This is a genomic window from Cupriavidus sp. DF5525, from assembly GCF_040149425.2.
GTDB classification, from domain to species: Bacteria; Pseudomonadota; Gammaproteobacteria; order Burkholderiales; family Burkholderiaceae; genus Cupriavidus; species Cupriavidus pickettii_A.
Window position 1 is genome coordinate 912334 of record NZ_CP168267.1, and the last position, 57671, is coordinate 970004.

43 protein-coding genes and 8 pseudogenes (2 of these 51 only partly in view) are annotated in these 57671 nt (G+C 61.0%); 23 read left to right on the top strand and 28 right to left on the bottom strand.

Annotated features, from left to right (window positions below; genetic code table 11):
* A protein-coding gene (locus ABNX08_RS38735) for an amidase (protein ID WP_349606372.1) crosses the window boundary here: on the top strand, positions 1-795 show its 3' portion. Its footprint begins 663 nt before the window's first position; only the last 795 of its 1458 coding nucleotides appear in the window; its start codon lies beyond the left edge, outside the window; it ends in the stop codon at positions 793-795.
* Positions 796-816: 21 nt separating this feature from the next.
* Here ABNX08_RS38735 and ABNX08_RS38740 read toward each other — a convergent pair whose 3' ends face one another.
* The 6 genes and pseudogenes from ABNX08_RS38740 to ABNX08_RS38765 form a co-directional block, all read right to left on the bottom strand.
* A complete protein-coding gene (locus ABNX08_RS38740; RefSeq protein ID WP_374063739.1) occupies positions 817-957 on the bottom strand; it encodes an FAD-linked oxidase C-terminal domain-containing protein in 141 nt (46 codons plus the stop codon).
* Positions 929-2101 (bottom strand): annotated as a pseudogene (locus ABNX08_RS38745) (ISKra4 family transposase); the annotation flags it as partial. The gene ABNX08_RS38740 and the pseudogene ABNX08_RS38745, both read right to left, overlap by 29 nt.
* Positions 2102-2410: 309 nt before the next feature.
* Positions 2411-3067: a DsbA family protein gene (locus ABNX08_RS38750; protein WP_349606371.1), complete on the bottom strand. Its 657-nt coding sequence runs from the start codon at positions 3065-3067 to the stop codon at positions 2411-2413.
* An 88-nt stretch (positions 3068-3155) separates the two neighbouring features.
* A complete protein-coding gene (locus ABNX08_RS38755) occupies positions 3156-3461 on the bottom strand; it encodes a carboxymuconolactone decarboxylase family protein (RefSeq protein WP_349606369.1) in 306 nt (101 codons plus the stop codon).
* A gap of 106 nt (positions 3462-3567) precedes the next feature.
* Positions 3568-3723: a hypothetical protein gene (locus ABNX08_RS38760; RefSeq protein WP_349606367.1), complete on the bottom strand. Its 156-nt coding sequence runs from the start codon at positions 3721-3723 to the stop codon at positions 3568-3570.
* Positions 3724-4011: 288 nt separating this feature from the next.
* Positions 4012-4941, bottom strand: a complete 930-nt coding sequence (locus ABNX08_RS38765) for an AraC family transcriptional regulator (protein ID WP_349606365.1) — start codon at positions 4939-4941, stop codon at positions 4012-4014.
* A gap of 117 nt (positions 4942-5058) precedes the next feature.
* Here ABNX08_RS38765 and ABNX08_RS38770 point away from each other — a divergent pair, with 117 nt between their 5' ends.
* From ABNX08_RS38770 to ABNX08_RS38785, 4 genes are all read left to right on the top strand, one after another.
* A complete protein-coding gene (locus ABNX08_RS38770) occupies positions 5059-5364 on the top strand; it encodes a carboxymuconolactone decarboxylase family protein (protein ID WP_349606363.1) in 306 nt (101 codons plus the stop codon).
* A 245-nt stretch (positions 5365-5609) separates the two neighbouring features.
* The gene (locus tag ABNX08_RS38775; protein WP_349606361.1) at positions 5610-6101 is read left to right on the top strand and encodes a DUF417 family protein; all 492 of its coding nucleotides are present in this window, start codon (positions 5610-5612) and stop codon (positions 6099-6101) included.
* A 75-nt stretch (positions 6102-6176) separates the two neighbouring features.
* On the top strand, positions 6177-6818 hold the full coding sequence (locus ABNX08_RS38780) for a TolC family protein (protein WP_349606360.1): 642 nt from the start codon (positions 6177-6179) through the stop codon (positions 6816-6818).
* Positions 6819-6857: 39 nt separating this feature from the next.
* On the top strand, positions 6858-7586 hold the full coding sequence (locus ABNX08_RS38785; RefSeq protein WP_349606359.1) for an MgtC/SapB family protein: 729 nt from the start codon (positions 6858-6860) through the stop codon (positions 7584-7586).
* Between the two features lie 568 nt (positions 7587-8154).
* Here ABNX08_RS38785 and ABNX08_RS38790 read toward each other — a convergent pair.
* Complete coding sequence (locus ABNX08_RS38790; protein ID WP_349606358.1) at positions 8155-8406, bottom strand: hypothetical protein; 252 nt, start codon at positions 8404-8406, stop codon at positions 8155-8157.
* Between the two features lie 1365 nt (positions 8407-9771).
* On the opposite strand from ABNX08_RS38790, the gene ABNX08_RS38795 reads away from it, so the two are divergent.
* Entirely contained in the window at positions 9772-11406 is a 1635-nt protein-coding gene (locus ABNX08_RS38795; RefSeq protein WP_349606356.1) for a hypothetical protein, read from the top strand.
* A gap of 18 nt (positions 11407-11424) precedes the next feature.
* On the opposite strand, the gene ABNX08_RS38800 is transcribed toward ABNX08_RS38795, so the two are convergent.
* Both ABNX08_RS38800 and dynA read right to left on the bottom strand, forming a co-directional pair.
* The gene (locus tag ABNX08_RS38800) at positions 11425-11835 is read right to left on the bottom strand and encodes a hypothetical protein (RefSeq protein WP_349606355.1); all 411 of its coding nucleotides are present in this window, start codon (positions 11833-11835) and stop codon (positions 11425-11427) included.
* On the bottom strand, positions 11825-13030 hold the full coding sequence (dynA, locus tag ABNX08_RS38805) for a dynobactin maturation radical SAM/SPASM protein DynA (RefSeq protein ID WP_349606353.1): 1206 nt from the start codon (positions 13028-13030) through the stop codon (positions 11825-11827). The genes ABNX08_RS38800 and dynA overlap by 11 nt, the downstream gene beginning before the upstream one ends.
* A gap of 383 nt (positions 13031-13413) precedes the next feature.
* On the opposite strand from dynA, the gene ABNX08_RS38810 reads away from it, so the two are divergent.
* Together ABNX08_RS38810 and ABNX08_RS38815 are read left to right on the top strand one after the other, a co-directional pair.
* Positions 13414-14109 (top strand): hypothetical protein, encoded by a 696-nt coding sequence (locus tag ABNX08_RS38810; protein WP_349606351.1) that lies wholly within the window; start codon positions 13414-13416, stop codon positions 14107-14109.
* Positions 14110-14162: 53 nt separating this feature from the next.
* Positions 14163-15656 carry a tetratricopeptide repeat protein gene (locus ABNX08_RS38815; protein WP_349606349.1) on the top strand — a complete coding sequence of 498 codons (1494 nt, stop codon included), beginning with the start codon at positions 14163-14165 and terminating at the stop codon, positions 15654-15656.
* A gap of 552 nt (positions 15657-16208) precedes the next feature.
* Here the strand turns inward: ABNX08_RS38815 and ABNX08_RS38820 are convergent.
* The 7 genes and pseudogenes from ABNX08_RS38820 to ABNX08_RS38850 all read right to left on the bottom strand — a co-directional run bounded on the left by ABNX08_RS38820 (position 16209) and on the right by ABNX08_RS38850 (position 22768).
* Positions 16209-16475 (bottom strand): H-NS family nucleoid-associated regulatory protein, encoded by a 267-nt coding sequence (locus ABNX08_RS38820; protein WP_349606347.1) that lies wholly within the window; start codon positions 16473-16475, stop codon positions 16209-16211.
* 509 nt (positions 16476-16984) lie between these two features.
* Positions 16985-17218, bottom strand: a complete 234-nt coding sequence (locus ABNX08_RS38825; protein ID WP_349606346.1) for a DUF6429 family protein — start codon at positions 17216-17218, stop codon at positions 16985-16987.
* 22 nt (positions 17219-17240) lie between these two features.
* Positions 17241-20174 carry a Tn3 family transposase gene (locus ABNX08_RS38830; RefSeq protein WP_349606345.1) on the bottom strand — a complete coding sequence of 978 codons (2934 nt, stop codon included), beginning with the start codon at positions 20172-20174 and terminating at the stop codon, positions 17241-17243.
* 157 nt (positions 20175-20331) lie between these two features.
* Positions 20332-20786, bottom strand: a pseudogene (locus ABNX08_RS38835) (IS5 family transposase); the annotation flags it as partial.
* 464 nt (positions 20787-21250) lie between these two features.
* Positions 21251-22009, bottom strand: coding sequence for a DUF6880 family protein (locus tag ABNX08_RS38840; RefSeq protein ID WP_349606343.1), 759 nt, complete (start codon positions 22007-22009; stop codon positions 21251-21253).
* Positions 22010-22043: 34 nt separating this feature from the next.
* Complete coding sequence (locus ABNX08_RS38845; RefSeq protein ID WP_349606341.1) at positions 22044-22412, bottom strand: calcium-binding protein; 369 nt, start codon at positions 22410-22412, stop codon at positions 22044-22046.
* Positions 22413-22573: 161 nt separating this feature from the next.
* Positions 22574-22768: an H-NS family nucleoid-associated regulatory protein gene (locus tag ABNX08_RS38850; RefSeq protein ID WP_374063740.1), complete on the bottom strand. Its 195-nt coding sequence runs from the start codon at positions 22766-22768 to the stop codon at positions 22574-22576.
* A 583-nt stretch (positions 22769-23351) separates the two neighbouring features.
* On the opposite strand from ABNX08_RS38850, the gene ABNX08_RS38855 reads away from it, so the two are divergent.
* On the top strand, positions 23352-23780 hold the full coding sequence (locus ABNX08_RS38855; RefSeq protein ID WP_349606339.1) for a hypothetical protein: 429 nt from the start codon (positions 23352-23354) through the stop codon (positions 23778-23780).
* 719 nt (positions 23781-24499) lie between these two features.
* Here the strand turns inward: ABNX08_RS38855 and ABNX08_RS38860 are convergent.
* The 3 genes and pseudogenes from ABNX08_RS38860 to ABNX08_RS38870 all read right to left on the bottom strand — a co-directional run.
* A pseudogene (locus ABNX08_RS38860) lies at positions 24500-25859 on the bottom strand (methyl-accepting chemotaxis protein); the annotation flags it as partial.
* A 314-nt stretch (positions 25860-26173) separates the two neighbouring features.
* The gene (locus ABNX08_RS38865) at positions 26174-28090 is read right to left on the bottom strand and encodes a potassium transporter Kup (RefSeq protein ID WP_349606453.1); all 1917 of its coding nucleotides are present in this window, start codon (positions 28088-28090) and stop codon (positions 26174-26176) included.
* Positions 28091-29343: 1253 nt separating this feature from the next.
* Entirely contained in the window at positions 29344-31080 is a 1737-nt protein-coding gene (locus ABNX08_RS38870; protein WP_022534593.1) for an IS1634 family transposase, read from the bottom strand.
* A 207-nt stretch (positions 31081-31287) separates the two neighbouring features.
* Here ABNX08_RS38870 and ABNX08_RS38875 point away from each other — a divergent pair.
* Positions 31288-32398: pseudogene (locus tag ABNX08_RS38875) on the top strand (Rieske 2Fe-2S domain-containing protein).
* Positions 32399-33174: 776 nt separating this feature from the next.
* On the opposite strand, the pseudogene ABNX08_RS38880 reads toward ABNX08_RS38875, so the two are convergent.
* The 5 genes and pseudogenes from ABNX08_RS38880 to ABNX08_RS38900 all read right to left on the bottom strand — a co-directional run bounded on the left by ABNX08_RS38880 (position 33175) and on the right by ABNX08_RS38900 (position 38104).
* Positions 33175-33931: pseudogene (locus ABNX08_RS38880) on the bottom strand (IS5 family transposase).
* 183 nt (positions 33932-34114) lie between these two features.
* Complete coding sequence (locus ABNX08_RS38885) at positions 34115-35647, bottom strand: CHAD domain-containing protein (RefSeq protein WP_349604333.1); 1533 nt, start codon at positions 35645-35647, stop codon at positions 34115-34117.
* Positions 35648-35878, bottom strand: coding sequence for a hypothetical protein (locus ABNX08_RS38890; protein ID WP_349604335.1), 231 nt, complete (start codon positions 35876-35878; stop codon positions 35648-35650).
* Positions 35879-36277: 399 nt separating this feature from the next.
* The gene (locus ABNX08_RS38895) at positions 36278-36532 is read right to left on the bottom strand and encodes a hypothetical protein (protein WP_349604338.1); all 255 of its coding nucleotides are present in this window, start codon (positions 36530-36532) and stop codon (positions 36278-36280) included.
* 1053 nt (positions 36533-37585) lie between these two features.
* Positions 37586-38104, bottom strand: a complete 519-nt coding sequence (locus tag ABNX08_RS38900) for a hypothetical protein (protein WP_349604341.1) — start codon at positions 38102-38104, stop codon at positions 37586-37588.
* 397 nt (positions 38105-38501) lie between these two features.
* Here ABNX08_RS38900 and ABNX08_RS38905 point away from each other — a divergent pair, with 397 nt between their 5' ends.
* The gene (locus ABNX08_RS38905; RefSeq protein ID WP_349604342.1) at positions 38502-39656 is read left to right on the top strand and encodes an IS110 family transposase; all 1155 of its coding nucleotides are present in this window, start codon (positions 38502-38504) and stop codon (positions 39654-39656) included.
* 457 nt (positions 39657-40113) lie between these two features.
* Here the strand turns inward: ABNX08_RS38905 and ABNX08_RS38910 are convergent, their stop codons facing one another.
* A complete protein-coding gene (locus ABNX08_RS38910) occupies positions 40114-40599 on the bottom strand; it encodes a cupin domain-containing protein (protein ID WP_349604344.1) in 486 nt (161 codons plus the stop codon).
* 386 nt (positions 40600-40985) lie between these two features.
* On the opposite strand from ABNX08_RS38910, the gene ABNX08_RS38915 reads away from it, so the two are divergent.
* The 10 genes and pseudogenes from ABNX08_RS38915 (at position 40986) to ABNX08_RS38960 (ending at position 49810) form a co-directional block, all read left to right on the top strand.
* A complete protein-coding gene (locus ABNX08_RS38915; protein WP_349604345.1) occupies positions 40986-41297 on the top strand; it encodes a hypothetical protein in 312 nt (103 codons plus the stop codon).
* A gap of 140 nt (positions 41298-41437) precedes the next feature.
* Positions 41438-42202: an AAA family ATPase gene (locus tag ABNX08_RS38920; RefSeq protein WP_349604346.1), complete on the top strand. Its 765-nt coding sequence runs from the start codon at positions 41438-41440 to the stop codon at positions 42200-42202.
* A 17-nt stretch (positions 42203-42219) separates the two neighbouring features.
* A complete protein-coding gene (locus ABNX08_RS38925; protein ID WP_349604364.1) occupies positions 42220-42489 on the top strand; it encodes a hypothetical protein in 270 nt (89 codons plus the stop codon).
* On the top strand, positions 42486-43301 hold the full coding sequence (locus ABNX08_RS38930; RefSeq protein ID WP_349604347.1) for an ABC transporter permease: 816 nt from the start codon (positions 42486-42488) through the stop codon (positions 43299-43301). Before ABNX08_RS38925 ends, ABNX08_RS38930 begins: the two co-directional genes overlap by 4 nt.
* A 428-nt stretch (positions 43302-43729) precedes the next feature.
* Positions 43730-45397, top strand: a complete 1668-nt coding sequence (locus ABNX08_RS38935) for an MASE1 domain-containing protein (protein WP_349604349.1) — start codon at positions 43730-43732, stop codon at positions 45395-45397.
* A complete protein-coding gene (locus ABNX08_RS38940; RefSeq protein WP_349604352.1) occupies positions 45378-46043 on the top strand; it encodes a response regulator transcription factor in 666 nt (221 codons plus the stop codon). The genes ABNX08_RS38935 and ABNX08_RS38940 overlap by 20 nt, the downstream gene beginning before the upstream one ends.
* Positions 46044-46211: 168 nt before the next feature.
* Positions 46212-46451, top strand: coding sequence for a hypothetical protein (locus ABNX08_RS38945; RefSeq protein ID WP_349604354.1), 240 nt, complete (start codon positions 46212-46214; stop codon positions 46449-46451).
* A 49-nt stretch (positions 46452-46500) separates the two neighbouring features.
* Positions 46501-46803, top strand: a pseudogene (locus tag ABNX08_RS38950) (DDE-type integrase/transposase/recombinase); the annotation flags it as partial.
* A 7-nt stretch (positions 46804-46810) separates the two neighbouring features.
* Complete coding sequence (locus ABNX08_RS38955) at positions 46811-47908, top strand: reverse transcriptase domain-containing protein (protein WP_349604357.1); 1098 nt, start codon at positions 46811-46813, stop codon at positions 47906-47908.
* Between the two features lie 798 nt (positions 47909-48706).
* Positions 48707-49810: a hypothetical protein gene (locus ABNX08_RS38960; RefSeq protein WP_349604359.1), complete on the top strand. Its 1104-nt coding sequence runs from the start codon at positions 48707-48709 to the stop codon at positions 49808-49810.
* 558 nt (positions 49811-50368) lie between these two features.
* Here the strand turns inward: ABNX08_RS38960 and ABNX08_RS38965 are convergent.
* The 3 genes from ABNX08_RS38965 to ABNX08_RS38975 all read right to left on the bottom strand — a co-directional run bounded on the left by ABNX08_RS38965 (position 50369) and on the right by ABNX08_RS38975 (position 54145).
* The gene (locus tag ABNX08_RS38965) at positions 50369-50668 is read right to left on the bottom strand and encodes a hypothetical protein (RefSeq protein WP_115216551.1); all 300 of its coding nucleotides are present in this window, start codon (positions 50666-50668) and stop codon (positions 50369-50371) included.
* A gap of 12 nt (positions 50669-50680) precedes the next feature.
* Positions 50681-51763, bottom strand: a complete 1083-nt coding sequence (locus ABNX08_RS38970; RefSeq protein WP_374063741.1) for an IS630 family transposase — start codon at positions 51761-51763, stop codon at positions 50681-50683.
* A gap of 423 nt (positions 51764-52186) precedes the next feature.
* Positions 52187-54145 carry a cytochrome-c peroxidase gene (locus ABNX08_RS38975; protein ID WP_374063742.1) on the bottom strand — a complete coding sequence of 653 codons (1959 nt, stop codon included), beginning with the start codon at positions 54143-54145 and terminating at the stop codon, positions 52187-52189.
* A gap of 497 nt (positions 54146-54642) precedes the next feature.
* Here ABNX08_RS38975 and ABNX08_RS38980 point away from each other — a divergent pair.
* Positions 54643-54936 (top strand): annotated as a pseudogene (locus ABNX08_RS38980) (ISKra4 family transposase); the annotation flags it as partial.
* A 261-nt stretch (positions 54937-55197) separates the two neighbouring features.
* Positions 55198-57671, top strand: a pseudogene (locus ABNX08_RS38985) (Tn3 family transposase); it runs 341 nt beyond the window's last position.

A 57671-nucleotide genomic window follows, 5' to 3' on the forward strand; every position in this document is an offset into this window, starting at 1 on the left:
CTGCTCGACGCCGTGCACGGCGGGGGCATCGGCGAGCCGTACCATATTCCGTCGCCGGCCGGAAGCTATCTGTCGGAACTCCGGCAAAGCCCGGGCAGGCTCAGGGTAGGCTTGATGTTGCATCCGCTGAATGGCGCGCGGACTACTCCGGTCGTGGCGCAAGCCATGCTCGACATTGCCCGGCATCTCGAATCGCTGGGCCACCATGTCGAGCACGTCGCGCCGGATCTCGGCGTGAGCTGGGACGCTTTCGTCCATGCCAACGCGCAGATCTGGACCGCCAATGCTGCCCTGCGGATCAACGCCATCTCGTCGGCGACGGGGCGGGCTGCCACGGCGGAGATGCTCGAGCCTGCGACGCTGGCGGTCTACGAGTATGGAAACCGCGTCAGCGGCACGAGCCTGCTGGAGGCGCTGCAGGTCAGGAATACCGTTGCGCGGGCGGGGGGCAGGTTCTTCCAGGGCTACGACATCGTCCTGAGCCCGACGCTCGCGGATCTCCCTCCCCGCATCGGCGAGTACAACAGGGATCAGGCGACCATGGATGGCCTGGCCTGGATCGCGCACGTGTTCCGGCAGTCGCCGTTCACCGCGTGGGCCAACGTGGCGGGGTTGCCCGCCATGTCGGTGCCATTGTCGCTCGACGCCGCGACAGGGCTGCCGATCGGCGCGCAATTTGGCGCGGGTTTCGGACGCGAGGACATCCTCTTCCGCCTGGCGGCCCAGCTGGAGGAAGCCATGCCGTGGCATGGCCGCCGGCCGCCGGTATGGGCCGGAGCCCGTTGCACGGACTGAACACGCGGGCACGCCCGCCGGCTATACCACCTTGCCGGAATTCATCAGTCCTTGCGGGTCGAGCGCGAGCCTGACCGCGCGCATCATGCCGATCTCCACCTCGCTCTGGGGACCGCGCCAAATCGGGGGCTGACTAAGCAGCAACGCGGTGGCGTTCTCCACCGCCGACGGAGGGATACCATCGCTCAACGCGCGATCGGAACTGGTTATTGAGCAAGGCCGTCCGGATTTGAAGCAGGTTGTGCGCGTGCCGAGGCCGCCAGGCCATCTGCTGCCGTTTGACGAATCGCTTGCTGACCACCTGGTTGACGGCCGACTCGACAAAACCTGATGCAATGGGCTCCCCATGCCGATAGCGGTCACCGTAGTTCACGATGAAGTGCCGATTGTTGTCGAGGTAGACAATGAACTCCTCGAGCTTGCCGAGGAGTTTGGCCTCTTCGGGGCTGGCCTCAGCGTCCAGATCCCAGCCCAGGGTTTCCAGTCGGCGCAACGCCGGATAGGGGCAGCCGTGCCACAGGTGCCATTTGGCGCCATGCAGCGCCTTGATCAAGGCCGCGTTGGTCGGGCCGTCGCAGTGTGCCGGCTGGCCCTTGATCATCTGTTCGAGGTTCTGTACCCGCATGGCGATGTGGAACCAATCGAGAACGTACTCACCGCGGTCACCAAAGCCGAGTTGGGCAAACCGTACGGTATCCCCGCCGTCCGACAGGAAGGTGACCGGCTGACTGGGTTGCACACCTTCTCGTAGCAGGAAGCTCCACATACGATCGGCCGGTCGGCGCTCCAGCTTGTGCACGTAGGCAAAACTATGCCCGCCATCCTGATCCCGCAGGGACTTCCCGACGATCACTTCAAACCAGCCATCCTGGCGGCGCCGGCGACCGGCCAGCCGAAGGTAGCCGCCGTCAATGCCGACCGCGCGGATCGGACTGGGCTCCGGGATCTCGGACGAACCGACGCTCGCGGTCACCTCCGCCTGCTGCCGGGCGTCGGTGGCCTGTTCTGCTTCCAGCCGGCGACCGAGCGTGGTGACCTGGCGACGGATTGAGCTGGCTGCCAGCACATGATCGAGCGGCAATACCTCTTGCAGGACGTTGACGGTCAGACCATACGACATCAACGCCGCAAACTTTACCTCGAGATACTGCAGTTCTGGACTAACTCGCTCAGGCAGACAGCGGGCGACCGGGCTGAAGCTACGTGCGTCGCGCTGGCACCGCCGGCAGGGTCGCCTGAGCGTCAAGTGCTCGGGAACGAGGACGCGTCGCCAAACCGATGGGCTCAGGCCGCGCAGAGCAATTCGAAGTTGAAGGACGGAGATCGCCGGCCCAGGATCGGAAGCCATGCGCGCATTGTAGGTGCCTCATTGGCCTCTCAGTAGCGGTCCGGCCGTCAGCCCCCGTTTTGGCGCGCTCTCCAATATCGCTGTCTGTGCGAAAGGCGGAAGGGGCAAAGCGATGCTGTAGGCGGCTCTCCGGTTGATCACCGCCACTTTTCGCACGAAAGGTACGATCACTCCAAGTGAGGTGACATCAAGGCTGAGTGCGCGATCCGAGCGCACTCAGCCACCGATGACACGATCCACTGCTCTGTCTTCATTCTTCTTCCAGCATCAGCACTTGCCCGGTGCGCGTTCCTCTCTTTCCGCGAGATGAGTGCACGTGGCACGGGTGGCGGCCTTGAGCATCGTGTCGAAGGACACCGCCCCGCGCAGAATGATGCGCTGGTCAAACACAAGGAGCGGCACGCTGCGCGCAGCGTAGGCCAGTGCCGCCTCCTGGTCCGCCCTTAATGCCGCCTCGGCGTAGGCCGTCATCTGATCGTTTGCGACGACACTCCGCTTGACCCCCACGCTTTGCCCGATGCGCATCAGGACATCCGCGTCATCGATGGAAAGTCCTTCGAGCCAATAGGCGCGCATCACGGCTCGATGAAATTCGAGCCCGAGGCCTTCGTCCTGCGCCAGCTTGCCGGCAAGATGCGCCGCGTAGGTTGGCAAGCCGACAGGACCGGGCGCGATCTGCAGATCAAATTCGGCTGCGATGTCGTAGCCGATGCGCTCATACTCCGCCTCCACGATACCGCGGAAAGCCTCCGGCAACGGGGGCGCGGCAGGAGGCCTGAGCATGAAGGCGCGCGCGGTGAGCTCAACCGGCAAGACCTGCGCCAGGCGCTGAACGCGAAGTGTCGTCAAATAGCAGAAGGGGCAGAGAAAATCGGTCCAGATCTCGATTTTCAACGGTTGCTGGCCCTTGGAAATGGCATTCATGATGTTCCTTTGTCGTGGGCGGCGTTACGCGCGATAGAACCGGCGATCGCGGAAAACTGCTCGTTCCCGAGGCGTATCAGGCGGCCGCTCAGTCGCGGAACAGGTGCGTGGCATGTGTTACGGCACCGCCCGCCCGGATTGCCGCCGCCACAAGTGCGGCTTCCGCAAGTTGCGCATTGGTGGCGCCGGCATCGTGGGCCGCCTTGGTATGAAGAGCGATGCAATATGGGCACTGCGTGGTCAGCGCCACGGCCACTGCAATAAGCTGCTTCTGCTGCACGGAAAGCGCGCCGTCGGCGAAGGCGGCGTGATCGAATGCCCGGAAGCGTTTCATCGCTTCAGGAGCGTTTTCGTCCAGCTTCTTCAAACGGGCAAGATCTTTCATATCGAACATGGGAACCTCAATCAAGATTGGGATTGGAGGTAGGTATGATAGGAAGAGCAAGGTTCCAGGTAGTCTTAGTTTGGTCTCCATTCGTCCAATGATGGCGTCCCTCCCTTCAGCACATCGGGTGCTCCGACATTTCCTTGCCTGCGGGGCTGAGCGACCAGTTCGTCATGCTGTTGGCGGAATCCGCACAGCCCGGACTGGGATCGCGGGTGGTGATCGAGGCATTGCTCAAGCAATGCCTGGTCACGCTGCCGAGTTCGCGCATTGGAGAAACTCTTTGAACATCCCGAGGCGCTGCTGTCGGTGCAGCATATGGCCGATCAGGACGGATTGAGCCGTTCAGCGTTCGCTTCGCCCTTCGAGCGTGCGAGTGGCCTGATGCCCGCGGGGCCATGGTCAGTCCTGTTCGCGCTCGGGTGCCACACGGCAGGCTAGACTTCATCTCGGTCGTAAAGTAGAGGCCGGACTAGCTCAGACTGGCCGGTGGCTGACCGTCGCATTCGCTGGTACCAATGTCGGGTCTAGGTCTGGTCGGAACGGGCAGCGCGCTGTCTCAGTCGCTATCCATACGCTGACGAGATGTCGTCTGCTGCCGAAACCGAGTTGGGTCGACTCCATGCTGTTTGTGAAACGCCTGCGAGAAATTGCTACGGCTGGAGAAGCCTACAGCGCGCGCCACCTGGGAAATTTGCAGGGTTGTGGTCGCCAGCAGCTCCGCGGCCTTGTGCAGCCGAACCGCGCGCAGCATGGCCATCGGCGTCTGGCCGAACGCTCGTTCGAAGTGCGAAGCGAACGCTGAACGGCTCATACCGGCCAGATCGGCCAATCGCTGCACCGACAGCGGCGCTTCGGGATGTTCAAAGAGCTTCTCCAATGCGAGAAGCAGGCGGGGATCGGCAACGGCCGCTGTCCACGACAGCTCCGCGTCTTTGTCCTCCACCTGGCGCCGCAGCAGCATGATCAAGCATTGCTTGAGCAATGCCTCGATCAAAACCCTCGAGCCCAATCCGGGCTGTGCGGTTTCCGCCAACAGCATGACGAACTGGTCCTTCAGCCCCGCAGGCCCGTCGAATCGGGTCACGATTGGACGCCGCAGCATCCTGAAGGGATCGGCGGTACTCGTCGCGAAACGCAACTCCCCACATGCCATCTCAACCCCCACTGCTGCCTCGCCCACCTTCACTGTCGGCGCCGTTTCGCGCGCGGACCATGAGCCAAGCCTTGCCCGATCCACCGAAACGGTTGGCGACTCGAGCGCGCACTCCAGCCGGTAGGAAACGCCCGGCGGCATCAAGACGAAACTGTGCGGCTGTAACGCGATGCGGTGGCCATCGCCTGCGTCGAGCGTCCCGCGACCGTCCAGGCAGTAGTGGAGGCTGGCCGTTTCACACGCTTCGAAACGCACGCTCCAGCCATCGCGGATGTCGCACCGTGTGATGTGCGTGACACCAATGTCGAGTGTGGCAAGGAAATGTTCGAGCACACGATGTGCAGCAGGGGAGGATGCCATCATTGGACGAATTGAAACCAAACTAAGACCACCTGGAACCTTGCCATTCCTATCATACCTACTCCAATCCCAGTCTTGATGGAGGTTCCCATGTTCGATATGAAAGATCTTGCCCGTTTGAAGAAGCTGGACGAAAACGCTCCTGAAGCGATGAAACGCTTCCTTGCCTTCGACCATGCCGCCTTCGCTGACGGCGCGCTTTCGGTGCAGCAGAAGCAGATTATTGCGGTGGCCGTCGCGCTGACCACGCAGTGCCCCTATTGCATCGCCCTGCATACCAAGGCCGCCCACGATGCCGGCGCCACCGATGCGCAACTTGCGGAAGCCGCACTTGTGGCGGCGGCAATTCGGGCGGGCGGGGCCGTCACGCATGCCACGCACCTGTTCCGCGACTGAACTCCGCTCAAACGCACCTTCCCGCGTGGGGCTAGTCCCGAAGTCCATGGGGCGACTTCATATCGGTAAGGGACGCGCCTGATACGTCTCTGGAACGAGGAATTTTCCGAAATCGCCGGTTCTGGCAGGGCTGGAACCGGCCGCGCCGGAATGCGCGCACGCGCATCGTCGCAATGACAGGAAAGGAGGTCTGCGCCACCAGGGCGTGCTCCTCCGCCACACACCAAATCTGTTGAGGAGTAAACATGCAACCCATCACCTCCGTTGCCACAACGCGGACCAACGAAGCCATCCACAACCACGAAGCGTGGCTGCGCTGGTCCCTGGTCATTGTCTTTCTCTGGTTCGGTGGGATGAAATTCACCGCCTACGAAGCGCAGGGTATTGCGCCGTTCATTGAGAATAGCCCCTTCATGGGTTGGCTCATCGACGCATTCGGTGTTCGTGGAGCCAGCGGTGTCATTGGCGTGCTGGAACTGTCCACCGCGGCGACGCTGGCCGTCGGTGCATTCCATCGTGGGGCGTCGGTACTTGGTGCAGCCATGTCATGCGCGACGTACGCCATCACGCTGACGTTCTTTCTCACCACCCCCGGCGTGGCCGAGCCGACTGCTGGTGGGTTCCCGGCGATCTCCGCGCCGATCGGTCAGTTCCTGCTGAAGGACCTCGTGCTGTTGGCCGCGTCCGCTTCTCTGCTGCGCATGGCGTTGGCACGTTGGCAAGCGGCGCGTTCTTGATTTTGCAGAAGCGCGGTCTCGCGTGCCGGCGCTGGAGGCGGCCGTGCTTCGCGCTCGCTATCGCCTGAGCGGGCTGTGCGGCGAGCCGCCAACGGCTTTCGATGCCGAGCTGAGCGCGCCGAAACCGCTGCCGGTACCCAGGAGCGTGGCTCTAGGCGGCATCGGCTCGCCCGAGAGCCTGCTGCGCCGCCGCCCCGATATCCGGGCCGCCGAACAGCAGGCCGCCGCCGTGGCGCGCGGGGACCTCCTTCCCGCATCACCCTCGGCGGCACGATCGGGCAGAACGCATCGAGCCTGGGCACGCTCGGCAACCGCGCGTCCTGCGCCTACAACCTGGGAGCGAAGATGGTCTGGAACCTGCTCGACTTCGGCCGCATCCGCGCCCAGATCGCCGCGGCCGATGTGCGCGGCGACGCAGCGATGCTCGTCTATGAATGCACCGTGCTGACCGCGCTCGAAGAGACCGAAGGCTCGCTGGCAAGCTACACCCGCACCCAGCAGCAGGCCGAGCATCTCTATGACGCCGCACGCGCCGCGGAGAACGCCGCCCTGATCGCGCGCGAGCGCTTCACCGTGGGGGTGAGCGACTTCCTGTCCGTGCTCGATGCCGAGCGCGAGATGCTGTCTGCGCGCGACCAGCTTGCCCAAGCGCAAACGGCGGCAGCCACCTCGCTCGTGGGGGTCTACAAGGCATTGGGAGGTGGTTGGGCGGCGTAGCCGCCCGACTGCCAACGCAGAACTCACCCGCGACACACCATGCTCGGAAATCTGCAGCACTACTGGAGCGGCGACTTTCTCGCCGCCAATGCCTTCATGGGATTGAACCTTGTGGGGGCGCTTCTGCTCGGGATGCTGATGGGCTACGAGCGCTCGTACAACGGCCGGGCCGCGGGCATGCGGACCTACGGGCTTGTGTGCATGGCGTCGACGGCGCTGACCGTCTTCGTCGGCTATGCGCCCTTGTGGTTTGGAGGTGTCGCGGAGCACTGCGCCGACCCCACACGGGTCGTGCAGGGCGTGGTGACAGGAGTCGGTTTCCTGTGTGCGGGCGTCATCATGAAGGACGGCTTGAGCATCAGCGGCCTGACCACTGCGGCCTCCATCTGGGCCGCCTCGGCCGTGGGCGTGCTGCTCGGAGTCGGGTTCTACGCCGCGGCACTGCTGTTGGCGATGCTGTGCATGCTGTCGATGTCGCTGCTGCATCGCCTCGAAGTCAAGCTGCCCGGACGCGCGACGCTCGATGTCTCGTTGACCTTCCGGGCAGGCCCGCCGGACTTTGACGTCTTGGCCAAGGCTGCAGAAGCCCGCGGATATCACATGGTGCGCGACAGCCTGACCATCACCTTTGACGACAAGCAGTCAGTGTGGCGCTTCAGCCTCGTGGCGCTGGACCGCTCGCGTGCGGTGTCGCCGGCGGGCTTGGCCGTGGAGATGGCCGCTGCGGAGGGCGTGGTCCGCTTCAGCATCATCCCAGTGCGCAATTGAGCGGGCCTTCCAACCCGAGGATGCGGGCGTCGCCGTTGGAAGCGACGTCTGTCAGAAGCGGATTCGTAAGCGCGCCGCAGCAGCCCGCGGGCACTCACGAGAACCTTTGCATGAGTTGAGCCAAGCGCCGACAATCCGTCGCCTGCTGCGTTTCAATTGCAGTTGCACACCAAGAAGGAGCCCGGAACACATCTGTCGATGTGGAGGCAAACCACGTCGAAAGGGGCGCGGGTGCCTTCCATAGGCATACGCTTCACGAGCGATCGCCTTGTCGTCGGCACTGTCCGGCAGTTTGAACCACTACGGCAGGTCCGGCGGGATATGCGTGAAGGCCCTTGGCTTCCAGGTTGGCCAGAAAATTGCTGCTCCGCGCAGCACAGACCCGCTTCAATCGTCGTAGATGGCGCAGCTTCTTTGCCAACGCGGCAGCAAAGGGCTACGTCAGCCTCGCCGCGTGAATTTGGGTTATCGAAGCGGCGACGAAGCAAGGCCAAAACCATCAGCGCTTGCTTCCGAACGTGAACAGACGGCCTCGGTAGCTGCCGGACTGATCAGGCATTCTCCAAGCTTAGGACTCCCTGCAATGAACGCGTAGCGGCTCGTCAGCATCCGCAGCGTCTACGGAGCTGTGCCGATTCTGAAGGCGGGCGTTCATCGTCTCGCAGCGGATCAACATCATTCCCGCCGGGTCCTCATCCGCGCCGGCCATGCCGGCTTCGGTGGCGCTGCGCAGATATACTTGCCGGGAGACGATGGCGGCGATCACGATGATGGCGCCGACGCCGGAGGCCCTCGCCACAAATTGAAGGTATCGTGCCATGGAAATCGCACCGGAAAGCAGGAGGTGAATTTGCAGCGAGACTACACGAGGATGTAGCGCGACGGTGCTACGCCGTTGCAAGATTGACACAGCCTCCGTTTTCGCCGCGACGGGGCGGAGCGCGCGTTGTGTGACGCTACATTGAGGTACTGATGAGAATGCATCAAAAATCGATCGCGCCCCTGCCGAGTGGCCACTACTGGGCAACGCCCCACGCCCCCTTTCCGCTCGACGGTCTGAATGGCCATGATGAGGTCTTCCCTGGCGCGCACTGCATCAGCGACGGCAAATGGGTGACTCTCTGTAGTGGCGGGGAAGAAGGCTAGGCGTGCAACGCACGTATATGCTGCCGCCCATTTCGACTTTGCTCCCGTTCCGAGCGCCTGCCCGTCGACAGCCGACTGAGTGCCGATGCGCCACCGCTACCACGACGCAACGCTTTCAGCAGTTCCAGTTCTGGCTCCGTGTCCTTGCCTTCTACACGCGGCCTTCATGGATACAAAATTACCAACCCCGCCTGCATCCCCTTCGCATGGTGACGACGCGATAAGCAGAACGTTATCGAACCTTATTGCCGCATCCCAGCATTGCCAGCGCCTCACGTGCACCGCGGCCCGGCGCGCCTCGGCTACTCGTGACTCGCCAGAGATGACGGAAGCGAAACGGCGGTAGCCGGCCATTGGCCTAAACCGCTCGCGCGGTAACCCTGCGGCCTTTGCTCAAAGTGACTGAAGCGCCTGTGCAGTTCCCTATGTTGAGGACCGAGGCAATTTTTTTCCTCGATTCTCGACAAGAGCACAGCCATGTCACTCACCAGTTTGACCATGTCGACGATCTCATTCCTGGCGAGACAAGGGTCAGATTCCAACCTCTCCAATACCAAAGAAATAGGATTCAACCGCTCTTTCATCTAAGAAAAGAAGCCCCCGGGATCCGCGGAGTGCGGGGTTCACAAAGCCGAGGCAAACACTTGCTCCGCATCTGGAGATGCCGAATTTCTCCGTAGCGCGCCAGACCATCAGGCCATCGTCGGGCACGGCCTGGATAACCTTGCAGCGATCCAGCTCGCACATGCGCATGGGGTGATCATGTTGGGTCGGCCCTTGATCGCGCTCCTGCCGGGTCGAAGGCACACAGCTTGGTACGAACGCGGGTACGACATTTTCCCATCTACGACATTAGAAAAATCCCCAACAGCAGTCATCAGTGGAATGGACAATATGCAAAATGAGCCATAGCGCAGGTGCACTGTCCCCAGTTACCGCCTATCCTGACTTATCGACACCGACCCCCGGCCGAGGAATCACAATGAATTGCCGAGCCCTCCCAGCAGGACTACACCTCATTGCACCGATAGTGGAGCCCATGCTTGAACGGGCTTCGCACATACATTGCGTTCTATCGACGCTCAAACCACCGCGCCTCGCTATCGAGTTCGCCGCTGCGTTGGAGATCGAACGCTTCACTTCCCTGTTGACCGCGTGTTCGATACCTGCCTACGCCTCGGCGATACTTGAATCGATCGTGAGGATGAGCCCAGGATCGCGCACCATACTGGAGATTGGAATAGATGGCTGCATTGGCCTCCAGATCTCGAAGTCAGTCGCGACTACGACTGGTCTTGCGTTGGCGACTGCGGTGGGCTCGAATCCCACTACCGGGCTGTTCGACCATTTGTCCCGGATGGACAGCGATTTTGGAGGATTCTGCTGCGCGGCGTCCGCAGCAGGCCAAGTGACATTCAGCCTGTTAGCTTATCCGCAACCTGATTCAGTCGGGATAGCGAAAGAATGGAATTGCCTGATGGTGGCATTGGGCGTTCGGGGACAAGTTCTCCCCATTGACGAGATCATGCTCTTTGCCGACATGCATTCCGTCGGCATGTCGCTTGGCTATGAACTGACTGGCGAAGACGGCATCGCGGTTTCGCTGGGCTGCCTGGACTTCCCGATAAAAGGTGCCAGCGACGCGCTACAACTGATCACTGCCGAGCACGCTTCCTTGGAACTGGCATGCGAGATCGCTGCCGCACGCAAGCAATCGGTCTTCCGCAGCATTGACATCCGGCAGGTGCCGCGCGGTCGTCGTGAAGTTTGCTTCCACGTGGATCTTGAAGACGAAGCACATTCGATGCGCGCCATCGGAGGGCACTCGACAGGTCTGGTAGCCGGAGTCCGCTTGATTCTGCCAGTCGAGGGTGACCATCTGCGAGAGACGCGGCTGTGGCTCAGCGAGGGCACCACATCGCCGCCAATGCTTTCCGCCGATGGCCCCGACTATCGGGCCGGTGCCACCGTACCGCGGCTACCTTGGCACAGGCCGGCCAGCGAAGAACAACACGTACTGCTAGGCGCGGAAGCTCCCGCATCGGAACGAAATTGGCTCGCCATCGTCCGGCTTCCGCCCGAGTTCATGAATTGTTTCGAAGTATTGCGCTTAGGGGACCTCGAGACACTGGAGCAGGTAGAAGCAATTCGGCGGAATCCGGAAATGCCAAGCGCATTGGTCGCGGCTGCGAATTTGCTGAGCACAACGTATTCTGACGTTGGCAGCGACGTTACATGCCTGGGAATCTCGGCGCAGCGGCCAGGCCAGCAGACAGTGTCGTTCGATCATGGACTCCAGCGGCGCGTCGGGCTACATATCGACACCTGGGACGACGCGGACGGTGATACGCAGCACCGAGTTTGTGGGCGGAACATCCTGCTCGCCAACCTCGGGGCCACGGACCGCTATTTCCTTTATCTGAATATCAGCGTTGACGCCATGGAAAGACTACTTCCTGGGACGGATCTGGATGCGAACCGGTTGGCAGAAAGGTTTCTGAGAAGCTATTCGCGATATCCAGTTGCGAAGGTACGTGTCGCCCCCGGCGAAGCCTATATAGCGCCGGTTCAAAGCATCCTCCATGACGGGAGTACCGCCGGCACGCGGCACTTGGATGTCCACGTTGCATTCCTTGGGCGCTTTCGGGCCCGCAACTTTGCTGGGGACACGTGAAGAAAATGCAACCGGCCCCTATTCGCCGCCCTTCAGCTTGTTTACCTCGACCTTTAGCTTCTCGACTGACGTCTTGAGATCCTCGATCTCCGAGAGTCGTGCATCGGGCGACAGAAAGCGGTAGGTGTAGACGTTGGCTGACCAAGGATCCCCGCATATCTGCTTCCAATACTCTTCATCGATACGCATCGACAACTCCGTTAGCCGTAAGGCCGGTTCGCCAAACACATCAGCCAGCGCCTTGTTCAGCTTGGCAAGATTGACTTCACGATCCGGCAGGAAATGCTTTATGTGGCCCCGGCTGGAATAACCTTCCGAACCGGCAAGGTCGTCAAGGTCTACCTTTTGGGCCTGATCCCGAACCCTGAGGGTCGGCGCTTCCGTGCACGGTGTAATGGGATCTCCTGGCTTGAGCTTGCTAGTATCCATGGCGCACTCCTCCCCCCTTCCCTTTAAAAAAACGGATTGGCTGCGCCTGCTGCAGAGGCGCAACCGGGTCGCTGGTCTCCGGGAACGCTGGCACGGGCTGCTCCCCGTATGTAGGTACACCGAAGTTCTCGCCGAGCCGGCTGGCGATGTGTTCATAGATCCTAAACAAGCTGGGACAGTAGTAGTCGCGCTTGTGATGGTCGTGAAAGAACTTGTAGGCACGCGCCTGGCAGCCACCATGGCAAACATGCTGCCATTTGCATGTACTGCATTGGGGGTCTACTCTGCGCTGTCTATAGTCCCTTGCCGTTGGTGATTGCATCAGAGCTTCCAGTGTCTGCTGCAGAATATTGCCGTAACGAGTGTCCGCATGGCCCGAGAGTGAAGCACACGGATAAACGTCGCCCACCGGATCGACAGAGATGTTTGATGGCGAGCATTGCTCGAGTCCAACGCAGTCGCATGGGCGTCCGCTCAGTATCGCGCGGGTCTTATAGACGAAATCGGAACAGTAGACGTACTCCTCCGATGCGTTAAACCACCGGTCGTACATCTCGATCCAGCTCTGCGCATACTCATCGGCGGCTAATCCGACGTCCGAGAAGTTATCGCGCGCGGACCCGGATCGGTTCAACGGGATAATGTTGAAAGGCAAGCCATGCTTGGCCAACAGCTCGTAGATCTCGCCGACGTGATCCTTGTTGCTGCGAGATATAACAACGCAAACGCCAAATGGGATCCCGGAGTCTTGCACCCGCCGTATCGATTCGATCACTCGTTGGTAGGTACCGCGACCGCGATGGTCGACCCGATTGGCATCATGCAACTCGGGAGGACCGTCGATACTGATGCTCACGCTGAAGTTTGCGAGTCGAAAGAATTCGAGCCAGTTATCGTTAATGAGCGTGCCGTTAGTCTGAATAGAGTTTTCGCAGCGGACACCATCCGCATAGCGGGACTGATACAACACGGCGCGCTCATAGAAAGCTCGCTTGGCGAGCATCGGCTCGCCGCCATGCCAGACAAAGGAAACTATCCGATCTTGCTCAAACTGTCTGACATAGGCAAACGTCTGCTCGATCGTGCGATGAAGGACTTCATCTCGCATGATGGGGTCCCTGACATCATCGTTATAGCAGTATTTGCACCCGAGGTTGCACAGGTGCGTAGGCTTGATGACATTTGTGAAATTCATACCGCCTCCCTTGGGGTCGAATTACGCATCCTTTCCCGCCGTCCGTCCCCGTCGCTCAGGCTCGGCTCCCTCGCATTGCCAAAGGTGGACAGCGTGGACGGTATGGCGCCCCCGCCAATAGAAGCAATCTAGCGACAACCAAGCCGAATGCAAGGAGATTTTTTACGTTGACGAAATCACATATGCGGAATGACGGGCACGCCTCAACCGACACGCCTACCGAGATCCTTCAACTCTGATGAAAAAAAAATTCATTCGGTCTTTCCTAGAATTATCCAGCGCTGAAGTCGATAGTGATTGAACGCTGGGGGTTCAGGCTCCCGGTATTGCGGGAAGCACGACGATCCCACCCGGCATACATACCAACGCTTACGGAGAATCCGATGAGAACGCAAAATGAATCTCCGATTTTGCGACGTATCGCAACGGTGCGCCGGGTCGATGCTCTATTCCAGGCGATGTCGAATGATTTTCTGCTGCGACAGCAGTTTATTACCAACCCCTCTCACGTGCTCAACGAGTACGTATTCGGAACGCAGGTGCCATCCGAGTGCACGTCAGCCAGCAATCAACTGATCTACTCGGTGCTATCGGACCGGAAGCTGTTGACGTGGTTGCATGGCTATGCCGATGGGCACCGTGATGAAATCCCTTCCGGCCATCAGTTTGTAAAAGATCTTGCTGATGCGATTGCCGATCATGGGAGTCGGCGTGCCGTGAACGCCCTGATCCGTAGTTCAGTCGAAGGAAATGGTCTCGTCGGATTCGATGAAGACCTGCTGCATTTCTTTATCAATCTCCGCGCGTTGGCTGACGACGTCGGTGACGGCGCAGCCCCCGAGGGCGAGACCGGCGACGGCGGGACAGGCACATTAACGGATATTACCTGGAAGACCTATCTCATCACACGTCCCCAGTTGGAAGTTGACGATCGCTTCTCGGCAGATCAGTCCAGAGAATTTGCGCCTCGTTACGTGATGATTACACTCGATGAACTTGCCCAATATGCCGCCGGACTCCGGAACAGTGGGGCACTCGAACTGTCCCTCCCAGAGGATGGAGGACCTTCAAGAGCCTGAATAAAATCTATTCAGGCAGGAAGCGTCCAAGGCGCCACTGAGCCGGAGGAGCGATGAGTCGACAGCAAGGAATGCCAGCTCATTGGACGACAGTCCCCACGGATGCTACGCATCTAGTTGCTTCGGCTCGCAGGTTATTTGAGGGCCAGCGATACACTGAGGCCGAGGCCTCCCTTGGCGCCGCCCTCGCGCTCGACCCAAATCTTCCTCTTGCTCACTACTACCTGGGCAGATTGCGTCAGACTCAAGGCGACAACGAACAAGCGTTGGGGCACTTTCAAAGGGCGCTGGCTCTGGATGCCTCGTTGTCGAGCGCGAGGCAGCATCTGGCGGTGCTCCTGGTTCGACTAGGACGTCAGGACGAGAGCTTACCGCTTTGGCGCACTGAACTTGGCGGCGATGGACAAGGTCTCGCATGGATTCAGAAGCTGATAAGAAATGCGATGTGTTCACGCGATCTCACGCTCGCAGGTCAATATGCCACGATCGCAGCCGAACTTCGATGGGGTCGCTCAGGGCTCAGGATAGACGATGGCCCACCTGCCTTGAATAATACGCCTTCGATCCCCCTTTCCATCCCGAAGCTGCGCCACGACATCGAGCAATTTCAGTATCTGTGCGGACAGGGGATACTGGGAAAAGAATTTATACCGGTGATCCACGATTACCAGAATGTTGTTGATAGCATGGCGTCGCGCGGCCGAGACGTCCGCGTACCAATTGGCGGCCAAGAGCATCGTGTCATTCGTCACGTGTACAATCGCCTGATTTATATTAGTCCCGGGGGCCGCGTAAAGCGCGCGCTGTCGAATACATGGGATGCTGCGGGGGCCGAACGTCAGTATATCGATGCTCGGCCGGGGATTGCCGTAGTCGACAACTTTCTCTCCAAGGAAGCCCTTGACGGGTTGCGTAAGTTCTGCCTGGAATCCACAGTCTGGTTTCACAATCGTTACGCTTATGGCCGGCTAGGTGCGTTCTTTCAGGATGGCTTCAACTGCCCACTTCTGCTGCAGATTGCGGAGGAACTGCGAGACGCGTTGCCGGGAGTCATCGGCAGCCGATATCCCCTTCGCCAGGTGTGGGGCTTCAAGAACGCCGAGCCTCTTCCAGCCGGCGTCACGACGCACGCAGACTTTGCGGCCGTAAACGTAAATTTCTGGATTACACCGGAGGACGCTAATCTGGACGAGACCACGGGCGGACTTGTTGTCTATGACGTCGACGCGCCCATGCACTGGGATTTTGACACCTACAATGGTTCGGACATGATCAAGCCCTTCTTGCGGCGACAGCAGTCAGCCGCAATCACAATTCCATATCGACAGAACCGGGCAATTATCTTCAATTCAGATCTGTTTCACGCGACGGCAGCCGTCTCGTTTCGCCCAAGCTACGAGAATCACCGTATCAACGTCACGATGCTCTATGGCGACCGCGAGAGCGACGTCCACCATCGGCAGTTGGCAAAAGCGGATCTGATGGGAGGTCTCGCATCGGCGTGGCGCCCCGCCTCCTTCGTGGGACTTCGAAAGGCACGGCGATAAATGGGGTTATCGTGCTTTGGGCGCAGAATGTCACGCTGAGATCCGGAAATTCCAATGCCATCAACGACTTACGGGACAGGAAGAAACAACAACACGTGGCACACGTGAGTCGTTGAGTTATCGGAATATTTTTCCTTCGACCGTATCAATCTGCGCAGAAAGGACGATCACCCCAAGTCAAACTAGGTTGCGTCAGTCGGAACGTGCCCTTTTCTGGCTGGCGTAGAGACCAAAACCCATTCCAGATGCCGCCTCCTGAACTTGTTCCCCGTCGGTAGCCTCATGGCCGAACGCCAATCGAGCCGCTGCCGATCAGTGGCCAGCGAAGGCGATATATCCCAGGTTGGAAACGGCATTGGCTGACGGAAAGGTGGATTCCGAAGAAGCACGGGAAATTCTCGATCTGCTCCTAGCTGCTGTTGGCGGCAATACCGCACCTCAGGTGGGTGAGGCAAGCGACAGTACCTGGGAGCATGCCAAGATAAGGAGAATCCGCTATCCCAAGGGACATCTCCAGACTGATCTGCTGTTGAATCCGGAACCAGCGATCAACTATCCAACCCTAAAAAACTCCACGCTCTGCCCCGCATTGACTGCCCGCCGCAGCCAGTCGGGCATGTCGCCCTGCCCGTCCCAACTCAGCCCCGCGGCGTTGCGGTAGCAGACCTCTGGCGCTGGCGCCGGGGCGGGTGGCGGCGGTGGAGGGGGCGGCGGATCGAAGCACCCCGCCGCTTTCAACTCCTCCATGGTCAGCCCGTAGTCGGCCATCTCCGCCTGGATCCAGCGGATCGCCGCCGCCCGCTCAGTTTTTGCTGTCATTGCTGCTGTCGCTGCCGTCATCCGGATTCAGGACGGCGGCTGGCGCGCCCTGCTTGTCGTCCTGCTGTTCGTCCAGTTTTTCGCCTGGCGCCTCCTGTTCGGTCGGCGCAGGGCCGCCGGCCTTGCGCCGCCGCCCGCCGCCCGCCCCGGTGGCGCCACCCGCAATTCTGCCAGCAGCTCGCGCGCCAGCGCCGCTTCAGCCTCAGCACATTCGGCCCGGCGCTGCGCCGCGTCCAGGTCGTTGGCCGATTGCGCTGCGCCTGCTCGGCGCGGGCGAGCCGATCGGCTAGGGGTAATCGTACTTTCCGTGCAAAATCTGGCGGTAAGAAACGAATTACCTTTACAAATCAAAGCATTAAGAAATCATCAAGTTCACCTGCTTGCTGCCTTTCGATGCAAAATCTGGCGCCAGCCTTGCCAGCAAACGCAGCCTGAGGGCCTTTGGACAATGCAAAAAGGCGCGCTGCATGCTTGTGTGCCATAGAGCACATGTGCCTGCTAACCACTTGCTAGTCGCCAGCACGGACGAAGTATTTCGTGAACATCCGCTCGGCCTCGCCGAGGCCCTCGTCGGTTAGCCACACCGACTTCGCCCGGTTCACCAGATCCCCGATGAGCCCTTTGTCGTGCAAGCGATTCAGCGCGTCCCAGTCAAAACTTTTCCAGGCGCGATTCTCGCCGCATAAATTGAGGTAGAGCAGTGCGAGGACGACCTCGTCGACTGCGTCGGTATTGATGTCCATCTTGCCTCCTTGAAGGTGGCCCTCACGATCCTGCGGCACGCTGCCAGGGCGCCGCCTCGAGCAGCATGTCCTGGTACTGCTCAAGGGGAAATCGCAACGTGCCCCGAAAGTTCACATGCGCCGAATGCGCCGGCCCCATTCGACGCAGCCAATCGTCGTCGACTCGCTGTCCCTTGCCGCGCCACGCGTCGACTGTCGCTTGCATGCGCTGCGTGTTCCAGCCAATCACCAGGTTCGTCAGCAGGGTCAAGGAGCCAGAAATCGCGATCATTTCGTCACGACGACGGCCGCGCTCCGGCGTGACCTTCCCCGTATAGATCGTACGCTGGAGCTCGTGCACCGACTCACCGCGACTGAGTAGCGCATGCAGTTCTCGGCGAAACTCGACGTTGCTGAAATAGTCGCACAGGAACAGGGTGCGCAGCAGCTTGCCAAGTTGTTCCGCCGCCCGATAAATCGGATCTCCTTGGGCTGCGCTGCCGAACCGCTGCAACGCGACCACAGCGCTGACACGCCCTGACTTGATTGATGCAACGAGCCGCAGCAGCCCGTCCCAGCCGTCGCGAATAGGCTTCAGTGAGATACCATGATCCACTATGGGAGCAAAATCTTTGGCTATCTCCATACCCCGTGGCAGATAGAGCTTGCGCTCCGACAAATTGCGTAGCCGCGGGCATAGATCGAAGCCGAGCAGCTTCGATACGGCCATCCCCACATTCGTATATCCATGCGTATCAACGGCAAGCGCGAGAAGGCCGCCGTCTTCGCGCGTGTCGCTGTGGCGCACTGCCCCTTCAATTGCGACCCCCGCCTGGCGCTCGTTAAGGACGATCGGCTGGTTGTACACGATGCCATGCTGATCCAGGACATGCGTGTAGATACCGACTGCATGCGTGCGCCTACGCGGATCGACACGAGCGTAAAACAGATGAGGTGAAGTATCCAGGCTCATCGAGTCGCTCGAGGCTCGCTGCCCGCTTCCCCACAACTCCGTGATGGGGTGCGTACGTTGAAACTCAACCACGCGCGAGTTGGCTCGCGACAGCCGTCCCGACATCTCAAGCACACGCATTGTGTTCGAAATCGCAGCAGCATCGACTTGCTGAATCATAGCGGCAACGCCTTTCGCGTCGATCTCGGTGCCGTGTGCCATCAGTGCACCGTAGAGTGAGACAAGTTCGTTGGCATCGCGTGCCTTCCGTGCCAGCAGTACTTCGCTAAAGCCCGTGTGGACATCCACTTCCATCATCAGATCCGCAAACTGAGCTGTGCCGATCGCCTTGAACAGCAGGTCGCGTGTGCGCCTCGGTACTCCGTCCGTCGGTAGCGCCTCAAGTGCCGAGAGGTGCAGATCGCCATCCTTGCCGATTGTCACGCGGCCGGCTTCGCGAGCTTCCTCCAGCGCCGCGAGGCCGGCCTTCAGGTTCTCAGTCAATCGCTCGAGAAAGGGATCCGCTGTAGCTGGTAGACCCAATAACGATAGGTGTCGGCCTCGCTCGGACTCCCAATCTGACGGCGGAATCAGCATCTGGTCACGTTCACGAAAGGACAGACTGTGGTTGATCCACACCGATCCGCGGCGCAGATCTTTGCGCAAGCTCGTGATCGCGGCGGCTTCCAAAGCGCGCAGTGCACGTTTACGATCGTCGCAGTCGACCATGGCGCGCCAGTTGGCGCTAATCGGCACTCCGTGGTCAATGGGCAACTCCGTCGCGCCGCTATCGCGCAGCCTGGCGATAAGCTCGAGTTGCTGCAGGCTTGGTTCTGCCTCTCGGCCCGATAATTCCAGTTCACATAGGGGTGCAAGGAGACTACGGATGCGCCGGTTATCATCAGTCAGCGTTTCGCGCACGCTGGCTGCATGGCTGGCGGGAGGCTTGTCCTGTAGTTCCCCAAGCAGTGCTTCAATATCTGCAAGTCTGGCTTCCGCCGGGCGCGTATTGTCACGAACGAGCGCTTTGATCGCAACCAGTTGTTGTCGGTATTCAACTGCCGAGCGAGCCTGTTTCGTTGTGGTCTTGTTGTAAGCGTACCGAACCAGATCGGAAACGCGACGTCCGATTTGATAGAGCAGCGAATCGGTCAACTCGAGCAGTGTCACGCGTAGAAAAAACACCACCTCAAGCGTGCGCGTCGACACCTTGAGCTCGCGGGTCTTCACCGGACGGCGCGCCTGAATCCGCTGTGCCCAGGCACGCTGCTTATCGATCGGCACGGTGTCCAGCGTCCACGTGTGTACCCCGATCTCCTTGAGATACTGAATCTTCTCCACGGTTTCTGTGAGCGTCGTCGGACTGTGCCGGGCCGGCGGCGTCTTGAGCCACTCGAGAACGGTCATGCCTGCGGGCTCGTGTTGGCTCGATAGTTCTGCATCAGCGCGTACCAGTTGCGTCTCAGGAATGGTCGCCCCGATCAGATCGAGCGTGTGACGCTCGATCTCCGCCCAGATCGATCGTCCAAGATCCCGCAGGGTTCGGTCGGCGGGAATCAGAATCTTGCGCTCGTACAGCCAGTAGTGCGCGTGTTGAAGCAGTTCGTCGAGCGTGAGCGATTCTTTGGCATCCTGCCGCATCCATGCTTCGAGCTCCGCCCACTGGTCCGGGCTGATCGACTTCAAGCCCAGATACCCGCAGGCCCAGATCAGGTGGTCATAGAGCGTCTTGTACCGGCGATATAGAGTCCGGAGCGATGCGATCGTCGGCGTCGGTAGGCCGAGCCGCTGGCCGACATAGTGAAGCAACTGGCGCGGCAGTGTACTTACTTGGCCGAGGCTATGCCCACTTGCGCGCAGAAATACCAGTTGGATGGCCGCGCCAGCGCGCCGATCGGTCCGAAAGCGCTCATTGAGCACTGCGACGTCACTGTCGGTCAATGCAAAGTACCGCTCGACATCGAATTCCGACAGCCGCATCGGCAGCCGGTCACTTCCCACATAGCGAAATCCCAAGCCCGGCATCTCTTGCCCCTATCGAGATGGCGCGATCCGAATCGCGGGCGGATATGTTACGCCCTCTCCGCATTCGCACCGGCTAACGAGTGTGGGCTTGTCGGAAAGCCTTGTCGACAAAGGCTTTCAGGGAAACCGCCAGATTTTGCACGAAAAGTACGATTACCCCATGTTCTGTGCGGCGCTTGGCGATTACTGGTTTGACGCCGCGCTCACGCAGCCGCTGACGATGCGGTTCGGAGTCGTAGCCGCGGTCGGCGTAGATGACTTTGGGCTTCTGAAGCGGTCGGCCACGTACGCCGCGAATCGGCGGAATGGCATCGACGAGCGGCAGCAATTGGGTGACGTCGTTGCGGTTCGCGCCGGTCAGGATCGCACTGATGGGGGCGCCATTCGCATCGACGAGGATGTGATGCTTGGAACCGGGTCGCGAGCGATCCGTGGGGTTCGGGCCAGTTTTTCGCCCGCCCCAACGGCTCGCACCGACGATGAATCGACGGCTGCTCGTGAGAAATCGAGTTGGCCGGTCTCGCGTAACTTCGCGAGCAGCAGCTTGTGCAGTCGGTCCCACACGCCGGCCTTCTGCCAGTCGCGCAAGCGCCGCCAGCAGGTCGAACCCGAGACAGGTCGACTGCGGGAGGCTGACGAGCGGCCACGCGCTCGATGTAGAGAGTCCTGACTTTCCGAGAACGTCTGACTAGTCGGTCAGGAGCACAGGCAAAAGAATGCCCGCTGCTCGGGCGGGCATGAATCCCTTTCGGAGAAAGAGAGGAGACGAGGGTAAGTATAAACCCTTGAGAAGACTCTCGCAGAGCGCTTCACAGAGGCCCGGAGATCTCGGCTGCACGCCTGGCAGGCGACAGTTCGAAGCAGTGCCCAATCAATAATTTCATGATCACGAAATTATTGGGCTGTGGGGGCCACAAGCCAGGCGGTGACAGCCTAGGCTTCTAGCTTGGTCTTGCCCTGGGCCACCAACCCGCGTATTGCGACACGGCGCCAACACTCACACCTGTCGCCTTGGTGTCTGCCGGCGCGACAAGTCACAATAACGCGTGTGTGAAAATAGGCACCGACCCGGTAACTCATGCCCCAAGCTCCCGCAATGCGTGTTGCACACGGCGTTCGGTCGTGCCGTTCAAACCATCCTTGGTAGCAGGCTGCTTGTCCAGACATCGCTTGAGCAAGGCCGTCAATTGGGCAAGGTAGGCTGGCGCCCACGGCTCAGCTGATGCGATCGCCCCAATCAGTGCACGGTACTCTCCGAATTGATCGGAAATGAGCGCCGCGACAACTTTCGTGGCGAATAGCGCAGGGTCGACGCCCGAGTGGACACTCACCTTGACCAGATCGGAGCAGGCCTCGTCAAAAATACCGCCGACCTCCCATCCCTCTTCGGTCGTGCGTTCATAGACGGTTCCGGCCAGCGCGAAGAATTCCCACATCAGTTCGGGGGCGCGATCGGGGGCAGCTCTGGCAATAGAGGAGGCGATGGCCACCCGGACGGCATCGAGCTCCGCTGCCAATTCGCTGAGCTGCTCCGCGCCGAGAAACGAGGTTTGCGCGGCGAGTTCACCGATCCATTCGCGGACTGCGACGACCAAGTTCTCGCCGCGTGGGGCGGCCAGCTCGAATTGCAAGCGACGCCGTAGACCGGGATGCGTCCTGGCCAACTCGGCCAGCAGCGTCGCCTGGCGCTCCGGTGCGATGGTCGCTACGGCTTTGATATCAATCTCGTCGTCGATCGACAACAACTCCTCCCTCAAAATTCCCCGGATGCAACTGAGCACACCGGACACGCGCGACGGCCATTGCTGCATGAGATCGAGACGCGAGGTAAGCAAGCTCCGTCTGCGACAGGCGATGGCTCTCTGGATTTCAGAATGCGTAACCTTGATCGCGCCAGTAGTGCCAGTCCGCGACCGCGACGCGCGTCGCTTTGTCGCCGTTCAGCGGATCGATCTGGGCTAGGGGTGCCACCACGTCGCGTTCGCCCCACCGAACCCAGACAAAGATGCCAACCCGACAGAGATCTTCATGAGCGAGTCCGGTGACCAAGACGTGTTCGCCGGTGGGCAGCGGCGAGGAGTCCATCGCCTTGCTAACGCTGGCCTTGAATGGAAACGAGAGCTGTTCGTCCAGATAGCAGTGCCACGATAGCGCACGCTCCTCCTCGGTATACGCGTCGACGACGATTTCCATCTCGATTCGATGCTCACGTTGCGCGTTGAGTTTTGTCTTGGCCATGATGTCGTCCGATAACCGCCTGCGCGCGAGGCGCGTTCCAACCGGGCCCCGAATTCGATACGCAACTCCGCCAGCTGGCGGCCCGGCGGACTCCCGCCCGCCCTGCTACCAGCCGTGCCCGCGTTGCCTCGAAACTGATCCGCTATGATAACCCGGTGGAGTTACCCGACCCGGTAAAACTCCACGCACTGCCCCGCATTGATCGCCCGCTTCAGCCAGGACGGCATCTCACCCTGCCCGTCCCACGTGAGCCCTTCGGCGTTGCGGTAGCAGACCGGCGCAGGCGGTGGCGGCGGCGGCGGATCGAAGCACTCCGCCGCGTCCAGCTCCTCCATGGTCAGCCCATAGTCGGCCATCTGGTCCTGGATCCAGCGGATCGCCTCCGCCCGCTCATTGTTGTGGCGCGCCGCCTCCTCCTCGGGGGCGGCGCGCTCGCCTTTCTGAAGGCGGTGCTTTCCTGGCCCCGTTCGCGCAGCGCGCGACGTTCCCTGGCCTCGGCGCGTTCCTACACGATGGCCACCTGGTCTCTCGCGCGTTCGAGTTTCGCCGAGAATTGGGTACGCAGTTCCGCCAACTGCCGGCCAGCAGCGTCTAGTCTCAGCTGAGGTCGCGGCGTGTGCCTGGCGTTCGGCGTCTGCATGTACCGCCTCCGCGCGCTGACGACGCGCGACAAGGCCCGCGCGTTGCTGCTAAACCTGGCTGCCAGGGGCAGAAGCGCAACGGCGGTAGCCGGCCAGCACCAGCCGTAGGCCCGTATGCCGATTTGGCCGCTCGAACGCCTCACCGACTTCGGACCCCGCCGATGGGGCGGCCGATGGCGTTAAGCCGTCGGGTCGCGAGGAGCGCTGCGCTACCATCATGCATTGGCCCTTTGATGAAGACCAGCTGTCGCCGGATATCGCTGGGCCCGTTCAACTCGCAACCCATGGGAGTACAGGCATGGTCGCAGTCAAACACGACGATCTTTCCATGTCCTTCGAGTTCGTTAGCTGCGCGGCGCCGATGGAGCACAACGCCTATGTCTCACTCGATACGGGCAAAATCTATTGGGCTTCTGAATTCAATGACGCCTTCGACGAGGAGATCCCTGACGACCTTGAAACTTCGGACCGCTACGTTGCAATACCGCATAAGACCGAGCTCGGTCTTGGAAGACGTCTCGCCCTCCAATTTGTCGCACATGAGTTGCCTGAGCGTTACGATCAAGTTGAAGAATTCTTCCGACGGCAAGGGGCTTACGCGCGCTTTAAGGATCTGGTGGAGCGCGAAGGCATTCTCGAGATCTGGTATTCCTTTGAAGCCGACTCTGTCGAAAGAGCTCTGAGGCAATGGTGTGCAGAAAACGGGCTGGAGATTCTGGAGTCGTAGGCGCCGCTTAGACATGCCGCAATGTCTGGCCGGAAAGGGTGATCCTCCGGAAATTCAGGCAATGCTGTGACCAGCGCGCCAGACTCCGCTCCGGGTTCGGATCAGAACATGGCGGAGGCAATTCTCCGCGATGGGCCAGAAGCTGTCGAACCGGTCCGAATGACGGTTTTGGGCGCTATGCAAACCTCTGCAGAGGGATCGGGAACAGACGACCGGATAGAGGCGTAAATCCCTTGTGCCTGTCGCGCCGCGCTGCCCCTCAGGTGAAGAAGTCTTCTCGCCGGCGCCCAAGGTTGGCGATGCGCAGACCGTTCGTGAGAAATACCCGGCAATAATGTCCAACTTTACGTCAGTAGCTTCTCCTATACGGCGTGCGCTCCCTCGTTTTGCCACCCCGCCCCTTGAGTCGCACCTGGCTGTGCCCTGTGATGTCTTGTGGCTTGACGGATCGTTGATCAGGAAGTGCTTCAAGGTGCAATCGCTTGGGCCGCAATACGGTATTCCGACCATCACGGAACTCGCCGCTTCGGCGAAGCAGCAAGGTTCTTGGCATCGAACGACTCAACAGCTTGCAACTCAGACTTTGCGGCCCAATTCATGTCACCTTCCGTAGTTGAGTCGTCCGAAGTTGACGTTTCGTCAGCCGACGAAGGGGCAGCCACGTTCCGCTTGCCGAATGGGCGCTGAGGCGTGGCGAGCGGTCATTCAGCCCGAGCTCATCAGACTTTGAAGCGCGAGACACCGGTGCGCAGCTCATTGGGCCACCAGCTTCAGCTCGTCGATGGCCTGGCTCGACTGGCGCAGCGATTCGACCGTCTGCTGAGCGGCTTCGGACAACTGCATCAGCGCGTGGTTGATCTGCTCGGCGCCGCCGGCCTGAGCCTGCATGCCTTCGCTGACCATCAGCACGCGCGGTGCCAGCGACTGCACCTGCGCGATGATCTGCGACAGCTGGTCGCCGACCTGCGTGACGTCCGACATGCCGCGGCGGACCTCCTCCGAGAACTTGTCCATGCCCATCACGCCCGCAGCCACCGCGGACTGGATCTCGCGCACCATCTGCTCGATGTCGTAGGTGGCGACAGCGGTCTGGTCGGCCAGGCGGCGGATCTCCGTGGCGACGACGGAGAAGCCGCGCCCGTACTCGCCCGCCTTCTCGGCCTCGATGGCGGCGTTGAGGGACAGCAGGTTGGTCTGGTCGGCCACCTTGGCGATGGTGGTCACCACCTGGTTGATATTGCCAGCCTTTTCATTGAGCGTGGCCAACTTGGCGTTGACCGAGCCGGCGGCGTCCATCACATTCTGCATGATGCCTTCCATGCGCGAAAGCCCCACTTGGCCGGTGCCCGCCAGGCCGGCGGTCTGTTCGGCGGCGTTCGAGACTTCGGCGATGGTGTGCACCAGGTCACTGGCGGTGGCCGAAATCTCGCGCGAGGTGGCGCCGATCTGCGTGGTGGTGGCCGCGGTCTCGGTGGCCGTGGCCTACTGCTGCCGCGCGGTGGCCGCGATCTCGTTGACTGAGGTCGTGACCTGAATGGCCGAGCGCTGCGCCTGCCCGACCAGCGAGGTCAGCTCGCCAGACATCTGGTTGAACCCTTCCTCCACCGCCAGGAACTCGTCATTGGGCCGCAGTGCCAGCCGCTGCCGCAGGTCGCCGCCGCGCAGGTCCTGCAGCAGTGAGATGATCGACTTCATCGGCACGGTGACGGCCCGCAGCAGCAGGTAGCCGCAGATCGTGGCTGCCAGCGTCGCCACCAGCAATGACACCTCGATACTGGTCTTGGCCAGATCGACCGACCCGACGATACTGGCCGCAGCCTTCCTGGCGGTGCTGTCACTGTCGTCGACCACGGCTTGCACCGCGTTGCGTCCCTCAATCCAGCGAGTCTGGAGCGGGCCACGCAAGGCGGCCTCGGCCGCTACTGTGCCCGGCCATGCGGTGGGGTCGCTGAGGATGCGGGCAGCCTGGCCGTAGTTGGCGCGGACTTCCTTGTAAGCGCCGAAGCGCGCCCGGTCTTCGTCGCGGAAGATAGTAGTCTCATAGTCCCGCTCCTGGACGTCCAGGCGCTGTCTGGCTTCGCTTGTTGGACGTTGACGCAGCCGATAACTATCGCGCCACGGCTTGAGCGGCCATGGTGGCAAACTGCCATGAGGTAGCACCATGCAGCTCTGCCGCTTAGCGTACTGTAACGTTCAAGTCATTTCAATGACTCCTCTGTAGACCCGACTCAGGATTTCCGTGGGAGCAACGGGCTTGCTGGTGGCTCGGGTAAAGGCGATGGCATTCGGCGGCACGCCTACAAAAGGAGGCCCAGCCGGCCGGCATGACGGGCAGGCGCGCTCCGCCGGATTTCGGAGGCGCGCTCCAAACAATCTTCTGAGCACGAGAAGACCTAGATTTCGATCTGCGTACCAATCTCGATCACGCGATTTGACGGTATGTTGAAATAGTCAGCCGCATTGCCGGCGTTCCGGCTCATGGTGGCAAACAGGCGTTCACGCCATAACGCCATGCCACTGGCGATGCCGGCAGTCGGGATGATGGTCTCGCGGCTCAGGAAGAACGAGGTGTCCATCATGTCGAACGCCAGGCCGGACTCCGAGGGCATCGCATTGAGCGCCTGCATGACGTCAGGCCGGTTCATAAAGCCGAAGCGCAGCGTGATCCGGTAGCAGTCGTGCCCGAGCGGCTCGACGGTGGCGCACTCGCTCGACGGCACCCAGGGCACGTCCTTGAGCTTCACGGTAAGGAAGATCACGCGCTCGTGCAGCACCCGGTTGTGGTTGAGGTTATGCAGCAAGGCGTGCGGCACCACATCGGGTGTCGCGGTAAGGAATACCGCTGCCCCGGGCACACGCGGTGGCAGCGCGAGAAACAGCGAATCCAGGAACGACTTGAGCGGGATGTCGGAACTCTGCAGCCGGTCCAGCAGGACTTTGCGGCCGCGCAGCCATGTCATCATTACGACGAACATCCCGGTCCCGAGAGCCAGCGGGAACCAGCCTCCCTCGGCGACCTTCAGCAGGCTCGAGGACAGGAAGGCCATGTCCACCGCAATGAAGAAGCCGGTCGCGAACAGGCTCAGCAGCAGGTTGTAGCCCCAACCATAGCGGATCACGAAGAAGGTGAGCAGGGTCGTCGCCAGCATCGTCCCGGTCACCGCAACGCCGTATGCCGAGGCCAGGCTCGAAGAGGAGCCGAAGCCGAGCACGGCAATGAGAACGGCCGCCAGCAGCATCCCGTTGAGGCTCGGTATGTAGATCTGCCCGATCGCTTTCTCCGATGTCTGCACCACGTTCATGCGCGGCAGGTAGCCCAGCTGGATGCCCTGCTTCGTCAGCGAATAGGCGCCCGAAATCGTCGCCTGCGAGGCGATCACCGTTGCCGCGGTCGCAAGTGCCACCATCGGAAACAGGGCCCAGGACGGAAAGAGAAGGTAGAAGGGGTTCTCGATCGCCTGTGGATTCACGATGAGCAGCGCGCCCTGCCCCAGGTAATTGAGCGCGAGCGCCGGGAATACCAGCCCGAACCAGGCCAGCCGGATCGGGGCACTGCCGAAATGTCCCATGTCCGCGTAGAGCGCCTCGGCACCGGTGAATGCGAGCAGCACCGCCCCCAGCACGGCGAACGAGGCAAAGCCGTGCAGCGTGACGAAACCGAACGCGTGCAGCGGATTGAGCGCGCCCAGCACGGCGGGATACCGGACGATGCCGTGGATGCCCGCCGCGGCCAGGGCGACGAACCACATGATCGTGACTGGCCCGAAGAACGCACCGATGGTCGCGGTGCCATGCCGCTGGAACAGGAACAGTGCGATCAGCACACCCACGGATATCGGCAGGACGTACGGCTTCAGGGCCGTCGTTCCTACCTCGATGCCTTCGACCGCAGAGAGTACCGAGATGGCCGGCGTCAGCACGGCATCACCGTAGAAGAGCGCGGCGCCGAACAGGCCCACGAGCAGGATCGGCGTGGGTGAGCGGCCCACCTTCTTCACCGATGCCAGGGCAAGGGCCAGCAGGGCCATGATGCCGCCCTCCCCCCTGTTGTTCGCCCGCATGATGAGGATCACGTACTTGAGCGACACGACCAGCATCAGCGACCAAAAGATCGCGGAGATGCCCCCAAGTATGTTCTCGGGTGCGAGCGGAATCCCGTGGGCGGGATTGAAGGTCTCCTTAACCGCATAAAGGGGGCTAGTGCCGATGTCCCCGTAGACGACGCCCAGCGCAGCGAGTGTCAGGGCAGCGCGGGATTGCTGCAGGTGCGAGTCGCTTGGCGTTTCGCGATTATTCGCATGGGAATCCACAGCGGCTCCTCTTGATCGTTGAACTCTCAAGCTCTGATCAGGCTCTTGCGGCGCCGAGGACGACGTTGCGCTGCTGTCCAGCGCACCGACGCCGAATCTGCCGCGGCCGTGGCAGAAGCGCTTTGAGCGGCGGTCCAGCGCCTCCAACCTCCCCAACATTAAAAGCATATACGGTGAACTCCCCATCACGCCACCACGGACGCCGCACGCCGTGATTTTCCCGATGTCCACGCGAACTTCCGCGCGGAGGATGAGGCATCGTATCGAGCAAAGAAAATGAATGGAGTGGCGTCAGCGTTTTGCCAAACTCCCTTATGGGACAAGCACACGCAACTGGATGGCCCAGTATCGCCGGACACGGCGTCCCCTAGGATGGGAGTGCCTTTCGTTGCAATGCACGAAGGCGAAGGCGAGATTTCGAACCGCTGTCGCGGTGTCAGGCCTGTGGCATCGAGGCGACGCGATGCCGCGTCAATTGTTTCGAGCGCTTTTGCCCTTTTGCCAGGTCAGCGCGACTTTCAGCATGGAGCGGAGATCGAGCTCCGGCCAGACTCCGGATAGACTTAGGCAAGCCACAGATCATCGAGCTCAACCTTGCAAGAACCGGGCTCTCTATGAATTCTATTTGGCCGGCGCCCTGATCTTTTGAAAAAGAGGGATATTACGTCACATTTTGGGCGCGCCAGAGATAGTACTCATTCTCGGGCGACGAGGGGCTTGCACCGGCCTGCCCTCTCAGCAGTCGCCGGATGCTCCCGTCCTCAACGTCATCGAGCGTGACTAAGGCACGCTCGGTTGGCGAATTATCGTCCCTTATCGACGTGTCACGGCAGAGCGAGCTCTTCACGTTCATCCCGGCCCCCCCGCGCTGCTGCTAAGCGTTGCTTGCCAGAGAAGGCGGAAGCGCAACGGCGGTAGCCGGCCAGTTTCGGCCGTTGCCCGGCGCTATTGCGCGGACAGTTGAGCGTCGGCTCCGTACCAGGCACCGGACGCTCGCCGCCTGAATACCCCGTCACGTTGTCGGCCATACCAGCCCCGCTAGGATGCGGGGTTGATTGGCCGAAGGTGGCCATGACCTTCAGCCTTCCACACTCAAGCGCACCATAGAAAGAACGGGATTTCGGTGAGTTCGGCGGACTTCGCGTAAACTGCGCCAGATCCCCCGCTCGCTAATCCGAAGTTCACCAGCCGCCTGGGCGAGTTTCCCCTTTTGCGACAGGCACTTGTCGTGATTCCCGGGTTCCAGTTTCTGTCTACACGCGGATTTGCTGAAGCAATTCCAGAGCCTGCTTCTGTTTCGCGTTTGCCGTGGTGACGAGTTCGAACGTCGGCACTTCAGCGCCAGCGCTGGGTGTGCGGCAGGTGTTACGCACGATCGTGGCGAGTTCGGCCATCAAGCTCGAGAAGCTGTGCACGGGCGTGCCGTCGTCAAGTGTGTGGCGCGCCGCCTTGGCCAGCGCTGCCGCAGAGCGCACGGCAGGCGCCACCGGATCACGCGTGGCCTTGGCGGCCTGATCCGGGTCGGCGAACATCAGTTCGCGCCAAGCCTCACGCATGTGCCATTCGACGTAGTAGGCCAGCATGCACAGCAGGATATGCGCACGCACCCGATCGGCCGTGCGGTGATGGATTGGCCGCACCTTCAGGTCCACCGTTTTTAGCGAACGGAACGCGCGCTCCACGTTGGCCAGCGCCTTGTAGTTGCGCACGCACTCGGCCGAGTCCATCTGCGCCGCACTCACCGAAGTGCGGATGATGTAGAGGCCGTCGAGCGCCGCCTCGCGGGCGATGCCCTCGCTGTTGCGGCTGAACGTGAAGGCCGCGTCGTCGATACTCAGCGCAAAGTGCTTGGCCACCTTGTACTTGTCGATCACCTTGCCCACGCGCAGGCCGATCTGATCGCGCCCGGCAAGCTTGCCCGCCTGCACGCGGGCAACGATCGGCTGCAGGCACGCCTCGGTGGCCGCCAGCAACTCTTCTCGCTTGTGGGCACGTAGCCTGGCCAGTTCCGGATTGCGGCACGCCACCAGCCGCTCGCCCGGATAGTCCGGTGAACTCAGCTCCAGCAGATTGCGCTCGTCGAACAGGCCAAGCTGCAGTTGCCCTTGCTCGAGCAGCGGGCGGATCGAGGCGCTCTTGAGCGCGGTGATCCAGCCCAGGTCACCGCCTTCACGCATCTGGTCGATGGCCTTGCTGGAGATCATGCCGCGATCGCCCACCATGACCAATCGGGAGAGACCAAATTCCTCTTGCAGGCGCCGCACCTCGGGCATGAAGGTCTGGCTGTCGGCCACGTTGCCCTCATGCACCGACACCGCCACTGGGCAGCCGCGCGCATCGGTGAGCAAGCCGTAGTTGACCTGTAGCAGCCCCTTCTTGCCATCGCGGCTGTAGCCAAGCTTGGCCAGCGGGCAGGTGCTGCCCTCGAAGTAGCTGGAGCTCAGGTCATACAGCACCAGGCCACCGGCGCTCAAGTGGCGCGCGGCGAGCTTCTTCTGGATTGTGCCCTGGCGCGCGAGCAGCCAGTCCATTGCCGCGTACAGGTCGTTCTCGTTGGCCTCGGTCACGCCGAAGTCCTCCGCCAGGGTGCTGGTGTGCCACCAGCGCGTGGTGGCCAGCTTCGTGTGCGGCGCCGCGATGCGCGCGGCCACCATCGCCAGCACCAGGTCGCGCTCGCGCGAAGGCTTGGAGGCGATCAGCGAGGCAAAGCCCAGACGCTGCATGGCCGTGGCCACCGCCTGCACGTGGCCGTGAGCGCGCGAGCGTGTCACCTCGAACGCCTCGCCCAGCGGCACGAAGGTCTCGCCCTTGAGTGAGCGGCGGATGATCTCGATCAGTGCCTCGGGCAAGTGGGACAGGTTGCCCAGCGTCTCGTTCTTGACCACGCCGTCCTCGCGGTAACTGCGCCGCAACAGGTGGGTGCGATAGATCTGGTCCTTGTACTTGCGGGTCGTCGTAACGACGTGAGCGGTTCCGTTTCGTGCTGGCATAGCCAGAAGAATAGGAGAAAACCCGCCAATGTCAAGAACTTTTAGTGACTACAAAATGAGGGCATCGAACGCCCCCCGATGAGCCGATTCCTCAATCAGGAAAAGGGCTTCGCGACGCCGCAGCGGCGGCGTCACCATGGAACTTCGGGCTAATTCGTCAGCTTGTGGCGACGGTCGAAGCTCCCGTTGTGCGAGGAGGCGTCACGCATGCATGCAGTGCCTTTGCCGGATAGCAGTGCCATCGACCCGCACGCTAACGCGCCCGTGCGCGACCTGCGCCGTGTGCCCATCCATCCCGATCACTGGTATCCACTGGCCTGGTCGAATGAGGTCAAGCGGGGCAAAGCCATCGGGGTGCATTTTGCCGGCGATCCGATCGTGCTGGTTCGTACCGAGTCCGGTACGATATTCGCACTGGAAGGCGCGTTGCGCACACCGGCAGGTGCCGCTGCACGCGGGCGTGGTGGAAGGCGAGTCCATCCGCTGCAGCTATCACGGCTGGACTTATGACTGCACCGGCCGCTGCGTCGATGTGCCATACCTCGGGCGTGAGCGCCTGCCCAACGGCGTGCGTGCCTATCCCTGCCGCGAGGTGCACGGCCTGATCTTTGTCTTTCCTGGCGATATGGCGCTTGCCAAAGAGCGGCCGCTGCCCGCTCTGCCATCGGTGGCGGACAAGGCGTACAAGACGCGTCGCTTTGGCCGCGAAGTCAAGTGCCACTACTCGTTCATGCACGAGAACCTGATGGACATGAACCACCAGTTCCTACACCGGCGGCAGATGGGGCAGATGCGTGCGCGCTCGCTGGGCCGCCGTCGCGGCGAGGACTGGGTGGAAGTGGACTACACGTTCGCGCGCATAGAAGGCAAGCAGCCTGTGGGTGAGGCGCTGGTGTTTGGCGCCAGCAAGAAGAACGGCGACCGGGACGGCAAGGACGTGATGACGGTGCGCACCGGATATCCGTACCAGACCCTCCAGATCCGCTCGGGCGACGGCACATTAGTGATGGACCTGTGGATCGTCTACGTGCCGCTTGATGCGGCGCAGCGCACCAACCGGACGTTTGGCCTGCTCTCCATCCGCAAGCCCGGCATTCCGTTTGCACTGGACCTGGCATGGCCGCTGCTGGTCTGGTTCACAGAACGCATCTTCAAGGAGGACCGCTGGATCGTCGAGCGCGAGCAAGAGGCCCACGACAAGCAGGGGGCCGACTGGAACCACGAGGTATTTCCGGTCATCATCGAATTGCGAGACGTGCTGCGCAACTGCGGCGGCCGCGCCATGATCCCGATCCGCGAGGTGGGCGACACGGCCTGACGGCGAGGCCAACGGGGACTAGGGTGTCGAGATGGCGGTCGTACTTTGGAAGCAGCGGCCGTTCACCTGCCGGTACTCGCAACGGCCGAGAAGGGTTGTGGGTTCAACCGGTCAATGCAACGGATTGATGGAATCGTTCAGCTTCGTCCGAAATCGAGCCGTTGGCCAGTGTCAGCCATCGAGCGTGGCGACGGCCCCCATCAGGCCGACCTTCGCGACTTCATACGCTTCGCTGGCACCGCCCGACGCCGCTGCCCCGGCGACTTGATGGCGCGCAGTCAGCGTGACGGTGAAGCCGGTCTCTTAGATGATCACGATCCCCGCTGCTTGGCGTCAGGCGACGCCCGCTTGCACATCGACTCCCTCTTCGATTTCCGCGATCCTGATGCGCTCTGAATCCCGGGAAATCGTGCCATTGGGAGCAAATCGAGTCCGGCGAGCTGACATGAAAAAGCCACGGGGGGTTTCAACGGTCGCAGGGAGCGGGGAGCCGGGAGCAGTTCAATAGGCGACCGGCCAATACCGTCTTTGCGCTGAGTCCCGGCTGAGGAGAATAGATGCCCGTCAATGGTTAGATGGGCATCTATGCACGCAATGACGCCCCCCAACTTGGTAGCCGGGACGACTGGCTTCACTCGGCCCACGAGACAAAAATCCTGAAGGCGGTCGAGTACTGGGACCAGCGAACTCCGCTAGCAATCATCAGCGAACAACGCTGGTTCGAGCAGCTGCGCTAACGCGTAACTAACCCGCCGACTGGCTAGGGCGTGTTCACACTATCTGAGCCCGTCGACGATGAGCGCAAAATTGATGAAGGCGATGAGCATCACGTCCAGTTTGTCGAATCGGGAAAAGATGCGACGAAAGCCTTTGAGACGGCGGAACAGGCGCTCCACTTCGTTTCTGCGCTTGTACATCTCGCGATCATATTCCCATGGTTCAAGGCGATTGCTTTTGGGCGGAACCACGGGAATGAAACCCAGGTCGAGTGCGAGCTGTCGCGTCTCATCGCCCCCATATGCCTTGTCCATTAGCAGGTGCAGTGGCCGATCGGGTGGCCCAAGGCTTTGTAGCAGGACACGCCCCTGCGGTGCATCACCGGCCTGGCCGGGTGACAGCGCGAACGTTATGGCCGTTCGAGCATCCGCGGCAACCATATGAATCTTTGTGGTCCATCCGCCTCGGGATTTTCCAATGGCTTGGGGTCCGTTTTTTTTAATGCACCAGTACCGTCAGGATGAACTTTTACCGCCGTGCTATCCAGGAGACCGCCTCGATCCTGATGCGAACGATCTGCGCACGCTGCAATTCCGTGAACACGCGATCCAGTACGCCGCTCTTGGACCATCGGTTCATCCGCGTGTAGACCGTGTGCCACCGGCCGAAGCGCTTTGGCAAACCGCGCCACTTGCAACCGTGCTCAGCAACATAAAGAATCGTATTCAAAATTTGCAGGTTCGACATGCTTACGTTGCCACGCTGACGCGGCAAGCAGTGTTCAATCTGTCGATATTGGGCTTCGGTGATCTCCATCACCGAAGGATACAACTAAATCCAATTAGTGTGAACACGCCCTAGTTTTTTCTTGTCCGGTGCGGATGGGTCGGATTGCAGAAATGTGGCCCCGTTGGATTGACGGCCCGAGTCGGAGCCGTCGCGGCGCGCGAACTCAAGACGTCCACTACGCCCGTGATGGAGTTCCGGCGATCTGCCGCGCTAAACACGCAGGCTAGCCGCCTTGAATCGTTTCCAGAGGCGGCGCAGCGGATCGCTGTCAGCGCTGACACATCTTGCGATATAGCCGCGCGCATAGCCACAGCCAATGGCCAGTTGCTGTTGCTCCGCCCCCAGACGGAGCAACAAGCCCTCAGCAACCGCCATATCATTGCGCCATCCTAGGTCATCCTGCAGGCGCGACAGTTGCCGACGATAGCGGCTCACTTTGTTTGCGGGCAACAAAGATTCGAAAAACTCGGTCGCGTAACGCAGTTTCTTTGCAGCGATACGCGCACGATGACGCCGCTGCTCGTCAAGCTTTGCCATGCCCCGCCCCCGTTTGAGCAGCCTGCGTTGCCGCTCGCGTAACGTCGTCAGTGCAAACTCGCGGACAGGTTCGGTGAGTGCCGCGCGCTGCGCCTCGTCAAGGCCATGATGCCAGTCCGCGCTGCCCAACCAATGGCTCAGTGTCAGGATCAGCCGTGTGTAGCGCTCGGAATTCACGGCTTGGGCGGCGCGCTGCCGGGCCTCGGCGGCGACCGCGTTCGCCGCAGCCAGTACCGCATCCGCGCGCACATCCTCCGGGGCCCCATCGAAGGCGTCACGCAAGGTCGTGTTGGGGAGCACCTCCCAGTCACGTGCCGGACCTAGTTCATCGGCAATCCACTTGACTTCCAGTTGCAGTGCCGACGGGCAAGCAACCAGCGGCTCGAAAATATCAAGCGCGGAGCGCAGGCGACGCAGGCCAACTCGCATCTGGTGCACACTTTCCGGATGGGTGCCGTTGACCACGCCGCGCTCGTTCCCCGAGATTTGCTCCAGGCAGTTCTGAGCTATACACTGAAACACCGCTTCGGCCGAATCGGCTTGGGCCAGTTTGAGAGGCGCCGCCCGTACCGCCTCATTGGCCTCATCAGCGACCAGCGCGTAGCCGCGGTCGCCTTTGCTGACGCGGCTCAGGCGCAATGGCATTGCGTCGAGCAGTTGCAGGGCAAACGCGGAAAGATGCGCCGGCTCTCCTGCCTGGATCTCCATCTCGAGCTCGTGGATAGGCTCAGTGGCATCATCCGCCCGGATAACCCCACGATCGAGAGCCAGTTCGACCTCGTCCCCCTGTGGCAAGCGCAACAGCATGACCGTGCGCTGGACATCCGTCACGAAGATCGGCTTCAGGCGTTTTGCCAGATCGTTCTCACGCAGCAGCATGCCCAGCGCGGTGCCCTCTGGCACTTTTTCTCGCAGTGCATCAAGATCCGGCGTGCCGCCGGGAATTGCGGACTCAAGTTCTTCCCGCTCGTAAAGCGCCCCGTGCTGCGTGCCACTGGTCTTCAACGTTTGCACATAGTGCTCACCCGCCTGGCGCACGCGCAGGAATGCGCGGTGTCGCCGGAAGGACAGGTCATCCGTATCGAAATAGGTACTCAGGAGCTTGTCGTCGTGAGGCGGCTCCACACAGCACGAGGAAAGCAGCGGCAGGTCGATCAGACGGTCGACGTCGTCTTGCAGCAGTTCCAGTTTGAGTTCGCGTTCCATCTATCCAATCTTTGCCGAATCCTCGAACTTGGCGAACACACGGGCCTGGACTGCATCCATGACCGCCAGGACCTGCGCATCGGCAGAGCCGCTGGCTGTGACGCCCGTGGCGTCCTTAGGCTTCGCGCCCGGTGGATAGAAGACAAAAACCGTGTCGAACTTGCCTGCCGACTCCTTTTTCAGGTGCCGGTTGAGCGCTTTCAGGTACCGCTTCTTGATAGTCTTGGACATAGGCTGCGTGGCTCACTGCTGTTGTCAGGGATTAACGACCGTCCGATGGAACACGGCTTGCATTGCGATCACCGGCATCCGGCGTGCACGGTGTGTGACCTCTCCGTCGAATGCCCCAACGACTCTTTGCTTGGTCAGGACCAGCACATAGTGCGGGAACTTCGCATTGGTCAACAGTGCATACCATGCCCTCACCCCTTGCAGCACCTCCCTCGGCGCATTGTGCACGCTCGCGAGGCGTTCGATGGCCTTGATGCCGGACGAGGGCGCGCGGTATCGCTGGCTTCAGGGCTGGGCCTGTCCGGTGCGAAGTACTCCGGCTTGGTGGCGACATGGGCAACGATTTGAGTGTAGACGTCGATTGGCCGAGTCCGGGAGGTACCGTCTGGCCCGCGCTCCCTAGCCTGGCACCACCTGCGTCGCTTTGGGCATCCGGCCGGTGCCGATCAGGACGATGAGATCGGCGACTCGCGCTTCGGCCATGGCAAAGGCATCCGTTTCTGCAGCCGAAGGCCGTCCCGCGCGAAAGACTGACTGCTGTATCCCCGCAAACGTGTGTTGACGAACGAGCACGAAACCCTGGTGCATTCCGTTGGTAAGTGGCTCGGTATAAGCCTTGAATTCATAGTAGCCAGCGCGCCTGTGACTTTCCACACATGACTCGTCCTGCTGGCGTGAATGGAGTCCGCCAGCACGCGGGGCGAACTTCAGCTCAGCATTCTTTCTTGGGACTGATCAACAGCCGGGGCGCCCCGGTACAGGCATGCGTGGCCATGTTGATCTCTCCCGATGCTACCTGCGACCATTCGCAAAATTTGACCTTAGCATATTACGCCCGGCCTCGGCCTGTCTCGGAGAATCCGTTGCCGCGCCTCATCCAACCCGCCGTGCGTCTGGCGGACCGGCTGCGGGTTACGTAGACCCCAAGGAAGGACGTGACGTGGACAGTTGCGCTAGTCGAACCTAATATTCCATCTACGCAAGTCATCTGCCGGTCCCCCGAACGCTGTCTTGCCAGAAAAAATAGCGGTGTCATCCAGCCCTTCGGGCTAGCCGTCCATTGTTGTTTCCTGCCAGAACGTGGAATGGTGCTGCCCTACAACAACTGGGCAGCGAGGAGCCGAGCATGCACAGAACTCACCCAGCCGGGCGGATGTCTGCCCTCACAGGGCGCCTGGCCTCTCCCTTCTTCCACCCGATTGACCGAAGCGAGTCGAGTGTGCACCCGGTCAACGAGCCAGTGCCTCCAAATCCGGGCATCAGTGCGCCACAGACCAATCGGGAGGTCTCCAACACCGCCCCCAGGAAGTACCGAATCTTCTGGTAGCAGCCTTGCGAGGTTCAGCGCTCCCATCGCCTACGAGCCACGCCACAAACTCCGAGAGATCAAGCCCGGCTTGCCTCGAAACGGTGCATCTCATGCCAACGCCGCAACGAGCACCGATGAAGCGCGCCTCGACATAACGGTGTGGACCACGCAGCGTCGGATGCACGCCCACCGCTGTGACTGGCGCTTCTGAACACCGTGTGGATATACATGTACTGCTGCGGGACATTTGCAGGTTGCGGCCGGCTTCGTACTCGCCCAAACTGGGAGTCTAGACTAGGTCACAACCGGGCATTAGACGGCCTCCTAAAGGAGCGTCCTTGCACCCATCATCCGGTCCCACGATCTAACTCGGACAACATTCACCGCGTTGAGCACCATCATTGTCGAATGGGGAGTTGGTCGCGAAAGGATTCCTCGATATGCGCCACCACGGATGGCGTGGCGGTCTCCCGCAGCATTTCCAGGAACGCTTCAAAAGCTTGTTCGACGGAACCCCGATCCGTGGCCTCGATAAGACGTGTCCGGATTGGATGCTCCGCCGTGCCCAACGTGCGCACCATGACATCCATCAGATACATCCGAGCTGCGGCAAGTGAGCGCTTTCGGAATTGCATATTCTGCTTCCCGCCAGCAGGCAGAGACCCTGAAGATGGCTGGACATCGCTTACATGGCCAAGCTCGCCAACATGCTGGATAAGTCCCGCTTGTTGTAGCTCAAGAACGGCCTCCAACTCAAGGCCAAGCTGGTGAGCGCGCGCCAACAGGTCCCTCGCGCTGGTTCGCCCGTCCACCGTGATGAGGAGCGCCCGGGTGCGACGGTCCAGCGTTCCTATTCGTGAGGCTATTTCCTGCCGACCGGCAGCTGTTTTCTCGAACCGTCCAACCAGACCTTTCATCGCCCCCTCCCTACGGCTGGTGGAAAAGTAAGACAGGAAGGTTACAAAAGCATGAATTTCCAGCCCGAAACAGCGCGGAGATCAGCTCGATGAGCGCCGTGCAACTTACCCACAAAGTCTGTGGATAACCTCAGCCTCGTGGTCGGCCTAACCGCCTGCGTGGCGGTTCGCGTCGCCTTGCCCAGAAAATAGGCGAGCTTGAGTTGGTCAATCCGCAATGATAAAAGGAGGGGGAGAGGGCGCCTTCCGATACGGTTCTGTCAAAAATCTTTCACCCGCAGAGGGAAGTATCAGCAGCGCCCCAGTGCCAGCCTAGATCCTATGCAAAAGGGGGAGGTCGTCAACGAACTGATACGTAAAATCAGCGTGTCGAGTCCCCTGTTCAAAGGAGAGCATCATGCACACGGATCAGATGTTCACGACGGGTGGTGAGGAACCGGTGCTGGCAGTATCACTCGAGCTTGCTGCCGCGAAGTGGAAGGTCGCGCTGCACGACGGCCGGCGCGAGCAGCCAGCCGTCCACACGGTCGCGCAGCCGCAGGCCGCAGCCAGGCTGCGGGCCGTGCTGGACCTGATCGAACAGCAAAAGCTGAAGTGGTCGCTGCCGGCGGGCGTAAGGATCGTCGTGAGCTACGAGGCCGGCCAGGACGCGTTCTGGATATGTCGCGCGCTGCAGGCGCACGGCATCGAGTGCTACGTTGTCGATCCGGCCAGCATTCCGGTCGAGCGCCACCGGCGTCGCGCGAAGACCGACCGGCTCGATGTCATCAAGCTGGTGATCAACCTGCGCGCATGGCTGCGCGGCGAGCGTGACCGCATGCACGTGGTGCACGTGCCGTCGCCGCAGGACGAGGCGTCGCGCCAGCTGATGCGCGATCGCGGAGAACTGCAGAAGGAAGTTCTGCAACATCGCGACCGCATGCGCAAACTGCTTGCCACGCTCGGCTGCTGGGATGAGGTTGACCACAGGGCCTTCGCCGGCCGGCTCGCGCGTGACGAGGTGCGGTGTTACGACGGCATGCCGCTGCCGCCCGAGTTGCGTGAGCGGCTGCTGCGCGAATGCGAACGGCTGGCGCTAGCGCAGCAGCAGCTCGCCGCCCTCGAGAAGACGCGGCGGGCGAGCCTGCCGGCGCCCGCGCGCGAGCGAAGTGATGCCCTGGCGCGCCTGAAGGGCATTGGCGAAGTGGGCGCGTCGCGCCTCGCACTCGAACTGTTCTGGCGCGAGTTCAGCAACCGGCGCCAGGTCGGGGCCTGCGTAGGGCTGGTGCCGCAGCCCTACGACAGTGGCGAGAGTCAGGTCGACCAGGGCATCAGCAAACGGGGCAACCAGCGGGTACGGGCGCTCCTGGTCGAGATGGCGTGGACCTGGCTGCGCTATCAGCCCGGCAGTGCACTGACGCAGTGGTTCAACCAGCGCACGCAGGGAACGGGACCCAATCGCCGCGCGCGGCGCATCGCGATCGTCGCAGTGGCGCGGCGCCTCGCGATTGCGCTGTGGCGCTATCTGAACGACGGCGTGATCCCCGAAGGCGCACACTTGAAGTCCGCTTAAGCCCGAGGCTTGGCAGGAAGGAGGTAAAGTTGGTCAGGCACTAACGTAGCAGACAGGTCTGAAGTGAACATGCCCGTACAGACTCCAGGTTGCTGAGGCAACCGCTTCTCTAGATGGGGCGTGTTCCCAGTGGGAAGAATGTTGGCGCAACGCGCATAGTATGAGGCTGGCTCCTTGGCCAGCGGATAGAAGGAGGTCGGACGTCAGCTCCGACGCGCGCGACGATCGGCTTCAGACCTGGGGGTGGTTTGGTAGAGATGGCGAATTTGCAGAAGCAACGGATAGTGACCGATCAATACTTTGTGACAGAGCTTGACTTAGCACTGCCTCACAAATGGCTTGACACAAGGGGTCGTGGTGCGCGATCAGCATGCAATTCACTCCAGATGGGACCGAAACTGGCCGGCTACAAGAGGCCTGGAAGCATCGCTGATTCGTTCGGCGTTGGGCTGACAAGCTATTTCTTTCTTGGATCCTCCGCGGGATTCAGGTAGCTGATGCCCCAGGGACCGGTGCCATGAATCTGAATGATGGTTTCTTTGCCGGTGGTGTAGGCGAACATAGGCATTCCCGCGGGCATCATCATGACGCCGCCAGCCGGATAAGCCCTGGCCTTGGCGCGATCGAACGTCTCGCCGATGCCCAAATGGAGCGTCCCAGACAACACGGTGACTCGCTCAAACACGGGATGAGTGTGGGCTGGGATCTTGAAGTTCGGAGGAAGCTTGATCCGCATGGTGAACGGCGCGGCTTGCTTGAGATCACCTTCCAATACCGCCAGCTTGGCGCCAGGTCCGATCGATGGGGCCTCGGTCCACTTGACTTCGGACGGGACGATCGAAATGTGGCCTTCCATAGCGGGCTCCGCTGCCAGAGCGGGGGCCATAATGAGCGCACCCAGCGCGCATGCCGTCGAGGCTTCAATCATTCTAGAATTGCGCATTCTCTACTCCTCTGCACTCGCGTTTCCCCGGTCAACCAGCCACCGGTGCCGGCAGTCGCCGGTCGGCCTGAGATCCGCCAACCGGTCCGCGTGTATGCGCCGCCTGCCTGGAACCCAGCCTGAGCGCGGGCTGAGGCAAAGGACGGGTGTAACCCCACGGCAGCAATTTCAGCCTAGCGTGCCGGGTAGCGGGAAGCAAGCAGCGCGGATCCTGATCCGATGAAGAGTCCGTCGCCTTCTTCCGCAAGCCAAATGGGCAATCTGGCAGTAAGGCAGGCAAGATGTGAAAACCGCGGCACAATTTTGCGGATCCGGCTCGAAAATCGGAGTGACCACGCTGCTGATCGGCTTGGTATCGACAGTTGGACCGCAGCCAGAGGAGCCAAATGCCGAGTGACACGAGCGGGGCCGGTGGCGAACGGCCGACGCGGTTACAGGTCCGTCTTCTTGGTACAGGCGAAATCATCCTGGACGGCCGGTCTCTTCGCGCCTTCAACTCTCTTCGCTTGCAACGGTTTCTGGGGTTGATCGCCTTACGGAGAGATCACCAGCACCGCTCACGTCTCGCGTTCGAACTCTGGCCCAACTCCGACGAATGTCAGGCGCGCACCAACCTCAGAAAGCTGCTCCACGACTTTCGTCATTCCCTTCCCGACATCAGTGAGTTCGTCGAGATCGACAACGAGACTGTGCGGTAAGTGGCTGCGAGGCACGGCGACCACAAAGCCGCGATCCGGCATACGCAACGCATTATCGATTCTGGACCCAGTCGTCATAACAAGCAGGGAGGAGATCGCCCGAATAGAGGCGTGCGGCGAGCTCGAAATCACCGGCCGCGATGGCATCCTGGAACCTGAGCACGTCGACCTCGCTCGGCCCACTCGAGATCCACCTGGAGCCGACCGACGAAGCGGCCGTTCGAACTCAGATGGAAGCACATCTCGCGCTTGGCGATAGAGCCGCGGCGCTGCGCTCCTACCACCGGTACGCGGAGGTGCTCGAGCGCGACCTCGCGGTGGCACCGGGCGAGGCGCTCCGAATCATGTACCAACAGCTCCGGGCTGACACCCCCAACCGCGACGAAGTGCGGGGCAAGGACCTACCCGTCGCCGGATCGCCTTTCGTCGGCCGCGACCTTGAATGGAACCAGCTCGTTGAGGCATGGAACACCGCGCAGGAGAGGGGGGCACATCTCGTGTTGGTGACCGGGGAACCGGGGATCGGAAAGTCCCGCCTCGCACTGGAGCTAGGCCGCCGTGTCCGGGAAGGGGGACATATGGTGGCATCGGCTCGTGCATATGAGGCAGCGGGCAGATTGCCGTGGGGGCCCGTCGTCGACCTGCTCCGATCTGATGCTATCCGAAGCCACATCAACACGCTGGACATGGTCTGGAGGGCCGAGCTTTCTCGCCTGCTGCCTGAACTCCGCGACGATTCCCTGCCATCTGAACGGAGCCAGTCGGGCGACCTGGCTCAGCGGCATCGGTTGTTCGATGCTGTGAGCCGAGCCATTGTCGCCGGCGATCGACCGCGCTTGCTGATCATCGACGATCTCCAGTGGTGTGACGCCGAGATCGACTGCTGCAGGCGGCGGCGTCACTAGGCGCATCCAAGCGGCAGATCTTCTGGCGCGTCTTCTTCCCTTTGTCATTGCCCGCGCTGGGTGTGTGCGTCTTGTTGTTGTTTATGCTGAGCCTTGGCTTCTACATCACCCCGGCCATTCTCGGCGGGGGCAAGGTGCCACTCCTGGGCAACCTTCTTGACACGCTGATCAACGAGACGTCGGAATGGGCACTGGCGGCCGCAATCTCAACAGCGTTACTCGCGTTTGCACTCGGAGTCTTTGCGATCTTCTTTCGCCTGACTCGAATGACGGAGACAAAATCATGAATGCGCCACGTACTGTGTCTGCGTTTTGGCTCCGGGCCTGGGCCTTGCTGACCCTCGCCTTCTTGTTGATCCCGGTGGCCATCGTGCTACCCATGTCATTTTCTTCAGCAAACGCCCTCACTTTTCCGCCACCGGGATGGTCGCTTCGATGGTTTCAGCTTCTATTGTCGGATGCTGACTGGATTGATGCCTTCTCCAACAGCGCATTGATCGCGATGCTGACCGCCAGCGCGGCAGTCATGCTCGGTAGCCTGGCGAGCTATGGCCTGGTTCGCGGGCAATCCAGATGGCGAGCGCTGGCCGAAGCCAATCTGATGCTGCCACTGATCGTGCCGGGCGTCATTATCGCGATCGCGCTGTATTTCTTCTACGCCCGCTGGAATCTGCTCGGGACAATCACGGGCCTGGTTCTCGCGCACACCCTGCTCGCTATTCCGTTCGTGGTCATGGTGCTCAACACGGCGATCCGAGGCTTCGATATTCGCATGGAACAGGTGGCATGGAGTCTGGGCGCGAGCTGGTCACAGACCATGCGACGGGTGGTGGTGCCGACGCTGGCGCCCAATCTGGCCGCGGCCTGGATCTTTGCCTTCGTAATCAGCTTTGACGAAGTCATCGTGAGCGTTTTTCTAGCGGGCACGATTAACACCGTGCCGAAGAAAATGTACAACGACCTGATGCTGGAGATCACACCGACCATCATCCTGTTGGGCGGCATCGAACTCATGCACATGATTGCCAAGGGCCAGATGCAGTGCTCCGATGGGAGCACTGCGTCTGCTGCCCAGCAATTCTACTCGCTGGCCGCATAGGCCAACGACCGCCACCGGCTTCCCCGCTTACGCCTCCTTACTGCGACACAACCGGCTCGGCAAGGTCATTCTCTACGATTGGGTCAACCCAGACCCGGGCTTTGCCGCGGGCCGTGCCCACCAAAGCCGAACTGGGCAGACTGTACAGTATCCCCTCCATCCAAGGCTTAGATCCCACAGCGTTCCCATGTATGTGCGATGTCGCACAGAGGAATTCTGACGTGGCTTCGTGGTTGTCTTGCGCCATAATGGCTTGACCGCACGGCGCTCGGCACGGATTCGGCCGGCCCACTCGACACTCACCACAGGAGTATCGGACGTTTTGTTTTTCCGGAAGTATTACCACGTCGTAGCTTGTCGGCACTCCGGCTGACGAAAGAACGACTTGACGCCTCAAGGATCTGTCCCCTCATGATTGGAAGCGAACAATGGTCATCATCCGGGGCAATTCCAGGCTCAGCCTCCTCCTTCACACCGGGTTCGTCGCATTGGCGTATTTCGCAGGTGCAAAGCTGGGACTTGCCTATGCGGTAGTAGGCGGCGCGGTGTCTCTGGTCTGGCCTTCCAGCGGCATCGCCCTGGTCGCATTGCTCGTTCTCGGCTTCGCAGTTGCCCCCGGAATTGCCATTGGCTCCGTCTTGGCCAACTTGTCGGTGGGAGTGCCCCTGCCAGCGGCCGCGGTGATTGGGCTCGGCGCAACGGTTGCAGCCTTGACGGCAGCAACATTGTTGAACCGAGTGGCGCGATTCCGGATCACCCTCGACCGCATCAAGGACGTCTTTGCCCTCATCGTCCTGGCTGCGATGGTCAGTACGGCGGTGAGTGCGCTGATTGGCGCGACCGCCCTGCTTGGAGGGGGCTTGGTGCCGGTCACCGAGTACAGCGCAGCCATTCTGAAATGGTGGCTCGGTGACATGATGGGGGTGCTGGTGTTGGCCCCGCCCCTGCTCGGCTTGCTCACGTATCCGAACCCTGTCCGCTCCGCAAAGCACGCCATGGAGGCGTGCGGACTGACCGTTGCCACCCTCTGGGTGAGTTACCTCATCTTCGGTGCCACCGAACTTGCCGGGCACGGCTACTATCCTGCCGCCCTGGCGATCTTTCCGTTCACTATCTGGGCGGCTCTGCGCTTCGATCACCTGGGCTCCAGCCTCTCAACCCTGATGGTCTCGATCGTGGCCATCTGGGGCACCACGCACGGCACCGGCCCCTTTGCCGCCGAAGCTCCGGTGGACAGCCTCGTGAGATGGTGCGCCTTCGCGAACGTCGTGGCAGTAACCGGGCTGCTGCTGGTGGCGGCACATGCTCAGGAGCAGCACATCCATCGCCTCCTGCGGGCGTCCCACATCGAATTGGAACGGCGCGTCCGGCAGCGAACCGAAGACCTCGAGAAGTCAAACCTTGAGCTAAAGCACGAGATGGCGCGCCGTCGACTGTTGGAAGGAGAAGTGATCCGGATCGGCGATCAACAGCAGAGACACATCGGCCGAGAACTGCATGACGGGCTTGGGCAGCACCTGACCAGCCTGGGCCTCTACTGCGCCACCTTGAATCAGAAACTGCAGACGCATGGCCACCCCGCCGCCGCTGACGCCGCTGCCATCGTCGGGCTGGTGAAGCAGGCGTCCTCGATGACCCGCAAGATTGCCCATGGCCTGGACCCCGTCGCGATGGAATCCGGTGGCCTTACGTCCGCACTGCATGGGCTGGCGGAATCGACTCGCCTTAGCGGCATAGACTGCAAGCTCCGGATCGCGTCAAACGTGGACTTGCCGGGTCCGCCGATGCAGATCAACCTCTACCGCGCGGCCCAGGAGGCCGTCAGCAACGCACTGAAATACAGCCAGGGCCGCCACATCTGGATCGACCTGGAGCGCGTGGGCGGCATGCAGAGGCTTTCAATCAGTGACGACGGGGTGGGCGTCGGACTGGACCAAATGGAGCGTGCCTCGGGACTGGGACTTCACAACCTGCGTCACCGGGCCAGCCTTCTGGGCGGCTCTTGCACGGTGACCCGCAATGCTTCGGGTGGCACCACCGTCGCCATCAGCTATCCCATACCGGAGGGGCCGGGCCATGCACGCGAACTCGTCTGATCTGGGCCGCCCGACTCAAATCCTGATCGTGGATGACCACCCCATCATCCGGGACGGGATGACCCACCTGCTGAATCTGTATGGGGACCTGCAAGTCTGCTGTGAGGCCGGTAGTGCCGAAGAAGCCTTGGCGGCCATGGCCTGCCAGCCCGACATGGCCATTGTGGACATCAGTCTGCACTCGAACTCCGGCCTGGACCTTGTCAGGACGCTCCGACACCGCTATCCAAAGGTGGCAATCCTCGTCCTCAGCATGCATGACGAAAGCCTGTTTGCAGAACGCGCATTGCGGGCAGGGGCAAACGGGTATCTGATGAAACTCGAGGCCACAGAGCATGTTGTGAACGCTATCCGCGAGGTGCTGGCAGGCAATATCTACCTGAGTGCCTCAATGCATGAAAAGCTGGCGCGGACCCTGACGGCTTCCAGGAAGATGCCGACGGGCCTGATTTCGCGGCTGTCGGAACGGGAATTCGAAGTCCTGCACCTGATCGGACTCGGCTTCAGCACCCGGGAAATCGCCGAGAAACTGAATCGAAGCATCAAGACCATCGACGCACACCGGGCCAACATCAAAGAGAAGCTGGATATCCCGAACGGCAAGGAGCTGATGCGCTTCGCCATTCAGTGGATCGAGAGCCAATAGGGCGGAGCCCGCCCACCGAATAGGGCAATCCCCTAGCCTCTTTTTTGGGCGATACCTTACCCATACGCTCACGGTCAGGGCATACAGTGCATTCGTACCTGCCGGCGTGCCGCTATTCTTGGACGGGGTGGGCATGCCCACCCCGACAGCTCCATGAGGATCGCCGCCATGAATGCCAATATCGAGCGTACCGTCTTAGTCCTGATCTTCGCACTCATTGCCGGAACGGCCGTTGCGGGCCCGGATTTTACCGTTATTGAGGGTGCCCGCCAGGCCGCAAGAGCGGCACAGCTCGCCCCGCAGACCGCCACTCCTCCCTCACACCGGAACTACGGCCCTCGCCCCCAGCACGTCGTGCAGCCCACGAAGCCGAACCCCGCCCTGCTTGAAGCGCAGCGCACGCGCTAAGAGCCCAGCGAACAGAACGTCATTCACCAGCAGCGCCTCCACAGCGGTCATCAGCAGCGCGGTGCGCTGGTACATCCGGTTCAATCTGAGCCTGCGGGACATCGAGGAACTGCTGTTCGAGCGCGGTGTGGTCGTAACCTATGAGACGATCCGTTGCTGGTGCGACAAGTTCGGAACCCACTTTGCTCACCCGGTGAAAGCCGAGCGGCGCAAACCGGGCAGCACCTGGCATCTCGAAGAGATGTTCGTGACGCTACGAGGCGAGCCATACCTGCTGTGGCGCGCGGTGGACGAGCACGGCGCCGAACTCGACATCCTGCTGCAAAAGTGGCGCGACAAGGCTGCGGCCAAAGTAAGCAATGGGATGGACGCCCCCACCCGATGACGGCCCGATCTTCGAGCACGAGTTCGAGCCAAGAAGCTACGGCTTCCGCCCGGGCTTGGGATGCAAGGACGCGCTCCGAGAAGTTGACCAGCATGTGAAAGCGGGCTACTGCTGGGTGGTCGATGCTGACCTGCAAAGCTATTTTGACTCGATCCCACACCTGCCCCTTCTCGCGAGAGTGGCCGGGCGAATCGCGGACGGCCGAGTTCTGGAGCTCATCCAGTCCTTTCTCAAGCAAGACTTCATGGAAGACATGACGCGTTGGACGCCGACTTCTGGCAGTCCGCAAGGGGCGGTTGTCAGCCCCCTGTTGGCAAATCTGTACCTGCACGAGCTTGATGTGGAAATGCGTCAGGCAGGGCTGGTCATGGTGCGCTACGCGGATGACGCCGTGGTGTTATGCCGCACACGTGAGGAAGCGGAAGCTGCGCTCACTCGCATGCGGGCTTGGGTGGATGCGAACGGCTTGACACTGCATCCCGATAAGACCCACATTGGGAACTGCCGATTGCAGGGTCATGGCTTCGAGTTTCTGGGTTACCGGTTCGAGGCGGGCCAACGCTGGGTGCGCAAGAAGAGTCTGATGGGGCTGCGGGATCGAATCCGTGCCCTGACCAAGCGCCACCGGGGCGATTCGATCGAGAGCATCATCGCGTCGATCAATCCGATCCTGCGGGGCTGGTTCGGATACTTCCGGCATGCCCACCGATACACCTTCTCGTCCGTCGACGGCTTTGTTCGTCGTCGACAGAGTCCGTCGGTGGGTGTGCGCACCGACCTGCCGCCGGTGCTGGAGCCAGAATATGGACCCCAACCAAGGTGTCCCATGCGAGCAACTGCCGTGCGACGTCAGCTGGAGCGCCTCGGCATTCTCTGCCGCGGGGTCACGAACCATCCAGGGCTGGCTGGCATTGTCGTCATTGACGATGATTTGCACGTCTGCATATTCCCTGACGGATGGATGCGTCTCGGGCAGTCGATCGCGCCAGGTCGCTTTCGTTTCTCCCCGGCCACGCGCTCGGTTGACATGCTGGCTTGGCAGATCCGCCAGCGGCTCAATGCCAGGCCATGACTTTGAGCAGGCACGGTGTTCGGTTTCAATCGGTAAGCTCACGCCGCTCGACCATATACGGAGGACCTTCATCTTTGTCGTCAATTCACTGTCCTCCCCCAAGACCGCATGGGACAAGTCGGAATCCCCGCCTGGTACCCTGCAAATTCTGGTGAAAGCGGCAGGCGTTCCAATCGACCGCCACTCCTACGAGGCGACTGAACTGTTGAAGGACAAGCAGGCGCGGTGGCAATCCATGCGCCGGATCCGGGCGTCTCCTGCATTTCCAACTCGGGCCAGGGTTCTACTTTTGAAAAGGAATGCTGATCGTTTCGATTTTTCCGTTCACGCACTCAATGTTGACTACGCCAACGCTGGACGAACTCCAGCGGTCGGGTCAGTGCCACATTCCAATTTTGGCGACCCCCACCTCTGTCGGCCCGGGAACTGCCCGTTTCGCCGTTGAAACATACTTAAATGGGACAACGGTGTAGACACTCTGGTGGATGCCGACTCAATCATTGTCGGCCAGCATTGAATGCGCGGGGCAGGTGTTTCGCCTCACCTTTACTACCCTCGGGGAACCCCCGGGCCTTTAGATACGGGACAGCCTCCTGAATGATCTTTCCGTTTCGGCCCACTTCCACGCATGCGGATTGTTGTGTCTTCAGTTGATGAGGCGGACGGTGCGGTAGCCAACAATACATATCAGGTCTCTGTCAAGCCTCTCTCCTGCCTGCGGCGCCGCAACCGGGGCGCGGGAGATAACACTAGCAAGCGCCCATATTCCGTGCGACGCGACTGCATACGAGGTGAACCATGAAGACCGTACCCGACCTTTCCAGAGATCTCCTGGAGACCGTTGTGGGCGTGGCTGAGGTATCTCATGGCCACAAACACCTGATTACAGCGCTGCGTAGGTCCGCTGGCCTGGATACGGTTCGGCTAGGAAACGAACGAAATGGATCGTCCCGCATGGCCGAGCACAACCTGGTGCTCGCGCCCGATGGTACGTCACTCGGCCGGTACAGCGACTGGATCGATGGAGAACTGACTGCAGCCAACGGCGATTGGCGCGCCGTCTGGAACAAGCACAAAGGGTCGACTCTGCGTCTGACGGGCGCCGACATCATCATGATCCGCCTCATAGCGCCTTACGGTGAGGGATCCGCCGCATTCCTGCAATTGGTGGTCAGACAAATCCAGATGAAGGTCGAACGGCCATTATTTTCTGATTCCAATTGGAATGTGCCTGCCAGCGAAGGTGATCTGCGCCGGCTCGATCGCTGCGCGGGCTATCCCTTCAGCGATCCTGCCCCGTACGGTGATCCGTTATATGCGCTGGACAGCGTGGCAAACTTGGCAGACGTGCTGAGGCTAGAGGCAAGACTCCATGATGCAAGAAAGCGCGCGGTGGAGCAGAAGGTGCTGCGCATCAAGGATATGGCATCCGGTGAAGTTCACCTTTCCGGCATGTTTGAAAAGTTTCCGGAGCTGCGGCGCAATAAGTCACGGCTGGCCCGGTTCTTCGCTGACTGGGACCGATCAAGTGCCGGACGTAGCGGTGCCGAACTATCCAGCCACTGGGTGTTTGAGATATCCGACTACATGAACCCGGATACCGGTGAGCGGACTCTAAGCGTGATTCCAGCCTGGACGGCGACCAAGCGGCTGCCCAGGATTGAGCACAAAGGCAGCAGGACTGTGTTGGGCCTCTGGAATGAGCTGCTTCGCTTCGACGTGAAGGCTGGCCATCCGTTCGCGTGGTTTTTTTTCATGCTCCAAGGGAACCGACTTAGCGGCTGGATCGGCGATCCAATCCTAAAGGCCGCGGAGGACGGTCGAATTGTAATGCCAGAGTGGGACTATCAGGTGCTGAAGGAGTGGGCGACGATTCCATATGGGTTCTGTTTCCAGACTTGAACCCAACTACGGCGAGTGGCAACAGCTGGAGCGGTTCTTCCATAGTGGGGGGCATGTCAATGCCGGACGTAAATACAAAGGCAGCCCGCAAGACCTAGCCCTCCTGGAGCGGCGTCAAAGCCAAGCTGGCCGACTTCGACCGTGCCGGCCTGATCGGGCTGGTACAGGCCCTGTACGTGGCGAGTAAGGACAACCAGGCCTTCTTGTACGCCCGGTTTACGCTGGGCCGCTATGTGCTCAAGCCATACAAAGTGACCATCGACTGCTGGCTGTGGCCGGATGTGTTCAAAACCAGGACACCTCGGTAGCCAAGGCGAAGAAGGCGATCTCGGAGTACAAGAAGGCCATTAGCCGGCCGGCAGGGATAGCCGAACTGATGGTGTTCTATTGTGAACGGGCGTCTGGCTTCAGCGCGGACATTGGCTATTTTGACGCCTTGGTCCGGATGTTCGAGCAGTCGCTGCAAATGATCGCTACCTGGCCCGAGACACAGCGGCCGGCACTCTGGGCACACCTTGCCCAAGTGCGCCGCACTAGTACAACATCCCGTAAATAGCTTTAATAATTATCGGGCTGCAAATACGGCTGCAGGAGCGTGACAACCAACTCGGCCATCTCGTCGAGCGAGCCTGCGCCTGGCAACGGTTCCCAACGCCCACTATGGCTGCGAAAGGCGGCACCATAGCGATTGCGGCCGAGCTCGGTCAGCCGAGCCACCACGGTCGGCTCCTCGTCGTCCAGACGTTTGATCAGCAGGTGACGCCCGTAGGCTTGTGTGATGATCTGCTCGTGGCCGAGCAGGCTGCGCAGTTGCTGCTGCAATTTGGCAGCGTAATGTTTGGTGGGTAAGGCTGGCATTTGGATGCTCGATTACGATGCGCCGGTTTGCAACGGATAGCCCCGGAAACTCCATTTGAACGGGTGGGCCACCTGATTGTGCGCGCGGACGAACTGCTCGGTGCGTTCGCGCAGGTGCGCGATGCTGGTGTGGCTCGCGTGGCGCAACACCCGGCGCGTGTAGCGGGCAAACCAGAGTTCGATCTGATTGACCCAACTCGCGTGCAATGGCGTGAAGTGGAAGTGAAACCGCCCATCGTGCCGCGCGTTGAACGTCTGCCAGACGGCCCGGGCGCAATGTGTGTTCAGGTTGTCCCAGACGACGTGCACCTGTTTGCCCGGGTACGCGCTTGCCACGCGCTCCATGAAGGCGACCAGATCCTCCTGGGTGCGCCGGTCGCGGCATTCTGCCAGCACCTGTCCGGTATGCACGTCCAGCGCAGCAATCAACGCCTGGGTGCCGTGACGAATATATTCAAACTCACGCCGACGCAGCCGCCCCGGCGCGGGTGCGCGTCCTGGGTGCTTACGCTCGATGGCCTGAATGCCGGTCTTCTCGTCGATACTGAGCACCACCGCATTTCGCGGCGCCTTGCGGTACAGCTTGCAAATCCCGTTGACCTTCTCGCGAAAGGCCGGGTCTGGGCTATGTAGCCATTGCTGGACCCGGTGCGGACGCACGTCGCCGGCTTGCAAAATGCGCTGCACCTGGCTGCGGCTGATCTGCTCGACAACGCCACGCTCCACGGCGCGCTCCACAATCTCGTCGAGCGTGGGCGTGATCCGTCCCTCAGGTTCCTGCGTTTCACACGCCAGCGCGATCAACTGCAGTCGCGCCTCGTGCGTGATGCGCGGCGGACGGCCGCTGCGCTCGCCCTCGCGAATGCCTTGGGCACCTTGCTGGGCAATGCGCTTGCGCCACAGGCAGACCGTTTGCACCGATACACCCAGTTCCCGCGCAATGGCTGTATTGGCGTGGCCCTCGTGGGCCCACAACGCGATTCGCGCGCGCATCACATCTCGCTGCGGCGCCGTCTTGCGCTCGATTAGCGATAGTAGTTCCTGTCTTTCTTTCTTCGCCAACTTCACTGGCGTTGCATGGCGGCCTCGACTCATCCCGCCATGATATCCGAGGCAATTAATTATTCAAGCTATTTACGGGAGGTTGTACTAGTGATAATTCCGGCTACGGGGTGGGCGATGACATGGCTGAATTGCTTGCCGAGTATGGAGTCGATGGCTGATCGTGATGCGTTCGCCGCGCTGCAAGCCGAGAACGCCCGCCTGATTGCGTTACTGGAATCTCCGGTAGTCTCAAGACAATAGACTCCTTTCCTGACGGAGTTTCCCCCTGCTTTTGGCCACTCCCATATTAGTTTTGGTTGGCGCGGGCCACGATTTCCTGACAAATCAAGACGATCAAGGCTCTGAACGAGAACGACTTCATCATGGCGGCCGAGACCAACCAGTTGGCCACCGCACCAGGGCAGTAAGGAGTCAGCGGGACCCGCGCTGCGCGAATCGCCGCTGACTCATCCACTAACGCTGGAACGGATCGAGGTTGAGGAACGGCTTGAGGCCGGTGCTCGCGCCCCCCGCTCCCACCGCGCTAATGCATTCCGTGTTGTCCACGCCGTTCCCGGTGCTTCCGTCCTGCAGCAAGGCTCCGGAAGAGCTGACCTTATGCCCCTGGGGGAAGCAGAGCGAGGGGTGATCGAACGGCGCTTTGCGATAGCGCACGCGGTCATCACTCAGGGCAAGCATGAAAGCCACCAGGTCTTGCTTGTCCGACTCCGTCAGGCCGAGCGGCGCAATGCCCCGATCCAGATTCGCCCTGTTGACGTCCGCAAAATCCCCGCCACGGTTATAGAAGTCCACCACCTGCATCAGGGTAGATTTTCCGCCGTTATGGAAATACGGGCCGGTAAACTCCAGATTGCGCAGACTTGGTGTCTTGAAGGCACCGTCAACCGCCACACGCTGGGTCTCGCCGACTGCCGTCTCCTTGGTGGTATCGAAGCCGTTGCCCAGCAACTGGGTCTTGCCCTGCTGCGCCATCCGCGTTTCGGAGAACGGATTGCCGAACGGATCGATGCCGCCGACGCCGAGATCCTCTGCGGTCGGTTGCACGCCGATGTTGTAGAAGCCGTTGTCATAAACAGCTTCCAGCCCATCTCCCATTGGCATCCGCCTGAGCCGCTGCGCGGTCACGCTGGAGAATGAGGCGGCAGTGAGTTCGGCACCCGAGTGACAGCGGCTGCAACGCCCGGCCCCGGTGAAGATCCTGGCGCCGCGTAACTGCTGCTCATTCAAGGCCCCGGTCTGGCCGTCGAGGTAGCGGTCGACCGGCGTATCGTTGGCAATCAGGGTGGACTCGTAAAGCTGAACCGCGAGGCCGAAGAAGAGCGCGAAGTTGGCCTCCATCTGGCTTACCTCGAACTTCGCGCCACTGCGGTTGGACGGGCGGGCGGGAAGCAAATCCATCGAGCCGACTTTTGCCTCATCCGCAGCCGACATGCGCATCAGTGTCGGTGAGTTCCAATACTCGGGGCGGAATGCCTTCTTGACCAGCTCAGAGTAAGTCGGTAGCTGATCCTTGTTGCGCAGTAACTCCAAGGGGCCAAGTATGCTGTCGTCCGCAGCGATGGTCTGGCCGGCCAACGGCCGCTGGCCAAGCAGCTTCTTGCCGAGCTTCATGAATGACCGGCCCGCGCAACTCATCTCGACCGTGCTCAGAGGAGGCCCGTCACTCTGTGACGCCAGGGAGGCGCCTGGAATGGCCACCTGGATTTGCCTGAGCACGCCACCCTCGTGCTTCCACACAAGGGCATTGGGATTCCTCATGCCAAACGGATCGCCGCCGTTGTACACGTTGTTGGCGCGCCCATCCCAGAAGTTGCGGAAATTGAATACCGCATTGATCACGGACGGCGTATTGCGTCCGGTCACTTGCCGCGTGTTGACGCCGTTGATGTTGAATCCCGTACCGCCGTGGAAGATGTCGTCGGAAACCGTGGCGCAGACATCGCCTGTCTTGCCCGTGCCGAATTCAACGAAGTTGCGGGTGAATACCCCCTGCGAGCCGGAAACCTCATTGACGTTCGAGAGTTGCGGCTGCGCCTGGTTCACGTCCACGTGCTTGGTGAACGCAAAGTCTTCCGGCTTCAGGGTGTAGTTTGGCCGGCCCAGCTGGAAGGTCTTATCGCCGCCCAGCAGGCCTGGAGAGAGCTGGTTCGTGATGCGGTTGTCGACACCGGCATGGAAGTGGCAACTTGCGCAGGCGGTCTTGTTGTCGCTGCCCACTTTCATGTCCCAGAACAGCGCCTTGCCGAGCTGGATGGCGGCCGCCTTGTCCTTGACAAACTGATCGAGAACTTCGGCAGGCGGACCGGGAACCACAGCGGTCTTGAGCGACTTCAGCCCCGCCAGTGGATCTACCACTTGCGCCTGCAGTAAGCGCCACATCAGAACTGGTGTCGCCGTCAGGATGGCGACCATGAGCATCGCCTTAAGCGGTGCCTGACCGCGTTGCCTTCGGCGGCGCAATTTTCCAGCGCCCGGGGACGAGGAGCGGGCGCCGTCGATGCGTGACGGCAGGCAATCACCGGACCCGGGCGCATGAGCGCGGGAGCGCGGCTGCGTCGGATCGGGGTTGGTATCAAGAGCGTGGGGGTTGTTGGGCATATCTTCCACCTGGACCGTAGGCGCTGCACCACATGAGTTTGAGCGGCGTTGTCGTGGTTCCCGTCGCCAAGGCATCGCCCCGCGCCAGGACTGCTCTCGGCCCCCTCACGCGTTGGCTGCTGCCTTGCAGGAGGACCTGTAGATACCACTTCCGACCATATTTGGCTGCGACAGGGTCCAACGTGAGCCGTCTATGTGCGCTACCGCACAGACATTGCCAATCACGCCAAGACACCAGAGCGTCGAGCAGGTCAGCTGCATGCCCCAAAAGGTCCTGTATCGTCTTCGTAACAATGAGACGGGGAGCCGCAATGCAAGACACGATCGTTCTCGAGTTCGACGACGGCGATGGAATTGCGGTCAAGCGGATCGAGGTAATGCGGTTTCACCGCCTCGCCGGAAGTCACGGCTCGGGGACATCGGATTGTCCTTGGCCGAAGGTAAGGTCACTGATCAATTGCACCCAGCGGGAATTTATCGTCGAGTAACTCGATCGCTTTTTCCCGTCGCAGAGAGCATGCAAGGCATGCGGCGTGCACCGTCGCCTGCACGACGGTCATTGCTCTGAGCTGAAGACCACACTCGGGAAGGTCTTTTACTGCCGTAGACCAAATCGCGGTAGGAATACCAGTTGACCGGTACTCGGTCTCCCTTTGTTTTCGCTGCAGTTTACCGGGGTAGCCGCCCCTTGTAGCCATGCGGGTTTCCGGGCCGCTACCTAAAAAAATGCCAATAAATCAATAGGTTGCTGTCTGCCCATCCCAGTCCATGAAGTGCTTTAAACGACATATTACCGTGGTGAACGTTGCGACCACCTCTCATTGCCGCTACCCTCCGCAGTCCGTCTCACGCGTGGGAGAAGCGCGATGGATCACTGGCGGTTGGCCTACCTCGGGATGCGTCAGATCCCACAGGAACTCAGCGAATTCGAGCTTGCCACGTTCTTCACCTACTCCCCCAAGGAACGGGCACTGATTGATGCTCGGCGCAGCCCTTTGTATCGCTTGGCCGTCGCCGTACACATCGGCTTTATCCGCATGACGGGACGTACGCTTGATGCCTGCAAGCAAGTGCCCAGATTTCTCTGGGCGCATGTCGGTGCCCAGGTTGGTGTGACGCCGCCGGACATGGGTACGCTCAACGCGCTCTACGATGGGCGCACCGATACACTGTCAACTCACCAGATGTTGGCCTACCAAGCCCTCGGCTTCAGTCCGATGGCTGAGCACCAGCGCCGCTATGTCACGCGCTGGCTCAAGGAACGTTTGACGGGACAGCCGAGCCGCACCGCGCTGTTTCATGAGTTGAAGCGCTGGCTGTATGAACATCGGATACTGATACCCCATGATCGCGCACTAAAAAGACTGATCAGCCAGGCCGTCGCCACGGCCGAGGCGGCGCTTGCCGTCGCTCTGGTGCGCGCCTACGGGGCCTCCTTGGACACGTGGGGCATATCACTTGCGCGCCCGCATGGCGACCGCACGAACCTGCAGCAATGGCTTTGGGCCGTCCCGTTGCGAACCTCGACCCACCAGATCGGGGAATTGTTCGACAAGGTCGAACTCCTTTATAAGATGGGCGTTCACCGAAACTGGCCAGTGGCATGCAATGAAGCGCTGATACGCTACTATGCCCGGCGCTGCCAATCGTCCGCCTTCAGTGAGCAAACGAGTCGCGCAGCAACCCCGCCGATTGGAAGCTGCTTGCTTTCTGCGTTACGCTTTATGTGCCGCCACGGATCATCTGGCGACCATGTTGCGACACTGGATTCAGAAGTCCGTCAATGACGTTCGGCGCCTGATTGAGGCTGGCCGACCGGACCCTGCCACCCAGATGCGAGAGTTCGCGACCGCGGTCAAAGCGCTGGCCGCGGATGAGATGCTAACCCGTGAAGCACTCTGCCAGCAGTTGTCGACGCTGGCCGACGCGGCGCTCAACTGGCGTGCGCCCAGCCGTGCCAGCCTGATTCGCACGCAACTCCTGTCGCGACACCGCCAGGCTCGGGCGTTGCTCGGCAGGTTGGTTCTGCTGCCATTCTCGGCCCTGTCAACTCACCCGGTGATTGAAGCGTTGGCTGTGCTCCAGGAACTCTACGCGCGGAAGTCCGATCATCTTCCCGACCCAATCACGATTCGACTTGGCCGCGCGTGGCAACCCGCCCTAGACGGAGAGGACCGACAGCGAGCCTTGGCCGCATTCGAGTGGGGCACGCTTTTCGCCTTGCGGGTGGGATTGCGGAATGGCTCAGTCTTCCTTGAGCACAGCTTTGCCTTCCGAAGCCAAGCGACCCTCTTGATCACCGCCAGCGATTGGAAGGCCAAACGCAACCACTTCTATGGCCATCTTAAGCTGCCACAGGATGCTCAGGCATTTCTGAAGCCTGTGGTCACACATCTGGATGAAAGCCTCGCCAGGCTCCGGGATGCTGTCGTGTGTGGAAAGCTCAAAATTGACGATGCAATCCACATCGACCCCTTGGTGGCAATCGCTCTGCCTCCGAATGTGGAGACATTGCGAGGCGCACTGTTTGAGCGGCACCCCGGCGGTCAGTTGTCTGAGATCCTGCTCGAGATCGACAGCGCCACGCACTTTAGTTGGCTCTTGCTGGGAAGAGAGCCGCATTCCCGCAGCGAATTGCTATTGGTCTACGCAGCGATACTCGCGCACGGCACATCGATGTCAGCGGCGGATCTCGCCCGAATGGTGCCGGAGTTGTCGCCTCCCGCGATCCGGCAGATGATGCATCGCGTTGCGGACGAACGGAAGTTGCGCCACGCGGCTGAAGCCGTGCTGACCTTCATGCATCAGCACCCGATTTCCCAGCATTGGGGGCGCTCCGATCTGGCCTCGTCAGACATGATGTCGTTGGAAACGACACGCTCTGTCTGGAAAGCGCGGGCCGACCCACGCCGGCGGACTGCTTCGATCGGGATGTACACTCACGTTCGCGATCGGTGGGGCATCTTCTATGACCAGCCAATTTTGCTCAACGAGCGCCAGGCCGGGGCAGCGATCGAGGGGGTGATCCGACAAGGCGGTTCGGAAGACGTAGCGCAACTTGCAGTGGATACGCACGGCTTTACAGATTTCGCGATGAGTCAGTCACGGCTGTTGGGCTTCGATCTCTGTCCGCGACTGTCCCACCTGCGCGACAGACGCCTGCATGTCCCCAGGCATCATAATGTGCCTGGCGAACTGGCTGCCGTCACCGATGCAGATGTTCGACTGAGCCTCATTGAGTCCGCCTGGGACGAGCTGGTGCGGATTGCGGCGTCCGTGCATAGCGGGCAATGCACCGCAGTCCAGGCACTCTCGCGCTTTGGGGTAGCGGCGCGCGGAC

Bases quoted from the DNA above. Each gene is read 5' to 3' on its own strand.
- ABNX08_RS38750 (WP_349606371.1), bottom strand. From the start codon at position 3,067: ATGAATGCCATTTCCAAGGGCCAGCAACCGTTGAAAATCGAGATCTGG.
- ABNX08_RS38755 (WP_349606369.1), bottom strand. From the start codon at position 3,461: ATGTTCGATATGAAAGATCTTGCCCGTTTGAAGAAGCTGGACGAAAAC.
- ABNX08_RS38760 (WP_349606367.1), bottom strand. From the start codon at position 3,723: ATGCGCGAACTCGGCAGCGTGACCAGGCATTGCTTGAGCAATGCCTCG.
- ABNX08_RS38770 (WP_349606363.1), top strand. From the start codon at position 5,059: ATGTTCGATATGAAAGATCTTGCCCGTTTGAAGAAGCTGGACGAAAAC.
- ABNX08_RS38775 (WP_349606361.1), top strand. From the start codon at position 5,610: ATGCAACCCATCACCTCCGTTGCCACAACGCGGACCAACGAAGCCATC.
- ABNX08_RS38785 (WP_349606359.1), top strand. From the start codon at position 6,858: ATGCTCGGAAATCTGCAGCACTACTGGAGCGGCGACTTTCTCGCCGCC.
- ABNX08_RS38790 (WP_349606358.1), bottom strand. From the start codon at position 8,406: ATGGCACGATACCTTCAATTTGTGGCGAGGGCCTCCGGCGTCGGCGCC.
- ABNX08_RS38795 (WP_349606356.1), top strand. From the start codon at position 9,772: ATGCTTGAACGGGCTTCGCACATACATTGCGTTCTATCGACGCTCAAA.
- ABNX08_RS38800 (WP_349606355.1), bottom strand. From the start codon at position 11,835: ATGGATACTAGCAAGCTCAAGCCAGGAGATCCCATTACACCGTGCACG.
- dynA (WP_349606353.1), bottom strand. From the start codon at position 13,030: ATGAATTTCACAAATGTCATCAAGCCTACGCACCTGTGCAACCTCGGG.
- ABNX08_RS38810 (WP_349606351.1), top strand. From the start codon at position 13,414: ATGAGAACGCAAAATGAATCTCCGATTTTGCGACGTATCGCAACGGTG.
- ABNX08_RS38815 (WP_349606349.1), top strand. From the start codon at position 14,163: ATGAGTCGACAGCAAGGAATGCCAGCTCATTGGACGACAGTCCCCACG.
- ABNX08_RS38820 (WP_349606347.1), bottom strand. From the start codon at position 16,475: ATGACAGCAAAAACTGAGCGGGCGGCGGCGATCCGCTGGATCCAGGCG.
- ABNX08_RS38825 (WP_349606346.1), bottom strand. From the start codon at position 17,218: ATGGACATCAATACCGACGCAGTCGACGAGGTCGTCCTCGCACTGCTC.
- ABNX08_RS38830 (WP_349606345.1), bottom strand. From the start codon at position 20,174: ATGCCGGGCTTGGGATTTCGCTATGTGGGAAGTGACCGGCTGCCGATG.
- ABNX08_RS38845 (WP_349606341.1), bottom strand. From the start codon at position 22,412: ATGGCCAAGACAAAACTCAACGCGCAACGTGAGCATCGAATCGAGATG.
- ABNX08_RS38850 (WP_374063740.1), bottom strand. From the start codon at position 22,768: ATGGCCGACTATGGGCTGACCATGGAGGAGCTGGACGCGGCGGAGTGC.
- ABNX08_RS38855 (WP_349606339.1), top strand. From the start codon at position 23,352: ATGGTCGCAGTCAAACACGACGATCTTTCCATGTCCTTCGAGTTCGTT.
- ABNX08_RS38870 (WP_022534593.1), bottom strand. From the start codon at position 31,080: ATGCCAGCACGAAACGGAACCGCTCACGTCGTTACGACGACCCGCAAG.
- ABNX08_RS38885 (WP_349604333.1), bottom strand. From the start codon at position 35,647: ATGGAACGCGAACTCAAACTGGAACTGCTGCAAGACGACGTCGACCGT.
- ABNX08_RS38890 (WP_349604335.1), bottom strand. From the start codon at position 35,878: ATGTCCAAGACTATCAAGAAGCGGTACCTGAAAGCGCTCAACCGGCAC.
- ABNX08_RS38900 (WP_349604341.1), bottom strand. From the start codon at position 38,104: ATGAAAGGTCTGGTTGGACGGTTCGAGAAAACAGCTGCCGGTCGGCAG.
- ABNX08_RS38905 (WP_349604342.1), top strand. From the start codon at position 38,502: ATGCACACGGATCAGATGTTCACGACGGGTGGTGAGGAACCGGTGCTG.
- ABNX08_RS38910 (WP_349604344.1), bottom strand. From the start codon at position 40,599: ATGCGCAATTCTAGAATGATTGAAGCCTCGACGGCATGCGCGCTGGGT.
- ABNX08_RS38915 (WP_349604345.1), top strand. From the start codon at position 40,986: ATGCCGAGTGACACGAGCGGGGCCGGTGGCGAACGGCCGACGCGGTTA.
- ABNX08_RS38920 (WP_349604346.1), top strand. From the start codon at position 41,438: ATGGCATCCTGGAACCTGAGCACGTCGACCTCGCTCGGCCCACTCGAG.
- ABNX08_RS38930 (WP_349604347.1), top strand. From the start codon at position 42,486: ATGAATGCGCCACGTACTGTGTCTGCGTTTTGGCTCCGGGCCTGGGCC.
- ABNX08_RS38935 (WP_349604349.1), top strand. From the start codon at position 43,730: ATGGTCATCATCCGGGGCAATTCCAGGCTCAGCCTCCTCCTTCACACC.
- ABNX08_RS38940 (WP_349604352.1), top strand. From the start codon at position 45,378: ATGCACGCGAACTCGTCTGATCTGGGCCGCCCGACTCAAATCCTGATC.
- ABNX08_RS38945 (WP_349604354.1), top strand. From the start codon at position 46,212: ATGAATGCCAATATCGAGCGTACCGTCTTAGTCCTGATCTTCGCACTC.
- ABNX08_RS38955 (WP_349604357.1), top strand. From the start codon at position 46,811: ATGGGATGGACGCCCCCACCCGATGACGGCCCGATCTTCGAGCACGAG.
- ABNX08_RS38960 (WP_349604359.1), top strand. From the start codon at position 48,707: ATGAAGACCGTACCCGACCTTTCCAGAGATCTCCTGGAGACCGTTGTG.
- ABNX08_RS38965 (WP_115216551.1), bottom strand. From the start codon at position 50,668: ATGCCAGCCTTACCCACCAAACATTACGCTGCCAAATTGCAGCAGCAA.
- ABNX08_RS38970 (WP_374063741.1), bottom strand. From the start codon at position 51,763: ATGAGTCGAGGCCGCCATGCAACGCCAGTGAAGTTGGCGAAGAAAGAA.
- ABNX08_RS38975 (WP_374063742.1), bottom strand. From the start codon at position 54,145: ATGGTCGCCATCCTGACGGCGACACCAGTTCTGATGTGGCGCTTACTG.